General features: G+C 29.7%; 57 protein-coding genes, 1 pseudogene, 1 riboswitch and 2 other annotated features (2 of these 61 only partly in view). Of the genes and pseudogenes, 19 read left to right on the top strand and 39 right to left on the bottom strand.

Translation table 11 applies throughout. The features are described 5' to 3' along the window. The 4 genes from ACWW38_RS16080 to ACWW38_RS16065 all read right to left on the bottom strand — a co-directional run. Nucleotides 1–117, bottom strand: the 5' portion of a protein-coding gene (locus ACWW38_RS16080) for a hypothetical protein (RefSeq protein ID WP_456258538.1). It extends 114 nt beyond the left edge of the window; the window shows 117 of its 231 coding nt (coding positions 1–117); it begins with the start codon at nucleotides 115–117; the stop codon falls past the left edge of the window. Nucleotides 118–239: 122 nt separating this feature from the next. Then, the gene (locus ACWW38_RS16075; protein ID WP_456258537.1) at nucleotides 240–539 is read right to left on the bottom strand and encodes a hypothetical protein; all 300 of its coding nucleotides are present in this window, start codon (nucleotides 537–539) and stop codon (nucleotides 240–242) included. A 108-nt stretch (nucleotides 540–647) separates the two neighbouring features. After that, nucleotides 648–1,517, bottom strand: coding sequence for a radical SAM protein (locus tag ACWW38_RS16070; protein ID WP_456258536.1), 870 nt, complete (start codon nucleotides 1,515–1,517; stop codon nucleotides 648–650). Nucleotides 1,518–1,627: 110 nt separating this feature from the next. Continuing rightward, nucleotides 1,628–2,821 carry a transglutaminase domain-containing protein gene (locus ACWW38_RS16065; RefSeq protein WP_456258535.1) on the bottom strand — a complete coding sequence of 398 codons (1,194 nt, stop codon included), beginning with the start codon at nucleotides 2,819–2,821 and terminating at the stop codon, nucleotides 1,628–1,630. Between the two features lie 272 nt (nucleotides 2,822–3,093). On the opposite strand from ACWW38_RS16065, the gene larA reads away from it, so the two are divergent. The 9 genes from larA to ACWW38_RS16020 all read left to right on the top strand — a co-directional run bounded on the left by larA (nucleotide 3,094) and on the right by ACWW38_RS16020 (nucleotide 13,478). Continuing rightward, on the top strand, nucleotides 3,094–4,368 hold the full coding sequence (larA, locus tag ACWW38_RS16060) for a nickel-dependent lactate racemase (RefSeq protein ID WP_456258534.1): 1,275 nt from the start codon (nucleotides 3,094–3,096) through the stop codon (nucleotides 4,366–4,368). 91 nt (nucleotides 4,369–4,459) lie between these two features. Next, complete coding sequence (locus tag ACWW38_RS16055; RefSeq protein WP_456258533.1) at nucleotides 4,460–5,335, top strand: MBL fold metallo-hydrolase; 876 nt, start codon at nucleotides 4,460–4,462, stop codon at nucleotides 5,333–5,335. A 202-nt stretch (nucleotides 5,336–5,537) separates the two neighbouring features. After that, a complete protein-coding gene (locus tag ACWW38_RS16050; protein WP_456258532.1) occupies nucleotides 5,538–5,807 on the top strand; it encodes an ACT domain-containing protein in 270 nt (89 codons plus the stop codon). A 17-nt stretch (nucleotides 5,808–5,824) separates the two neighbouring features. Further along, a complete protein-coding gene (locus ACWW38_RS16045) occupies nucleotides 5,825–7,180 on the top strand; it encodes a DUF711 family protein (RefSeq protein ID WP_456260475.1) in 1,356 nt (451 codons plus the stop codon). A gap of 369 nt (nucleotides 7,181–7,549) precedes the next feature. Then, nucleotides 7,550–9,583, top strand: a complete 2,034-nt coding sequence (locus tag ACWW38_RS16040) for a sensor domain-containing protein (RefSeq protein WP_456258531.1) — start codon at nucleotides 7,550–7,552, stop codon at nucleotides 9,581–9,583. Between the two features lie 114 nt (nucleotides 9,584–9,697). After that, nucleotides 9,698–10,591, top strand: a complete 894-nt coding sequence (phaZ, locus tag ACWW38_RS16035) for an intracellular short-chain-length polyhydroxyalkanoate depolymerase (RefSeq protein WP_456258530.1) — start codon at nucleotides 9,698–9,700, stop codon at nucleotides 10,589–10,591. 135 nt (nucleotides 10,592–10,726) lie between these two features. Beyond that, complete coding sequence (gene phaZ, locus ACWW38_RS16030; RefSeq protein WP_456258529.1) at nucleotides 10,727–11,623, top strand: intracellular short-chain-length polyhydroxyalkanoate depolymerase; 897 nt, start codon at nucleotides 10,727–10,729, stop codon at nucleotides 11,621–11,623. Between the two features lie 197 nt (nucleotides 11,624–11,820). Then, nucleotides 11,821–12,636, top strand: a complete 816-nt coding sequence (locus ACWW38_RS16025; RefSeq protein WP_456258528.1) for an alpha/beta fold hydrolase — start codon at nucleotides 11,821–11,823, stop codon at nucleotides 12,634–12,636. Between the two features lie 197 nt (nucleotides 12,637–12,833). Next, nucleotides 12,834–13,478, top strand: coding sequence for an undecaprenyl diphosphate synthase family protein (locus ACWW38_RS16020; RefSeq protein WP_456258527.1), 645 nt, complete (start codon nucleotides 12,834–12,836; stop codon nucleotides 13,476–13,478). 833 nt (nucleotides 13,479–14,311) lie between these two features. On the opposite strand, the gene lspA is transcribed toward ACWW38_RS16020, so the two are convergent. The 3 genes from lspA to ACWW38_RS16005 all read right to left on the bottom strand — a co-directional run bounded on the left by lspA (nucleotide 14,312) and on the right by ACWW38_RS16005 (nucleotide 15,972). Continuing rightward, nucleotides 14,312–14,758, bottom strand: coding sequence for a signal peptidase II (lspA, locus tag ACWW38_RS16015; protein WP_456258526.1), 447 nt, complete (start codon nucleotides 14,756–14,758; stop codon nucleotides 14,312–14,314). Nucleotides 14,759–14,932: 174 nt separating this feature from the next. Then, a complete protein-coding gene (locus ACWW38_RS16010; protein ID WP_456260474.1) occupies nucleotides 14,933–15,490 on the bottom strand; it encodes a protein kinase in 558 nt (185 codons plus the stop codon). 230 nt (nucleotides 15,491–15,720) lie between these two features. Then, nucleotides 15,721–15,972: a hypothetical protein gene (locus ACWW38_RS16005; protein ID WP_456258525.1), complete on the bottom strand. Its 252-nt coding sequence runs from the start codon at nucleotides 15,970–15,972 to the stop codon at nucleotides 15,721–15,723. A 259-nt stretch (nucleotides 15,973–16,231) separates the two neighbouring features. Here ACWW38_RS16005 and ACWW38_RS16000 point away from each other — a divergent pair, with 259 nt between their 5' ends. Beyond that, nucleotides 16,232–17,449, top strand: a complete 1,218-nt coding sequence (locus ACWW38_RS16000) for an IS701 family transposase (protein WP_456257760.1) — start codon at nucleotides 16,232–16,234, stop codon at nucleotides 17,447–17,449. A gap of 150 nt (nucleotides 17,450–17,599) precedes the next feature. Here ACWW38_RS16000 and ACWW38_RS15995 read toward each other — a convergent pair whose 3' ends face one another. From ACWW38_RS15995 to ACWW38_RS15970, 6 genes are all read right to left on the bottom strand, one after another. After that, nucleotides 17,600–18,151, bottom strand: coding sequence for a serine/threonine protein kinase (locus tag ACWW38_RS15995; protein WP_456258524.1), 552 nt, complete (start codon nucleotides 18,149–18,151; stop codon nucleotides 17,600–17,602). Between the two features lie 274 nt (nucleotides 18,152–18,425). Next, a complete protein-coding gene (locus ACWW38_RS15990) occupies nucleotides 18,426–19,220 on the bottom strand; it encodes an ABC transporter ATP-binding protein (RefSeq protein ID WP_456258523.1) in 795 nt (264 codons plus the stop codon). Next, nucleotides 19,183–20,097 (bottom strand): ABC transporter permease, encoded by a 915-nt coding sequence (locus ACWW38_RS15985; protein ID WP_456258522.1) that lies wholly within the window; start codon nucleotides 20,095–20,097, stop codon nucleotides 19,183–19,185. The genes ACWW38_RS15990 and ACWW38_RS15985 overlap by 38 nt, the downstream gene beginning before the upstream one ends. Then, nucleotides 20,094–21,125, bottom strand: coding sequence for an ABC transporter substrate binding protein (locus tag ACWW38_RS15980; protein ID WP_456258521.1), 1,032 nt, complete (start codon nucleotides 21,123–21,125; stop codon nucleotides 20,094–20,096). Before ACWW38_RS15980 ends, ACWW38_RS15985 begins: the two co-directional genes overlap by 4 nt. A gap of 320 nt (nucleotides 21,126–21,445) precedes the next feature. After that, nucleotides 21,446–21,868, bottom strand: a complete 423-nt coding sequence (locus ACWW38_RS15975; RefSeq protein ID WP_456258520.1) for a HutP family protein — start codon at nucleotides 21,866–21,868, stop codon at nucleotides 21,446–21,448. Nucleotides 21,869–21,957: 89 nt separating this feature from the next. Further along, complete coding sequence (locus ACWW38_RS15970) at nucleotides 21,958–22,794, bottom strand: CvfB family protein (RefSeq protein WP_456258519.1); 837 nt, start codon at nucleotides 22,792–22,794, stop codon at nucleotides 21,958–21,960. A gap of 378 nt (nucleotides 22,795–23,172) precedes the next feature. Here ACWW38_RS15970 and ACWW38_RS15965 point away from each other — a divergent pair, with 378 nt between their 5' ends. Continuing rightward, nucleotides 23,173–23,901, top strand: a complete 729-nt coding sequence (locus tag ACWW38_RS15965) for an HAD-IB family hydrolase (RefSeq protein WP_456258518.1) — start codon at nucleotides 23,173–23,175, stop codon at nucleotides 23,899–23,901. A gap of 104 nt (nucleotides 23,902–24,005) precedes the next feature. On the opposite strand, the gene ACWW38_RS15960 is transcribed toward ACWW38_RS15965, so the two are convergent. Then, complete coding sequence (locus ACWW38_RS15960; protein ID WP_456258517.1) at nucleotides 24,006–24,911, bottom strand: LysR family transcriptional regulator; 906 nt, start codon at nucleotides 24,909–24,911, stop codon at nucleotides 24,006–24,008. A gap of 137 nt (nucleotides 24,912–25,048) precedes the next feature. Here ACWW38_RS15960 and ACWW38_RS15955 point away from each other — a divergent pair, with 137 nt between their 5' ends. Continuing rightward, nucleotides 25,049–25,291: a GIY-YIG nuclease family protein gene (locus ACWW38_RS15955; RefSeq protein ID WP_456258516.1), complete on the top strand. Its 243-nt coding sequence runs from the start codon at nucleotides 25,049–25,051 to the stop codon at nucleotides 25,289–25,291. Between the two features lie 5 nt (nucleotides 25,292–25,296). Here ACWW38_RS15955 and ACWW38_RS15950 read toward each other — a convergent pair whose 3' ends face one another. Genes ACWW38_RS15950 through modA form a run of 3 tightly spaced genes read right to left on the bottom strand, consistent with a single transcriptional unit; the run spans nucleotide 25,297 to nucleotide 27,414 of the window. Next, the gene (locus ACWW38_RS15950) at nucleotides 25,297–25,938 is read right to left on the bottom strand and encodes a sulfate/molybdate ABC transporter ATP-binding protein (RefSeq protein ID WP_456258515.1); all 642 of its coding nucleotides are present in this window, start codon (nucleotides 25,936–25,938) and stop codon (nucleotides 25,297–25,299) included. A gap of 15 nt (nucleotides 25,939–25,953) precedes the next feature. Then, nucleotides 25,954–26,616 (bottom strand): molybdate ABC transporter permease subunit, encoded by a 663-nt coding sequence (modB, locus tag ACWW38_RS15945; RefSeq protein ID WP_456258514.1) that lies wholly within the window; start codon nucleotides 26,614–26,616, stop codon nucleotides 25,954–25,956. 9 nt (nucleotides 26,617–26,625) lie between these two features. Next, a complete protein-coding gene (gene modA, locus ACWW38_RS15940) occupies nucleotides 26,626–27,414 on the bottom strand; it encodes a molybdate ABC transporter substrate-binding protein (protein WP_456258513.1) in 789 nt (262 codons plus the stop codon). Between the two features lie 188 nt (nucleotides 27,415–27,602). On the opposite strand from modA, the gene ACWW38_RS15935 reads away from it, so the two are divergent. Next, complete coding sequence (locus ACWW38_RS15935; RefSeq protein WP_456258512.1) at nucleotides 27,603–28,133, top strand: hypothetical protein; 531 nt, start codon at nucleotides 27,603–27,605, stop codon at nucleotides 28,131–28,133. 20 nt (nucleotides 28,134–28,153) lie between these two features. Next, on the top strand, nucleotides 28,154–28,579 hold the full coding sequence (locus ACWW38_RS15930; RefSeq protein ID WP_456258511.1) for a GerW family sporulation protein: 426 nt from the start codon (nucleotides 28,154–28,156) through the stop codon (nucleotides 28,577–28,579). Nucleotides 28,580–28,698: 119 nt separating this feature from the next. Here ACWW38_RS15930 and ACWW38_RS15925 read toward each other — a convergent pair whose 3' ends face one another. From ACWW38_RS15925 to ACWW38_RS15905, 5 genes are all read right to left on the bottom strand, one after another. Further along, a complete protein-coding gene (locus ACWW38_RS15925; protein WP_456258510.1) occupies nucleotides 28,699–29,442 on the bottom strand; it encodes a class I SAM-dependent methyltransferase in 744 nt (247 codons plus the stop codon). Between the two features lie 49 nt (nucleotides 29,443–29,491). Then, nucleotides 29,492–30,292 carry a class I SAM-dependent methyltransferase gene (locus ACWW38_RS15920; protein WP_456258509.1) on the bottom strand — a complete coding sequence of 267 codons (801 nt, stop codon included), beginning with the start codon at nucleotides 30,290–30,292 and terminating at the stop codon, nucleotides 29,492–29,494. 351 nt (nucleotides 30,293–30,643) lie between these two features. Next, nucleotides 30,644–31,009 carry a hypothetical protein gene (locus ACWW38_RS15915; protein ID WP_456258508.1) on the bottom strand — a complete coding sequence of 122 codons (366 nt, stop codon included), beginning with the start codon at nucleotides 31,007–31,009 and terminating at the stop codon, nucleotides 30,644–30,646. Nucleotides 31,010–31,152: 143 nt separating this feature from the next. After that, entirely contained in the window at nucleotides 31,153–32,184 is a 1,032-nt protein-coding gene (locus ACWW38_RS15910) for a hypothetical protein (protein ID WP_456258507.1), read from the bottom strand. Between the two features lie 261 nt (nucleotides 32,185–32,445). Next, nucleotides 32,446–33,042 carry a hypothetical protein gene (locus ACWW38_RS15905; protein WP_456258506.1) on the bottom strand — a complete coding sequence of 199 codons (597 nt, stop codon included), beginning with the start codon at nucleotides 33,040–33,042 and terminating at the stop codon, nucleotides 32,446–32,448. A 290-nt stretch (nucleotides 33,043–33,332) separates the two neighbouring features. On the opposite strand from ACWW38_RS15905, the gene ACWW38_RS15900 reads away from it, so the two are divergent. Further along, on the top strand, nucleotides 33,333–33,833 hold the full coding sequence (locus tag ACWW38_RS15900; protein WP_456258505.1) for an N-acetylmuramoyl-L-alanine amidase family protein: 501 nt from the start codon (nucleotides 33,333–33,335) through the stop codon (nucleotides 33,831–33,833). Between the two features lie 234 nt (nucleotides 33,834–34,067). Here ACWW38_RS15900 and ACWW38_RS15895 read toward each other — a convergent pair whose 3' ends face one another. The 4 genes from ACWW38_RS15895 to ACWW38_RS15880 form a co-directional block, all read right to left on the bottom strand. Continuing rightward, nucleotides 34,068–34,295: a BhlA/UviB family holin-like peptide gene (locus ACWW38_RS15895; RefSeq protein WP_456258504.1), complete on the bottom strand. Its 228-nt coding sequence runs from the start codon at nucleotides 34,293–34,295 to the stop codon at nucleotides 34,068–34,070. Nucleotides 34,296–34,314: 19 nt separating this feature from the next. Beyond that, nucleotides 34,315–34,860 (bottom strand): sigma-70 family RNA polymerase sigma factor, encoded by a 546-nt coding sequence (locus ACWW38_RS15890; protein ID WP_456258503.1) that lies wholly within the window; start codon nucleotides 34,858–34,860, stop codon nucleotides 34,315–34,317. A 458-nt stretch (nucleotides 34,861–35,318) separates the two neighbouring features. Continuing rightward, nucleotides 35,319–35,960, bottom strand: coding sequence for a peroxiredoxin (locus tag ACWW38_RS15885; RefSeq protein WP_456258502.1), 642 nt, complete (start codon nucleotides 35,958–35,960; stop codon nucleotides 35,319–35,321). 176 nt (nucleotides 35,961–36,136) lie between these two features. Beyond that, complete coding sequence (locus ACWW38_RS15880) at nucleotides 36,137–37,051, bottom strand: branched-chain amino acid transaminase (protein ID WP_456258501.1); 915 nt, start codon at nucleotides 37,049–37,051, stop codon at nucleotides 36,137–36,139. A gap of 318 nt (nucleotides 37,052–37,369) precedes the next feature. Here ACWW38_RS15880 and ACWW38_RS15875 point away from each other — a divergent pair, with 318 nt between their 5' ends. Then, entirely contained in the window at nucleotides 37,370–38,245 is an 876-nt protein-coding gene (locus ACWW38_RS15875) for a DMT family transporter (protein ID WP_456258500.1), read from the top strand. A 121-nt stretch (nucleotides 38,246–38,366) separates the two neighbouring features. Here the strand turns inward: ACWW38_RS15875 and ACWW38_RS15870 are convergent. After that, nucleotides 38,367–39,912, bottom strand: a pseudogene (locus ACWW38_RS15870) (putative ABC exporter domain-containing protein). A 23-nt stretch (nucleotides 39,913–39,935) separates the two neighbouring features. After that, complete coding sequence (locus ACWW38_RS15865) at nucleotides 39,936–40,631, bottom strand: ABC transporter ATP-binding protein (protein ID WP_456258499.1); 696 nt, start codon at nucleotides 40,629–40,631, stop codon at nucleotides 39,936–39,938. A 191-nt stretch (nucleotides 40,632–40,822) separates the two neighbouring features. On the opposite strand from ACWW38_RS15865, the gene corA reads away from it, so the two are divergent. Then, nucleotides 40,823–41,887 carry a magnesium/cobalt transporter CorA gene (gene corA / locus ACWW38_RS15860; RefSeq protein WP_456258498.1) on the top strand — a complete coding sequence of 355 codons (1,065 nt, stop codon included), beginning with the start codon at nucleotides 40,823–40,825 and terminating at the stop codon, nucleotides 41,885–41,887. A gap of 68 nt (nucleotides 41,888–41,955) precedes the next feature. On the opposite strand, the gene ACWW38_RS15855 is transcribed toward corA, so the two are convergent. The 5 genes from ACWW38_RS15855 to ACWW38_RS15835 form a co-directional block, all read right to left on the bottom strand. Beyond that, nucleotides 41,956–42,777, bottom strand: coding sequence for a MetQ/NlpA family ABC transporter substrate-binding protein (locus ACWW38_RS15855; protein ID WP_456258497.1), 822 nt, complete (start codon nucleotides 42,775–42,777; stop codon nucleotides 41,956–41,958). A 77-nt stretch (nucleotides 42,778–42,854) separates the two neighbouring features. Continuing rightward, complete coding sequence (locus ACWW38_RS15850; RefSeq protein WP_456258496.1) at nucleotides 42,855–43,496, bottom strand: methionine ABC transporter permease; 642 nt, start codon at nucleotides 43,494–43,496, stop codon at nucleotides 42,855–42,857. A gap of 3 nt (nucleotides 43,497–43,499) precedes the next feature. Continuing rightward, entirely contained in the window at nucleotides 43,500–44,456 is a 957-nt protein-coding gene (locus ACWW38_RS15845; RefSeq protein WP_456258495.1) for a methionine ABC transporter ATP-binding protein, read from the bottom strand. Nucleotides 44,457–44,556: 100 nt separating this feature from the next. Beyond that, a riboswitch (SAM riboswitch) is annotated at nucleotides 44,557–44,669 on the bottom strand. A gap of 67 nt (nucleotides 44,670–44,736) precedes the next feature. Then, entirely contained in the window at nucleotides 44,737–45,198 is a 462-nt protein-coding gene (locus ACWW38_RS15840) for a ferritin family protein (RefSeq protein ID WP_456258494.1), read from the bottom strand. A gap of 66 nt (nucleotides 45,199–45,264) precedes the next feature. Beyond that, a complete protein-coding gene (locus ACWW38_RS15835; protein WP_456258493.1) occupies nucleotides 45,265–47,097 on the bottom strand; it encodes a DUF2207 family protein in 1,833 nt (610 codons plus the stop codon). A gap of 196 nt (nucleotides 47,098–47,293) precedes the next feature. Between ACWW38_RS15835 and ACWW38_RS15830 the strand changes: the two genes are divergently transcribed. After that, nucleotides 47,294–49,378: a M1 family metallopeptidase gene (locus ACWW38_RS15830; protein ID WP_456258492.1), complete on the top strand. Its 2,085-nt coding sequence runs from the start codon at nucleotides 47,294–47,296 to the stop codon at nucleotides 49,376–49,378. Nucleotides 49,379–49,437: 59 nt separating this feature from the next. Here the strand turns inward: ACWW38_RS15830 and ilvB are convergent, their stop codons facing one another. From ilvB to ACWW38_RS15805, 5 genes are all read right to left on the bottom strand, one after another. Further along, a complete protein-coding gene (gene ilvB, locus ACWW38_RS15825; RefSeq protein WP_456258491.1) occupies nucleotides 49,438–51,114 on the bottom strand; it encodes a biosynthetic-type acetolactate synthase large subunit in 1,677 nt (558 codons plus the stop codon). Nucleotides 51,115–51,184: 70 nt separating this feature from the next. Beyond that, nucleotides 51,185–52,180, bottom strand: coding sequence for a ketol-acid reductoisomerase (gene ilvC / locus ACWW38_RS15820; protein WP_456258490.1), 996 nt, complete (start codon nucleotides 52,178–52,180; stop codon nucleotides 51,185–51,187). 70 nt (nucleotides 52,181–52,250) lie between these two features. Then, nucleotides 52,251–52,450 (bottom strand) — a binding site (T-box leader). 34 nt (nucleotides 52,451–52,484) lie between these two features. After that, nucleotides 52,485–52,684 (bottom strand) — a binding site (T-box leader). A gap of 224 nt (nucleotides 52,685–52,908) precedes the next feature. Next, a complete protein-coding gene (ilvD, locus tag ACWW38_RS15815; protein WP_456258489.1) occupies nucleotides 52,909–54,579 on the bottom strand; it encodes a dihydroxy-acid dehydratase in 1,671 nt (556 codons plus the stop codon). Between the two features lie 20 nt (nucleotides 54,580–54,599). Beyond that, the gene (locus ACWW38_RS15810) at nucleotides 54,600–55,916 is read right to left on the bottom strand and encodes an aspartate kinase (RefSeq protein ID WP_456258488.1); all 1,317 of its coding nucleotides are present in this window, start codon (nucleotides 55,914–55,916) and stop codon (nucleotides 54,600–54,602) included. 120 nt (nucleotides 55,917–56,036) lie between these two features. Beyond that, nucleotides 56,037–56,789 carry a hypothetical protein gene (locus ACWW38_RS15805; protein ID WP_456258487.1) on the bottom strand — a complete coding sequence of 251 codons (753 nt, stop codon included), beginning with the start codon at nucleotides 56,787–56,789 and terminating at the stop codon, nucleotides 56,037–56,039. 412 nt (nucleotides 56,790–57,201) lie between these two features. Between ACWW38_RS15805 and ACWW38_RS15800 the strand changes: the two genes are divergently transcribed. Then, nucleotides 57,202–57,429, top strand: coding sequence for a hypothetical protein (locus tag ACWW38_RS15800; RefSeq protein ID WP_456258486.1), 228 nt, complete (start codon nucleotides 57,202–57,204; stop codon nucleotides 57,427–57,429). Between the two features lie 21 nt (nucleotides 57,430–57,450). Here the strand turns inward: ACWW38_RS15800 and map are convergent, their stop codons facing one another. Next, on the bottom strand, nucleotides 57,451–57,671 hold the 3' portion of the coding sequence (gene map / locus ACWW38_RS15795; RefSeq protein ID WP_456258485.1) for a type I methionyl aminopeptidase. It continues 646 nt past the right edge of the window; only the last 221 of its 867 coding nucleotides appear in the window; its start codon lies off the right edge, out of view; its stop codon occupies nucleotides 57,451–57,453.

The following is a 57,671-nucleotide window of genomic DNA, read 5'->3' as shown; positions in this document are numbered from 1 at the left end:
TATTCCAAAAGGAATGTGTGTTTCAATAAGTCCAATACTAATTCCTACAGCATATAATATTATAAAAGTACCTACTATTATTGTTATTATAATTGCAGGAATTACACCCTTTTTCAACTTTTCCTCCCCCTTAATATTACTAATAATATAATATCATACATTTATTATAGACTTAAATATATATTTTAATTAAGTATAAATAATAAGAATGACAATACAAGTATTGTCATTCTTATTATTTACTTATTTACTTCTTCATATTCTACATCAATTATCTCAGAATTGTATACATCACTATCATTTTTCACATTGTATTCATAAACCTGGAAGTTTTCAATTTTACTATTTACCTTCTTAAATTTCGCAAATTTACTCTTTATAAAGTTTACCCCTTTAAAAATTCCCCAAATACCTATACTCACAGGAATTAATATAGCAATTCCTTGTAGTATAAATATAATAAACAAAAATACAGCTACTGAAATTAAGGCAGCTTTTATATTTCTTTTAAATCCAAAATTGTGATTTAAATATTCCATAACATATCCCTCTCTTTAACATTTAGGTTCATTGTTATTAAATTATATCACACTTTAAACAATACAATATTAAATGCTTCTTAAAAAAGTATTAATAATCTATTAAATTTAGAATCTTCTAAAATATTCTTCCTTGAATCCACTTCCATTTTCAATAATACCATCAATTTGTTTTAATAATCTTTCCTTATCTTCATTTAATGTTGCAGCTAATGGTGCATAATTTGAAGCATGATTACTCCTAAATACACAATTATCTACATCTAAATTTTTGATAAATTCTCTAGTTTCCATCATAACTTCTATAGGAGAAAGCAATGTCAATTCTTTACTTACAATTTTTTCGTAAATTTCGGTTTCTGATTCAACCATCAACGTAAGTAAGCCTACATAATCTGGATTTATACTGCTTACAACCTTTGCAGATTCCACGGCATGTTCCATCCATTTCTCTTTTCCTCCAAGGCCAGATATTATTGTAACTGAAAGTTTTATACCTGTTTTCTTAACCTTTTTTCCTGCTTCTATCATTTCACTTGCATTTACACCTTTTTTTACATCTTTCAGTATTACATCACTTCCACTCTCAATACCAAGATATATTATATCAAGACCTAGATCTCTAAGTTTTATTAACTCTTCCTCACTTTTTCTTAAAATGTCCTTAGGAGTTCCATATATTCCTATCCTATTGCATTCCGGGAAAAGCTCCTTTATTTTAATTAGAATTGCTTCTAAATCTTCTGTCTTTAATATTAAAGCATCTCCATCAGCTAGAAATACTCTCTTTACTGTCTTATAATATTCTCTTGCCATTTCTAAATCTTCAAATATATCATTTAACTTTCTTATTTTAAACTTTTTATCCTTATACATATTACAAAAAGTACACTTATTATGTGAGCATCCCAATGTAACTTGAATAATCAAGCTATAAGCTTCACTAGGAGGCCTATATACAGCACCTTCATATCTCATTAGTATCATCTCCTTATAAATATTATATCTTAAAACTTTCTTCCATGATTGGTGTAGTAATCTGTGTATATAATACCTAATTTCTAACACGAAGATTCATGAAATACTTATTATTTAGTAAACTTTGTATCATAACACTTTGGATATTTACTTCTATCCCATATATGATCTTCTGACAACTTTTCGTCAGTTACATTAAAGTAACTGTAACTTAACATATCTCCACCACCAATGACTACTGGATCATCCCAAGTTGTATCTAACTGATAATACTTATTTTCAATTTTTACGATGTTCCATGCGTGAGGTATAATGTCATTTCCATCATATGCGTCTCCAGTTACATAAATACACTGAATTCCTGCTGTATTTAAAAGCCTGTACATAGTTCTAGCATAGCTATCACATACTCCTGTACCCTTTACAAGTACACCGTAATCTAAATAGGATTCATTAGGCATATCTCCATCGTATAATCTTGTATCATATTTTGCATTATTTACTATATAATTATGGATTGCTAACTCTTTTTCATAATCTGTCATTCCTGGTTTTATTATATTTGAAATAATTTCTGCAGCTTTATTTTGTGATGCTTTTCTCATGTTCTCCATATACTCATTAGAGTATTCATATTTCAAACTAATAGTCATAGTAGCACTATTCATCTTTCCATATACTATACTTGCACTTGCTCCTGCATATCCATAATCTAAGAGAGGATTTTCATTTATTATTTCATTTATAAAGTCTAATCTGTAATCCTCTGAATTGTAATTATTTATTGTAAGTTTTATTTGGCTTTTAAAATTAGCTAGTCCATATCTTAGCGCATTACAAAAATCTTCTGAACTACTAATTATAGTTCCTGGATCATCAAATTTTTCTTTTAATAGACTATTATTAGTCGAAGATTGTGTTTTAAACTTTAACTTTATAGGTTTTACTATACTTAATCCCTTTTCTGTCTTTATTCCAGAATCAATTAATAGTATGTAACTACTATTATATTCATATTTTTTAAGAGGTTTTATACTTATAGATTTATTAATTGTATCATAGTTTAAATTTGTTTCAACTACTTCATTTGTATTTTCTGTTATTATTTTAATATTATCGTACATTGTAGTTTTGTCTAAGGAATTGTTGAATTTTATATTCCAAATTTTATCTACTGGAACATTATCCTTAGGAGCCCAAACCATATAGTTATTCTCTGCAGCTAATGTAATTCTTGTCATTGACGAAAATACTATTAGCAATGTTATCAATAATAATCTCCAACTTCTTTTGTTAATAGTCATTTATTTTCCCCCTCTAAAAGTTTATCTGAAGCCAAATATCCTCTTTATCCACGTTTTTACATTTTTAAAATATACTTTCTTATAAAAAATAAAAACTACCTAAAGCCAAAAACTATGTTTATAGAATACCATAATATATTATCTTTATATAGATAGAAAATTTAAGTTATGTATTTTAAATAATCATAATTTTCTATCATATGAACTGGTAATACCTCATACCATGTGTTAAAATATAACTGTAAAAAATATTAATGTTGGGGGTAATTCAAATGACAAAAATTAAAGTTCCATACTCAAAAGAAATGTGGGAAATCGATGTTCCAGATAAAAATTTAGTAGGTGTTTTAACATCTAAAGCACATAATTTTAAACCTGATAAATCTCAAGAAGAGATTGTAAATGATGCATTAGATAATTGCATAGAAAGCAAATCTCTTGAAGAATTAGCTGTAGACAAAAAAAATATAGTTATAATAACTAGTGATCATACTCGTCCTGTTCCAAGTAAAATAACCCTACCTATACTTCTAAACAGAATCAGAAAAACTAATCCGACTGCTAAAATTACAATACTTATAGCCACCGGCTTCCACAGACAATCCACTAAAGAAGAACTAATTAATAAAATGGGTAAAGAAATTGTAGAAAATGAAACTATAATTAATCATATTTCAACTGATGATGCTAGTATGGTTTCTCTTGGTACATTGCCATCTGGTGCTGAATTAAAAATAAATAAGTTAGCTATGGAAGCAGATTTACTTATAGCAGAAGGTTTTATTGAACCTCATTTCTTTGCTGGATTTTCCGGTGGTAGAAAAAGCATACTTCCTGGAATAGCCTCTGCAAAAACAATAATGGCTAATCATTGTTCTGAATTTATAGCTAGCCCTCATGCGAGAACTGGTTTACTAGAAAATAACCCAATACACAAAGATATGATCTACGCTGCCGAAAAATCTAACCTAGCCTTTATTCTTAACGTGGTTATTGATGCTGATAAAAAAGTTATAAAGGCATTTGCTGGCGATAGTAAACTTGCTCATGAAACTGGATGTAAATTTGTATCTGAATTAGCTGGAGTAGATAAAGTAGAAGCTGATATAGTTGTTTCAACTAATGGTGGTTATCCTTTAGATCAAAACGTTTACCAATCTGTAAAAGGTATGACTGCCGCCGAAGCTACCTGTAAAAAAGATGGAGTTATAATTATGATTTCTGCTTGTAACGATGGTCATGGTGGACAATCTTTTTACGATAATTTAGTTAATTCTAAATCTCCTCAAGAAGTTCTTGATAGAGTTTTAAAGATTCATAGGAATGATACTGAACCTGATCAATGGGAATTTCAAATTTTATCAAGAATATTAAATAATCATAAAGTAATATTAGTATCAAAACATGTAGATCCTGAAATGATAAGAAAAATGCATATGGATCATGCTTATACATTTGAAGAAGCCTTAGAAAAAGCTTTCAAAATTAAGGGATATGACGCCAAAGTTACTGTAATTCCTGATGGTGTTTCTCTAATTGTCCGTTAAAAATAAATTATTATATATTAACATTCTTCTCCTAAAGGTTTACTATTATAGTATATGTATTTCTACAGATACTTTTAAGGAGTTGATTTGTTTGAAAATTATAACTTTAATAGAAAATACATTAGGAGAAGATTTAAGCTTAGTAAGAGAGCACGGCTTATCTATTTTCATAGAGACTCCTTATGGAAACATATTGTTTGATACTGGACAAAGTAATAACTTTATAAAAAATGCGAAAAGTCTAAATATTGACTTAAACAGCATTAAGTATATTATCTTAAGCCATGCTCACTATGATCACTCTAATGGACTAAAACCATTGCTGGATACAATCACTTCTAAGCCCAGCTTATATGTTAGTAAATACTTCTTTAACCACCAGGATAAATATTATGAAACTCAATTAAAAAATTCTGTTGATGTTTCACAGAATAAACAGCTTAAATATATTGGAGTAGATTTTCATAAAGAATTTATTTTGGACAAGGATATAACTATTAATTATATTACAAATAATTCATTAAACTTAACTCCAAATATAACTATACACACTAATTTTCATAAAAGTTGCAGCTTTGAAACTATAAATAAAAATATGAAAGTTAAATTAAATAATACTATAGTACTTGATTTATTTAAGGATGAAGTTGCTCTTTCAATTGACACAAAAAAAGGTTTATTAATATTAGTTGGATGTTCTCATCCAGGAATTGTAAACATCATCGAAACTATAAGGCGTAGAAGTAATAAAAACATATATGGAGTTATAGGTGGAACTCATCTTATAGAAGCTGATGAGTACCGTATAAAAAGAACTATTGAATATTTTAATGATATGAACATAGAATTAATTGGAGTGTCCCATTGTACAGGAGATAAGGCCATAGATCAATTCAAAAGGCAATCTAAAAACTTTTTTATAAACAACACTGGAAAAATATTAGATATATCTGATATAACCACTTAACTGAATTTATAAAAGCAGCTTTTATGTTAAGCTGCTTTTATTTTTACAATAACGTTTACACAATATTTAGAATATATTGTGTTTTATGCCCATTTAATATATGATATATTTTATATAAATAATCTACCATTATATATATTCATGGAGATTGGGGCTGTATCATTCCAAAATAAAACTTAACAAAATGATTAGGGGGTATATTATGAAATCCATTATAACTGTAATAGGCAAAGATAAAACCGGTATTATTGCTGCTGTAAGCAGAGTTTTAGCAGATTCAAATGTAAACATCTTAGATATAAGTCAAACTATCCTTCAAGATTATTTTACAATGATAATGCTAGTTGATTTATCCAAATCATCAAAGTCCTTTAAAGAATTAAAAGAAGTGCTAGATTCACTTGGAAAAGAATTAGACTTATCCATAAGGATACAACATGAAGAAATATTTGATGCTATGCACAATATTTAAAGGTGGGTGTTAACGTGATAAACCAGAACAATATAATAGAAACTATAAAAATGATAGAAAAAGAAAAATTAGATATTCGTACCATTACCATGGGTATATCTTTAAGAGATTGTTGCGGATTTGATGGCAAGCAATCACGTCAAAAGATATATGATAAAATTACAAAATATGCAGAAAACTTAGTTAAAGTTGGAAATGAAATAGAAGTTGATTATGGAATCCCTATAATCAATAAAAGAATCTCTGTTACACCTATATCCTTAATAGCTGAATCCTGCGATGATACTAACTATGTGGAATTTGCTAAAACTCTAGACAAAGCAGCTAATGCTGTAGGAGTTAACTTTATAGGCGGTTTTTCTGCTCTTGTACATAAAGGGTATTCCAAGGGAGATAAGATATTAATTTCTTCTATCCCTGAAGCCCTTAGTATAACTGATAAAGTTTGTTCATCTGTTAATATAGCTACTAGTAAAACAGGAATAAATATGGATGCAGTAAGAGAAATGGGTGAAATCATAAAACAAACAGCAGAACTGTCAAAAGATAGAGATGGACTTGGTTGTGCTAAACTAGTTGTATTTGCAAATGCCGTAGAAGATAACCCCTTTATGGCTGGTGCTTTTCACGGAATTGGAGAAGCTGAATGTATTATCAATGTAGGTGTAAGTGGTCCCGGTACTGTGAAAGCTGCACTAGAAACAGTTAGAGGCGAAAACTTTAACGTAGTAGCTGAAACTATAAAGAAAACAGCTTTTAAAATAACAAGAATGGGACAATTAGTCGCATCTGAAGCTTCAAGGAGACTTAATGTGCCATTTGGTATAATTGATTTATCCTTAGCTCCTACTCCAGCTGTTGGAGATAGTGTTGCTCATATCCTAGAGGAAATGGGTATAGAAAGTTGTGGTGCTCACGGAACAACTGCAGCATTAGCCCTTCTAAATGATGCAGTAAAAAAAGGTGGAATTATGGCTGCTTCCCAAGTTGGCGGTCTTAGCGGCGCATTTATACCAGTAAGTGAAGATGCAGGAATGATTGATGCAGTTTTAAACAATTCTCTAAATATTGAGAAACTTGAAGCTATGACCTGTGTTTGCTCTGTTGGACTTGATATGATTGCAATTCCTGGAGATACTACTGCTGAAACTATATCTGCTATTATTGCTGATGAAGCTGCTATAGGCGTTATAAACAATAAAACTACCGCTGTTAGAATAATTCCTGTTCCAGGTAAAACTATAGGTGATATGGTTGAATTTGGTGGTCTATTAGGAAGGGCACCTATTATGAGCGTAAGCAAATTCAGCAGTGCTGATTTCATTAGAAGAGGAGGACAAATTCCTGCTCCTATCCATAGTTTTAAGAACTAAATAATAAAAAATGAAGCTTTAAATTATCAATGTCTAACAAAAAAATATTTAATAATAGAGGAAGTGGTATATTATACGTATGTACAATATACCACTTCTTTATTCATATAATCTTTTAATAAAATTACTTATAATTTTTAATTCATAATGTTATTTTTGTAAATTAAAGCTGTACTTCATTGCTTTGTTTTTCTTGAAACATATAAAATTCCTGCTGAATTTAAAACAGCATAGAAAACTTTCAAATCTATAATTACCATTATTTATAAAAATCTGAATTTTTTTATAAAATTGTAAAGGATTTTGTTATAATATTATCGAATATAAATATCATCATACAAATTAGGGTTTTTATCTGGGGGTAAGATTATGGGGATGAAAAATATCGTGTATATTTTAAATAATATAGAAAGCAACAGTCTTTTCAATATTATTATTCTACTTTTTCTTATTTTTTCTTTGCTAACATACATATTATATTTTAAAAAAAATCTATATAAGGCTAATTTTAAACTATATGATAATAAAAAAGAATTAGAATATATGGTTGATTTATTCAATGATAGGAATAACTTAGTAAATAGTATTCTTGATAATGCTAATTTAATTATTTTAGTATGGAAGGAAAAAGGAATACTTTTAAAATTTAATAATTATGCTCAAATACTAACTGGTTTCAAAGAATATGAAATGTTAGGTTTAGGTTGGGATGGAAATTTAGTTGATAATGAACTGAAAAACCTTATGATGGCTAGATTTGGTGATTTAAGTAAAGGTATAATTCCTGCTCCATATGAAACATATGTATTTGATAAATCTGGTGATAAAATTAGCATACTTTGGAATAATTCAATAATATACGACAAGCATAATAAGCCCTCTATATTTATTGCAATGGGAACAGACATATCCGCCCGTAAAAATGCAGAAGAAAAACTAGTTACTAGCTATAAATCATTAGAAATGCTTAACAATAAGCTCTCTTCTGCTCAAGAAGAATTAAAAAAACGTTTTATAGAGCTTCACTCTAGTCAAGAATCTCTTAAAGAAGTTGAAAAAGCTATGTATAGACTGGCTTACTATGACCCTCTTACTAATTTGCCAAATAGAACTTTGCTAAATTTAAAATTAGAAAACGAACTAAAAAAAGCTAAGAGTAATAATACTCAAGTAGGATTACTATACATGGATTTAGATAATTTTAAGTCTATTAATGATACTTTTGGACATTCTTTTGGAGATAAGCTTTTAGTAGAGGTAGCCAAATCTTTTCAAAGCTTTATTGATAAAAATATGACCATATCTCGTCTAGGCGGAGATGAGTTTCTAATAATAATTCCTAATATTAAAGATATAAATTGTGTTACTAATTTAGCAAATGAAGTTTTAAAATCATTATGCAAACCTTTTATAGTTAATGGATTATCTACTTTTGTTACTACTAGTATAGGAATTGTGATTTTTCCAATTGACGGTACTGACATTCAAAATCTTTTTAAAAATGCAGATACCACTATGTATCATGCAAAATCCTTAGGAAAAAATACTTATCAATTATTTTCTAAAGAGATAAATGACAATCTAGTTAAAAAAATGGAACTAGAAAAAATCTTAAGATTTTCACTATTAAACTGTAAAGAAAGTGAATTTAGTGTCTATTACCAACCTCAAATAGATGTAAAAACCTCAGAATTAGTAGGATTAGAAGCATTAGTAAGATGGCACCATCCTAAATACGGATTTATTTCCCCAAATGAATTCATTCCCCTAGCCGAGGAAAGAGGTCTTGTTAATGAAATTGATGAATTTGTTTTAAATACTACATGTAATCAGCTTAAAGAATGGCAAAATAAAGGTTATAAATTAGTCCCCGTATCTATTAATATATCTGCCAACCAATTTAAACAACAAAATCTCTTTGAAAAAATCCAAGAAATTCTAAATAAAACTAAACTATCATCCCGTTGGCTTCATATAGAAATAACTGAATCAGCAACTATTTGTGATATGAATATGGCAATAAAAATTTTAAATAAATTCAAAGCTATAGGTGTTAAAGTTTTATTAGATGACTTTGGTACTGGTTACTCCTCTTTAAATCATCTAAAATACTTACCCATTAATACATTGAAAATTGACAAATCTTTTGTAGATCAAATAGCCTACTGCGAAAATGAAAAAGCTATCGCCAATACTCTCATACAACTAGCACACAATTTAAATATGGATGTAATTGCAGAAGGTGTAGAAACTAAAGAACAACTTGAAGTACTCAAATCCCAAAAATGCGATACTATACAAGGTTATTTTTTTAGCAAACCATTGCCTTCAAATAAATTAGAATCTATATTAAAGTGTAGTTATTCAAAAAACAGTAAATTTAAAATTAAAACATTTGATTAATAAAATTGACCAATAGTTTTGAATATGGCATACGAGTTGCTTAATAATTTTTATATAAATACTGAAGTTTATATAAGTTGTACAAAAAATATATGCAAATTTAGGAGGCGCAAAATGACTAAAGAAATTAAATTAAAAACCATTAAAATTCCCAATGGTGAAACCATAGGATATAGAGAAAGTGGCTCAGGGGATAAAATACTTATTTTAATTCATGGTAATATGACATCATCAAAACACTGGGATGTTTTAATAGAAAACCTTCCTGATAATTACAAAATATATGCCCCTGACTTAAGAGGAATGGGAATTTCTTCTTATAATTCTCCTATCAATTCCATAAAAGATTTTACTGATGATGTAAAAGCTTTTGCAGCTGAACTAGAGTTAAATAAATTTGATATAGCCGGATGGTCTACTGGTGGCTGTATCGCTATGCAACTGGCTGCTAGCTATCCTGAATACGTAAATAGATTAATCTTAGTTGAATCTGGCGGAATAAAGGGATATCCAGTCTTTAAAAAAGATAAGAACGGTCAACCTATTTTAACTGAACTTACTAAGACGAAAGAAGAATTATCTAATGATTTTGTTCAAGTTCTTCCTATTATAAATGCATGTGCTAAAAAAGATACTGAATTCTTAAAGAGTGTATGGAGAGCTACCATATACACTCATAATGAGCCATCTCCAAAGAAATTTGATGAATATATGGAAGATATGATGACTCAAAGAAACCTTATAGATCTAGACTATTCCTTAATAACATTTAACATATCTCATGAACATAATGGAGTTGTTGAAGGTAACGGAGACATAGATAAAATAACAGCACCTACTCTAGTTATTCAAGGAGATAGAGATATAGTTGTACCCCCTTATACAGGTAAGGAAATACAAAGAAGTATTGGCTCAAATGCAAAACTTGTTATGCTACCATGCGGCCATTCCCCACTTATAGATTGTCTAGACTTACTAACTGAAGAAATAGTTAGCTTTATAAAATAGCAAGAGCAAGCTCCTTGCTCTTTTTATTGTACTAATTTGATACAAATGTATATTTTATATACATTTATATCAAACACTTCTATTTTTACATAGTTCACATAATTATTTAAAATTAAATTTAAGGAGGTTTTTTATTTGGGTAAGGAAATTTTATTGAAATCAATAAAAATATCTAATGGTGAAACTCTAGGATATAGAGAAAGTGGCTCTGGAAATAAAATTCTTGTTTTTGTTCATGGTAATATGACCTCTTCAAAACATTGGGATGTTTTAATTGAAGCACTGCCTGAAAATTACAAAATATATGCTTTAGATCTAAGAGGCTTTGGAATTTCAACTTATAATAATCCTATTGACTCTATTAATGATTTTTCAGAAGATCTTAAACTTTTTGTAGATAAATTACATTTAAAAAACTTTTATTTAGCAGGTTGGTCAACAGGCGGTGCTGTATCAATGCAATTTACAGCTAACTACCCTGACTATGTAAAAAAACTAATACTAATTGAATCAATAGGTGTAAAAGGATATGACATATACCAAATAGATGAAAACGGAAAAATATTGAAAGGGAAGCGTCATCAAAGTAAAGAGAGCCTTTCAAAAGACTATATACATGTAACACCTTCCCTAGAAGCTTTTATTAATAAAGATAGAGCTTATTTTAAAAACCTATGGAATGCACTAATTTACACCAGTATCAAACCTTGTGATGAAAAATATGAAGAATATCTTGATGACATATTAACTCAACGAAATCAATTAGACGTATACTGGGCGCTTTTAAAATTTAATATATCTAATGAACATAATGGAGTTACTGATGGAAGTAATGATGTAGATAAAATCACAGCTCCTACTCTTATATTTCAAGGTGAAAGAGACTTAGTTGTACCTCCTATTCAAGCTGTTGGAATAAAAGAAGGCATAGGTGAAAATGCATTATTAGTTAAACTACCATCTGGTCATTCTCCTCTTATAGATTGTCTTGATTTATTAGTAGAAAATATAATTAGTTTTATAGAAAAATAATTTATTTGAATAAAAATCTAAGTAAAATTAAAATTTTTTAATTATTTAATAGATAAACAGCATTTATTTTACATGAAAAACAATATTATTACTTAATTTGTTGAAAATATTGATTAATTTAGGTATACTAATAAGTATAGACTTAATTTGTTATACAAGACATCCTATGGTAAATATTATAGGAAGAGGTGTGTTTTATGTCTTATTTTTTAACTAGTGATAATGTAAAAATGTACTATGATGAATCAGGCAGCGGAAAGCCAGTTATCTTAATTCATGGATGGTCCTGCAGTCACCTTCACTTTAAAAGTCAGATTGAGGAATTATCTAAAAATTTTAGAGTAATTCACTATGACTTACGTGGACATGGACTCTCAGAAGTTCCAGACTATGGTTTCACATTACCTAGATTTGCAAAAGATTTAAAAGAATTAATAGAACATCTTAATCTAAAAGATGTAACTTTAGTTGGATGGTCTATGGGAACCTCTATAATCTTTGATTATGTAAGTCAATTTTCCTGTGATAACTTACATAAATTATGTTTAATAGACATGTCTCCAAAATTAATGACAGATGATTCTTGGAAATATGGTCTATATGGTAAATTCTCAAATGATGATAATTTAAATACTATGGTTGATTTAAATGCAGATTGGAATAAATTTGCTGAAGCCTTTATACCAGCTATCTTTGCAAAATCTGGCTGCAAAGACAAGGCTATGTTAGATTGGGCTTTTAAACAAGCATTAAAGAATTCTCCAAATGTAATGGTACGTATGTGGGTATCTATGTCTACTAAAGACTATTTACCTATACTCTCCAATATATCCGTACCTACACTAATAACTTATGGAGAGGAAAGCTTCTTATATCCTGCAGAAAATAGCGAATACATGGCAAGTAAAATACCTAATTCTAAGTTGCTTCCATTCCCTAAATGTGGTCATGCACTATTTATGGAAAACTCAGAGATGTTCAATGAGGGACTTAAGAGCTTTATAAATGCCTAATATTTTGTATAATTATTAAATTTAGATTAAATTTTAAAATTCATCTAAATTTATCTTTATAGTTAAGAGGTAGTTTCTAAGTATATGAGAAACTACCTCTTAATGTTTAAGTAAATATTAATCTAATAGGTTTGGAATATTATGTTATGAACCGGCAATAATATACCTATAATTAAGAGCAAGGGTGTGATATTAGCATGAGAATACCAAATCATATTGGAATTATTCCTGATGGAAATAGGCGATGGGCTGTAAATAAAGGGTTCACAAAAGAAAAAGGATACAATTTTGGTCTAAATCCTGGATTAGCACTATATAATCTATGCAAAGAATTTGGAGTAAAAGAAATAACCTATTATGGTTTTACTACAGATAATACTAAAAGACCTGCTGTCCAAAGACTAGCTTTTACGAAAGCTTGTACTGACGCTGTAAAAATGCTTGCTAACGAAGATGCAGAATTATTAGTTGTAGGAAATTATAATTCACCAATGTTTCCAAAAGAATTACTACCTTATACACAAAGAACTACATTTGGTAAAGGTGGAATAAAAATAAATTTTCTAGTCAATTACGGTTGGGAATGGGATTTAGGAGATTTAACATCTAATAATAGTAATAATAGAAATACTATAAATCAATGTTTAAAATCCAATGATATCTCAAGAGTAGATCTAATTATTAGATGGGGTGGCAGAAGACGTCTAAGTGGTTTTTTGCCTGTTCAATCTATATACTCTGACTTTTATGTAATTGATGATTACTGGCCCGATTTCAGCAAAGAACATTTTACTAAAGCACTAGAATGGTATAACTATCAAGACATTACTCTCGGTGGTTAATGTAAGTAAAGTGCGTCAAAATGACGGCATGTAAGATTACTAGGCTAACGCATATATGTATCATTGAGAAACCTTCAGTTCATAGAGTAGTACTAAAGGCTGCTTTATTTAAAAATCTTACCCCGCTCCATCCGACGTCCTGTCGGGGAGCGGGCTGTGCTCGTCCTTGAACACAATTACAGATTTTTAAAACAGCAGCCTTAAGTACTACTAGTTATTCCTTCAAAGTTTCTTCAATTGATACATATATGCTAGCCAGTAATCTTACATGCCTTAATTAATTGCAGTTAATAATTACAATAGCAGATACTAAAAGGACTTCAAAAAGCAAAATAATAATTTTGCATGCGTATCCACACTGTAAAGTTAATAAGTATATATTATTGAAGATAGTTAAAAAGCTACCTTTAATAAATGTGTTAGCATGTGAATCCTTTTCTAAACAATCTATAAAAAAGTATCTTATTGCTAGCAATTCAATTTAATCTGCTATCTTTAAACTAATATCTTGATTAATTTAACTATTTCCTTAATAGTTATACATACTGGATAATAATTTTATATACTTTAATTAATTACACTCAGAAAGCCTTAGTATAACTTCAACAGGTTTCGCCTAAAACCACGGCACCCTAATCAGGTTAAAGCGCTCTACGCTTTTTTAATAAGTTAATTAATATAATACTTACACTGGTTGTTAAATTAACTATAGTCAAATAGTCATTATTATTACAGTTGTTTAGGAGCTTCTTAACGTAGCGAAGATTATCTATTGAATTATACACCATCGATTTTTAGCACCTTATTTTGTAGTTGCCAAAGCCACCTTTTTATCACACTTTACTTATATTAAGCATTAAACTCAGTGCGCCAATAAAAATAAATATGTCAGCTACATTAAATACAGGTGTTTTATATCCCTTAATGTGTATAAAATCTATTACATATCCATATCCCAATCTATCAATAAGATTCCCTAATCCACCCCCTATTATGAATGAAAGTGCAAGTTTTACAACAATACTTCCTCCACTTTCTACTAATTGTATTAAATATATTAGCGCACATACAATTAACACTAAAGTTGCTTTAACAATTAGCTCTAACTTTCCAGTTAAAATGTTAAAAGCAGCACCTTCGTTTTTTACTAATATTAGTTGTAATCTTCCTTTTATTACTTTAACAGAATTTACATCTTCTAATTCTATCAAAGCTCTATTTTTGCTCCATCTATCAATCACCACTATTAAAGTTATTAACCCCAAAAATAAATAAATCATATGCTGCTTCCCCTTTCTTTATTTTTCAAACGAATTCCATTATAACATAGAAATATTTTACATTCAATGAAATTAAAGTAAATTTTAACCATATTAATTTATTCTACAAATAAAAAATATGTTAGTATATAAGCAAACTAACATATTTTAAAAATTTCAATAAGTAATTAACGTTTAAATCTTTCCTATGTTATTTTTGATAATCCACTTCTCATATAATATTGGTTTTTCTTCTTTTAATACTTTTAAAAATTTTTCTAAGTATCTAGCTTTTTTTAAGCCTTTCATTAAGTGGCTTGGGTAGTCTTTTTTCCTGCTATAGCATCCTTTAGGATCAATAACCATAACAGACTCATCTTTTTGAACAAATATGTCTTTGCATCTAATATCAATTTTAGTAAAATTCAACCTTTCAAATTCTTCTAGTAAATCAATCACATTTAATGCCAGTTTTTTGCTAAGGCCATTTTTTTTAATATACTCTTTCATGCATTGACCACCAACATAGTCTCTAACCATATATATATTATTATATTCATAGGCCTTTGGGAAATACTTTGTTCCATTTACTTTTTTTAGAATTGCATATTCATTTTTACAACTTTCAGCTGTAGTACAAATTTTAACTACCTTTCCATCTTCCCTTAAAAAAACCTTTCCATGATGTCCTTCACCTAAAAGCTTACATCCACTTAAATTTAATCCTGCATTATTTCTATAATTCTCTAGCATTTTTTCTTCGTCATAGTTTAAGTCTTTGCATTTATATCTCTTATCCATAAAACACCTTTCCATTTAATTAGTGCTTTATAATTATAGTATGTATTTGAAACTTTTTTGTTAATACTGCTTATAGAAAAACTCTTTATATTTATTTCACAGGAGAATAATTTTTTACATTCATTTAAAACAGAGCTAAATTAAAAAAACTCAGATTAAATCTGAGTTAAACTTAATAGCTTTTAAGAAACATCTTCTAATGTCTCAATATATTCATCCATATACTTTATACCACTTTCAGTTAATCTAATTAACTGTTCTTCACATTCTTCTATAACTTCAATATATCCTCTTCTGATTAATAATTTAATATTAAAATCTGATATTTTACTATCATCTATATTAATACTATTTGTATTAGATTCATATAAGCAAATTAAGAAATTTACTCTTTCAGCAATTTCATCTAAAAATAACTTTGTATATACTTTCACATTAGCACCCCATTTTTTTACATTTCCCATTTACCTATTATAGTATATTCTAATATTAAAAACAAGTTAATTATTTTACACAAACTTAACAAAACTTTTTTTAAAATTATTATTGACTTTGAAAAAGTCAATAATAACTTTAGTTCTGCAAAATAAAAATTCAATTTGGTAATGTTGCCAAAAAATAAATATGGCACACTGACGGTTTCCGTGATATATAAAAGTTACCACACAATCATAATCACGGGGGGTTATCAGTATGCCAAGCAATAATATTGTATCCATTAATAATGAACTTTACAACTACTTAAATGATGTAAATTATGGAATGAATAAACCACAATTTCATCATCTAACCACAATTATAAATGGATTAATAAATTTACCTGGCAATAAATCTTTATTAAATATTTCAGAACACATATTAAGTGCTAAAAGTAGCAGCTGTATATATAGGTTTTTAAGCCGTTCCAAATGGGACGATAGTCTCATTGATAGAAATCGCATTAGCTATTTAAAGCTGCACTTTGAAAAACTTATAGAACCAAAATCCGTAGGATTCTTAGTAATAGATGATACGGTAAATCCTAAAATACAAGCAAAGAAGATGGAATGCTTAAGCTATAATCACTCCCATACAGAGGGTAAAAATCTTTGGTCTCACTGTGTGGTTACTTCTAATTTTGTTGTAGGAGATATATCTATCCCCTTAAACTATAAAACCTATTTAAGTGAAGAAAATTGCTTAAAACATAACAAACCATTCATGGGAAAGTCTGATATTGCAGTTGACTTCATAAGCTCATTTGAAAAGCCATCTAATTGCGATAAAGTATATTGTCTTGTTGATAGTTGGTACACTAGCCAGAAGCTTGTAGATAGCAGTTTAATGCAAGGTTTTTACCTAATCGGTGCGTTGAAGTCCAATAGGAAAATATCTCCTTTAGGAATTTCAATGCAACTGAAAGAATTCGCCAAATATATTGATCCTTCTACCTTAGATGTAGTTACCGTCAAGGGTAAGAAATATCGAGTATATAAATACGAAGGCAAAGTTTCAAAAATTGAAAATGCGCTAGTTTTAATCTGCTATGAAGCTGATGGCGAAGGCTTTAAAGCCCCTGTATATTTAATGTCGACAGACATAGAGCTTGATGCTCAAACTATAATAAAATACTATCTAAATAGATGGAGTATTGAAACTAATTATAAATACCTTAAAAGCCATTTAGCCTTTGATAAATATAAGGTCCAAAGTATACTCTCTATCGAGAGATATTTCTTGCTTGTATTTTTAGCGATGAATTTCTTAGAAATATATAGAATATGTCATCTTACTTCAATGTACACCGTAGGTGATACCATCAGGCTTATTCAAAGCCTATCGGCTAAGGAACTTGTGTGCTTTGTTTATGAGCAAGCTAAGAATGATATACCTATAGAAATAGTGTTTAACAAGTTAAAATTGGTTTCTTAAAAAAGGCATAAAATTCTATAGGATAACTATACTCACGTATAATGGAAACTAATTCACAAAGGTGATTTTATATCTACAATTGGTAAAATAGCTTTTTAAATTAAAGAAGTTAAGTAATAATAGAAAGTAGACTTTTGGCAAGTCTACTTTCTATAACTTATTTATTTCTTTTATCCACTTTTTTGCAAGGTTGGGTCTTAATTCTACTAGTATTCCTATAAAATTTTCTAGAGAATTAGCTTTTTCCAAATCGGACATTAATATCCGAGGGAATGGTACTTTTTTAGTAAAGCTTTTTCTTGGATCTATTACCTTTATATTTTCATTATCTTGTACAAATATATGTCTTGCAGCAATGTCTAATCTAGTAAAACCTATACTTTGAAATTCTTCTATTAAATATATTAAATTTGCAGCCAATCTCCTTGATAATCTATTATCATCTAAATACTCCTTTAATGAAATTCCTCCTACAAATTCCCTTAGCATACAATTTCCTTTTACATCTACCACCTTTGGAAAATAACTACTTTGTTCTACCTTTTTTAATAAATTATATTCTGATTTACACTTTTTCTTATTTTTAAATATCTTTAAAGCTTTACCATCTGGTGTTAAATATACCTTGCCTTCACATCCTTCGCCTAAAAACTTGCATTCATTTATATTTACTCCAAAACACTTTATGCTAATGTTAATCACCTCTTATTAATTGCTTTCTATCTTGCAATTTAAACCCTAGATTAACTTAAATATTAATATTACTCTTCATAGGTTAAATATCTATAATACATACTATTAATTACTTATACTTTAAGTTACTATTAGGCTTTCATAACCCATTGAGTTGTTGAACCTTTGCATTTTATATTAGCAGAGTTTACACCCCTATTTCTATTTCGAAAATAAATATAAAAAGCTGTGAACAAAATTTATTTGTTCACAGCTTAGATTATGAAACTTCATATTATAGTTTTTAAGAAAATAATGCTCTATCACTTATTAAATCTTCTTTGCTATTGTTTTCAAATAGCTTTAACAATTTCTCTATTGTAAGTTCTTCTTTTTCTTTACCACTGATATCTAATATAACTTTTCCATGATGAAGCATTATCAATCTATTTCCAAGTTTAATAGCATGATTTAGGTTATGAGTAACCATTAATGTTGTAATAGATTTATCTTTCACTATATTTTCAGTTAATTCTATTATTTTTTCTGATGTTTTTGGATCTAATGCTGCTGTATGCTCATCCAGAAGCAATAAATCAGGATTTCCCATTACAGTCATTATAAGTGACAGTGCTTGCCTTTGTCCTCCAGATAGAAGTCCCACTTGAGTATATAGTTTATCTTCAAGTCCAAGTTCCAAATTAGAAAGAAGCTCTTTAAAATACGGTATATCCTTCTTATTTACAGCAAAATTAAGTCCAAATTTCTTCCCCTTATTATAAGCCATAGACATATTTTCTAAAATTGTCATTGATGGTGCCGTTCCCTTACTTGGATCTTGAAACACTCTACCAATAAACTTTGTACATTTATATTCTGGGAATTTAGATATATCTTTATCTCCAAGCATTATTAAACCATTATCAGCTTGTATTGTTCCAGAAATTATATTCAACAAAGTAGACTTTCCTGCCCCATTACTTCCTATTATAGTTATAAAATCCCCCTTGTTAACCCTAAAGTTCAATTTATTAAATACTATATTTTCATTTACTGTATTTTTATTGAATACCTTGTATAGATTCTTTATTTGAAGCAACTAGATCATCCCCTTTTTTATCTCTTCCTATAAGCTTAGAGTTAAATTTAATATTATTAGCCCCTAATACTACAATAACAATAAGCGCTGTTACAAGTTTTAAATCTTGAGATGGGAGTCCAAGCTTAAGTGCCCCTCCTATTGCAAGTTTATACAATACAGCTCCAACTAAAGCCATAGTTGTTGCTCTAATAAATTTAATTTTTCCTAATACAGATCTACCAAGTATAACTGCTGCAAGGCCTATTACTACTGTACCTGTCCCCATACCAACATCTGCATACCCTTGATGTTGAGCCATTATAGAGCCTCCTAATGCAACTATACCATTTGAAATACTTAATCCAATAACCTTTATTACATCTTTGTTTATTCCCAGGGATGTAACTAGTTGTTCATTATCCCCAACAGCATTTAAAGCAAATCCTAATTTTGTCTTTAAAAATACATCTAATAACAACTTAACCCCAATAGCAAATATACCTACTAATATAACTGGCGATATAAATTTGGTAATAGTAAAAATAGTGCTAAATCCAAAGAAAGGAATATTTGACTTTCCCATTATTCTTAGATTTATTGAATATAATCCTATCATTACAAGTATGCCTGAAAGTAAATTAGTTATTTTGAACTTAACATGTAAAAATCCTGTTACTGCCCCACCTATCATTCCAACAACTATAGACAGCATGCACGCTAAAAAAGGATTTATTCCCTTTGATAAACAAAGTGCTGTAGTTGCTGCCCCCAGTGGAAACGTACCATCTACGGACAAATCTGGAAAATCTAATATTTTATAAGTTATATATACCCCAAGAGAGACTATTGCAAATATAAAACCTTGCTCTAATACACTTATTAAAAAATTGGTCATTTTTCAACGCCCCCTGTTACCTTTTCAGCACTTGAATTCATATCATCTGGAACTTTAATATTAAGCTTTTTAACAGCGTCTTCATTGATAACTATCTTAGTTTCTTTAAGAAAAGTTACTGGTATTTCCTCTGGTTTTTTGCCTTGTATTATTTCTACAGCCTTAAGACCTGTTTCATATCCAAGTTTAAAATAATCGATTCCAGCTGTTGCAACTGCTCCTGCTTTTACTTGTCCTGCTTCAGAGCCTATAACAGCTACTTTTTTGCTATAGCAAGTTTTAGTAATAGTTGGTGCTGCTGCTGCAATCATATTGTCTGTAGGTATATAAAGTACATCTATTTTATCCAAAATAGAACTTAATGCCTGAGGTATTTCATTACTACTTGTTACTCCCGATGTTATAATTTGATACCCGAAGTTTGGAGCTGCCTTTTTAGCATCTTCTACTTGAAGAGCTGAATTAGTTTCACTTGTATTGTAAAGTATTCCTATATTTTTAGCTTGTGGTAATAATTTTTTTATAAGTTCAAATTGCCCCTCTATAGGAAGTGCATCTGATGTACCAGTTACATTTGTACCTGGCTTATCTAAAGATTTTACAAGTCCAGCTTTTACTGGATCTGTTACTGCTGTTATTAAAATTGGAATATTTGCATTTGATTTTTGAGTTGCATTATAAGCTGCTTGTGCCGATGGAGTTGCTATTGCTAGAATCAAATCCACCTTATCATTTACAAACTTATCTGCAATAGTTTGAGTTGTTGGCATATCCCCCTGTGCATTTTGAAAATCTATTTTTATATTGCTGCCATCTTTATAATTTTTGTCTTCAAGAGCTTTAATGAATCCCTTTCTAGCTGAATCTAATGCAGCATGTTCTACGATTTGAGTAACACCTAATTTTACTACCTTCTCCTTTGACTCTGCTCCTTTTGAAGAAGATGTAGCTTTTGAATTAGAACATCCTCCCAAAACTCCTACTAATAATAAAGCACTCATTAAAATTGAAATCTTCTTTGCTACCATACTACCTTCCCCCTTAAAAATAAAAAACTCCCCATAAGGAGAGTGATTTTTTGTATATCTAATAAAGGCAATTCATAATAAAAAATATTATAGAACGCCTATTATATCATATATATTCTACCAATCTACCTTACTACTATTTTAATTACAACTTTCTAGTTGTATAATTATTAATAACTAATCTACATGTGGCTTAGCCAAAAGCCTACTCCCATACTACAAAAATAATCTACCGTTACATATTTACCTATCTACTAATTCTACAAAAGTATTTTATTTAAAATTTCTTATATTTTACATTATAATAAAACCTTTGTCAACTATATATTATCACTTGGTATAGACCTATGTCCAAGTCCTATGGCAACTTCATTTAGATGAAGCAGTCCTATACTCATAAATATACATACTATAACATGCTCTCCTCCTCGAGCTATTCCAATCTTGCCGCCTACATTAAGGCCATTGGCTTTTGCTGCAACTTGCATTATAGCTTCTCTTGCTGCTCCCATTATAGCCCCATCATGCACTTGGCAATCTTTAATAATTCCCATACGCTTAGAAGCAACTAATGCTCTTTCCATAATTTTAGGTATAGAATTATTTATATTTCCGCCTATATCTACCGCAGCAGTTAATATGTCTTTACATCTAAATTCCTCTTCTAATCTTTTCTCTTCACTTCTATCAGAGGTAGCCATTTTTATCGCAGCCTTTGCAACATCCGTACTGTTAAGATTCATTTATTTCACCTCTATAAATATTATATTACTTTTTCAGCTTTAGTTTATTATACTATTTTATTCTTATTAAAAATATCTGCTCTAAATTTTTATTTTAGCTTTATTCCTTTTTCAGTTTGTTCTATTTTTTCTTCCTTCATCAATCTTCCTACAGCCCTTTTAAATGCAGCTTTACTTATTTTTAATCTATCCTTTATCTGCTCAGGACTACTCTTATCATTAAGTGGAAGAAAACCATCATATTTTTTAATCTTTTCTATAATCATCTCAGCATCATTGTCTATTTGTTTATAGGCAACTTCTCTTGAAGATAAGTCAAGTTTTCCATCTTCTCTTACTTTTATAACCCTACATTCAACTTCTTCTCCGACTTGTGCTTCTTTATATGATTCGCTCCTTGGTATTAATCCTCTATATTTATTATCTACTGCAACCAATAATCCAAGCTCTGGATTAACTGAATAAACTGTTCCTTTTACCCATTCATCCTTTTTATAAGGACTATCGGTTTGTAAAAATTTAGATATAAATGTAGTAGCAGTTAGTCTTCCTGTCTTATCTACATAAATTCCAACAAGATATTTTTTCCCTGGATATACTGCATACTTTTGTTCCTTAAAAGGAAGTAGTACATCTCTTTCAAGTCCAATATCTAAAAAAGCTCCTATTCTTGTAGTATCCTTTACTTCCAAAAGTGCTAATTCACCAGCTTGAACTAGAGGCGTTTTCCTTGTTGCTATAAGCCTATCTTCAGAATCTCTATATATAAATACTTCTACTTCATCCCCAGGCTGTATATTATCTGGAAGCTGATTATTAGGTAGTAATATGTTATCTCCTTGTTCTCCTGTACCTGCATCTAAATACGCTCCTGCTTTAGCAATATTTGAAACCTTTAAAGTTTGAATTTTTCCTAACTCTACCATATTTTATTTCCACCTTTACATTTAAAGTTTGTTCTTTAGCATATTATTATTTTAATTCTTTTTCAACATACTATGTACTAATAAATTGGATAATTATATTATTATAAACCAAATTTAATTGTAATCTAGATATCTATTGATAGTCAATGCTATGGTTTAATATATTTCATTTAACTTTTTAGCCAACATGGTCATATAATAGCATTAAACTTATATTTTGAAATAGTCTTTGTTTATTGGCTCTGTTTTATAGGTCATCAACAATCTCTTAAAACATAGCCTATTTCCTTAATCAAATTTTTGTTGTATAATGGATTTTAAAAACTATTATGCTATTACATACTATATTATCATAATTTTATAAAAGGAGGGACTCATATGGGAAAATCAGTAGCAGCTTTTTTCGACATTGATGGTACATTATATAGAGAAGGTATGATAACTGAAATATTTAAAAAATTCATAAAATCAGATATTATTGAGTCTGAACGTTGGTACAATGAGGTTAGAGATTATTATATAAAATGGGATAAAAGAATAGGTAATTACGATGATTATCTAATAAAAATGGCAGACATTTATATCGAAGCTGTAAAAGGCCTTCATAGGACCCAAGTAGAATTTATAGCTAAAAATGTAATCAAAGAAAAAGGAGATAGGGTTTATACCTACACTCGAGATATGATATCTTGGCATAAAGCTCAAGGCCATAAGGTTATAACCATATCTGGAAGCCCCATAGAGCTTGTTGGTGAAATGGCTTTAAAGCATGGTTTTGATGACTATATAGGAACAAAATATTTAATGGATGAAGAGCACCATTATACTGGCAAAATAATTCCTATGTGGGATAGAGAAAATAAAAAGAAAGCTATAGAACTCTTTATAGATAAATATGATATTGATTTATCTCAAAGCTATGCTTATGGTGATACTGCTGGAGATTTTACTATGTTAAAAGAAGTTGGAAATCCAACAGCTATAAATCCTACCCGTGAACTTATAAATGAACTGATGAATGATCCAGTTACACGTGATAAAGTGAAAATTGTTGTAGAGAGAAAAGACGTTGTCTATAAATTAGACTCTCACACTTTGAAAATTTGATTTTTGTAAAATTAGAGGTTATTTCAATTAAACACTGCTTGAAATAACCTTTAATTAATTTCAACTTAACTCTAAATCCCAATTTGCCCACTCTAAACTTCTCATTAGCTTATTACATTTAGGCAAAAGTCTACAAATTCTTCTAAATTATTATTCATTCCGTTTTCTAAAAACACAAAATTAAACTCTCTAAAGAATCTAACCTGGTTTAAATTTTTATCGACTACAGGTAAAACTTTAATTACTCCTAGCTCGCATTCTCTCCTTATGGCTTCTTTAGATATTATCGTATATCCAAGGTTAGCTTCTACAAGAGATTTTATAGCATCGATACTTCCTACTTCCATGTATATATCTAGCTCTTTCATACTATAGCCTTTATTGAGTAGTATATTTTCAAAATATTTTCTTGTACCAGATCCTTCTTCTCTTAAAATTAATTTTCCACCATATAAAACTTCATCTATTTTGACATAATCTTTTTTCATAAAATTACTACTTGAGGAAACAGCCAAGACCATCTCATCATCCTTTAACTTTTTATATTTAAATTTACTTCTATCAAAGGGCCCTTCTACTATTCCTAATTCTAATTCTTCTTTTAATAATTTTTTTAATATTTCTTCTGTATTATTTACTGTTAATATAATATCAATATTAGGGCACTTTTCTTTATATTTTCCAATAATTTGTGGTAATATATATCCTCCTATAGTAAGGGTTGCTCCTATGTTATATCTTTTATGGATAGATGATTTATTTCGAAGCTTTTTATATAAATTTCTATCCTTAAGTTCCATTTCCTTAATATGCTTAAAAAGTTCTTCTCCCTCTTCTGTAAGCTCTATATTTCGCCCTACTTTCTTAATTAAATTTACTCCATAGTGCTCCTCTAAAAATTTAATATGCTGAGATACAGCTGGTTGAGTTAAATTTAAAATTTGCGCAGCCTTAGTGTAGTTTTTGATTTTTGCCACTGTTAAAAATGTAATTAATCTTGTATCTAACATAATGTTCTCCCGACTTTAATTATCTATTAATTACTATGCTTTAAATAAATGTAAAAATCAACATTCATTTAAAACTGAACCTAATAAATAATAGCTAAAATATATTTTATGCGATATAATATTTATCGGTGATTAAAATGTGTTATGTATATATTCTTAAATGTTCTGATAATACTTTATATACTGGTTGGACTAACAACTTAGCTAAGAGAATAGAAACTCATTCAAAAGGCAATGGATCAAAATATACTAGGGCCAGACTTCCTGTGGAACTTGTTTACTTCGAAGAATATAATGATAAAATATCTGCTCAAAAAAGAGAATATGCAATTAAACAAATGACTAGGAAAGAAAAGCTAGAGCTAATTGCTAGTCTTTAAAAAATCTATACAAGCTGTTCTATAACTCCTTGTTTTATACTAATACTTCTATCCCCTAATAGCTGTGCTTCATTATTATTATGGGTTATTAATATAATATCCATTTTTATTTTCTCTTTAAACTCAAGAAATTCCTTATATATTACATTTCTTGTATCACTGTCTAATGCTGAAAAAGGTTCATCAAAAAGTAGCAGTTTAGGTTTTGTTACTAAAGCCCTTGCTAGTGCAACTCTTTGCTTCTCCCCTCCTGATATTTCACTTGGAAATCTATTTTTTAAATGTTCTATCTTTAAGATTTCTTCTATGTATCTAGCATAACTAAAGTCTTTTATCCCCCTACTTACTAAGCCAAAATGTATATTTTCTTTTACTGTCATATGGGGAAACAATGCATAGTTCTGAAAAACGTATCCTATATTTCTATCCTTTATAGGTAAATTTATATTATCACAAAATGAAAAAACTTTTCTATCTCCAATAACTATTTTACCTCTATCAGGAGTATTAATTCCAGCAATGCAGTTAAGTATTGTGGTTTTTCCAGATCCTGAAGGTCCTTGTATAACAAGAACTTCTCTATGGACATTAAAAGTAATATCCAAATTGAAATAATTTAACTTTTTAAATATATTAATATTAACCATATATATCACCTAATTTTACTTATAATGTCTTTTCTTCATCCAGCTGTTAAGACTATATATTAGTATAAAGCTGAATGCTACAACTATACACATTAAGGTATTTGCAGTTCTTGTGTCTCCACCTTCAACGGCAAAATATATTGCCAATGGTATAGTTTCTGTTTTCCCAGGTATATTACCTGCAACCATAAGGGTTGCACCAAACTCTCCCAAAGCCCTTGCAAATGAAAGAACAATACCGCTTACTATACCTGGCCATGCCAAAGGTATTGTTACTTTCCAAAACACTCTTCTCTCACTAGCCCCAAGAGTTCTTCCTGCATTTTCATAAATTGAATTCACATTTAAAAATGCGGATTTGCAACTTTGATACATTAGTGGTAATGAAACAACGGTTGCAGCAATGCAAGCTGCAACCCAAGTAAAAACAAGTTTTATACCAAATGTATTATAAAGTACTTTCCCTAAAAATCCTCTTTTTCCTATTAAAATTAATAGTCCATATCCTGTCACAGAGGGAGGCAATACCATAGGTAATATAACTAAAACCTCGAGAAAATCCTTTCCCTTAAAATTATATTTTGTAAATATCCTAGCTAAAAGTATTCCCAAAACAAGTGTAACTGCAGTTGTAATCAAAGCCACTTTTACTGATATAATTATGGGACTTAATATCATTCTATCTACCTACTTTACATTAACATTAAAACCGTATTTCTCAAGTGTTTGTCTTGAAGTATCGGTATTTAAATAATTCATAAATAATTCTGAAAAAGCTTTATGTTTACTTGTTGAAATAATTGCCTCTGGGTAAACTATAGGTTTGTGAGTTTTTTCTTCAAAAATCTCAACTATTGAACTATTTTTTAAAGTGGTTGCATCAGAATTATATACAATTCCTGCTGCTACCTCTCCTTTCTCTACGTATGCTACTACTTGTTTAACGTCCTTAGCATATACAATTTTATTACTTAGCTTGTCCCAAACTTTTAAATATGTGAGACTGTCCTTTGCATATTGGCCTGCGAGAACACTTTCCGGTTCTCCTACGCTTATTTTTATATCTTTATCTACTAAATCTGAAACAGTTTTAATTTTGTCTTTATATTCATTTGGCACTATTAACACAAGTTTATTGCTAAGTAAATTTTTTCTACTATCTTTTTCAATAAGATTTTTACTTTGGAGAGCATCCATTTGTTTTACTCCTGCTGAAATAAACACATCCGCTGGCGCTCCTTCCTCAATTTGCTTTTGTAGTGCTCCTGATGAACCAAAATTAAAATTAAGTTTAATGTTTTTATCTTTTTCAAACTTTGGCTGAATTTCATTAAGTGCTTCTCTTAAACTAGCAGCAGCACAAATTGTAATGCTTATCGACTCATTTATAGATGTTTCTTCTGCCTTATTAGAAGAACATCCTGTAAAATATAATGTACTGAGTAAAGCAGCCGTAATCAAAAAAAGCTTTTTCATAATAACATCCTCCATTGCATAATTTATCAAAAACCTTACTCTACAATAAGTATAATGTTTTTGGTAATTATTGTAAACACATTTTTCCATTTAACCATTTTATTTCATGCGATACTTTGAGCTTTATTTACCATACTATATATAGAAGGTTTCTACCTACTTTTTAGATATACTGGAGATGTTTTAATATGTATATATTTTCAATTTTATTATTTCTAATACTATTAATTTTTGAACTACTAGCTATAATCCCATTAAAGATTAAAGTTATAGTTAACTCTGAAGAATTACCCAATTTTTGCTTTAAAGCATCTTGGTTAGGTTCTTTCTTTAAAGGCATAGTAACTAGAGAAAATAATGCAATGTTTCTAACAGTATATTCATTTAACACTAAAGTTTTTAAGAAAGAATTAAAAAACAATTCAAATGGATATATTGATAAATTGAATTTTATAAAAACCTTAAGAGTTAACTTTATTGATGTGAAAGTTTCTTATGGCTTTCAAGATCCATCTATTACCGGTATGTTATGTGGAGCTGTAGATTTAGTTTCAAGTTATATAAATTTAGATACATTATATAACGATTTTGATTTTTATTCAGATCATGACTACTTTAATATTAACGTATTAGCTAACATTAACATGATAAATTTGCTTGTAACAATATTTAAATACAATAAAAAAACTAAAGTAAGCCCATTATATGGAGCTAAGTAAAAACAAAGGAGGAAATTAATATGAATGAAGATAAATTATTTTCAGATTTAAAAAACTTTTCAAAGACAGAATCTGTACTTGGAGACCCGCTTGCTATTGGAGATAAAACTTTAATTCCTGTAATGTCTGTAACAGTTGGTTATGGCAGCACTCCTAGCATAAGTAAAAATCAGCAGTCAAACAATTCAAATGGTGTTGGGCTAGGAGCTAGATTCGCCACAAATGCTGTTATAGTTGTAGAAAAAGATTCAGTATCTATGTTATCTGTAAATGAGAAAAACAACCTTAGCCAATTAATGAGCAATATTCCTCAAACATTAATGAATATGGGACAAAACGCAATGCAGCAAGGGCAACAACAAGGTGGTCAAAGCGGTCAGCAGGGACAACAAAATACTTCTACTAACACAATGCAAGGCATGCCTAAAAATCAACAAAGTCAATAAAGCACTAAGAAAATATTTAATCATAAAAAATACTGGTTAATAATTTTAGCCAGTATTTTTATTGATAATTATTTTGATCCAAGGTCAGCTATAGAACGGCAAATTCATATATTTTTTATCTATATTTTCTTCTTTAAAAGTACAGCCCATAGAAATGATTTTCCCATAGCTATACCTGTTTTATCTATATCTATCATTCTTCTAAATTCAACAATTTCAAAGTTTTTAGAGAATATTTTTCTTAGCTTTTCTTCAGTATAACCCATTCCGCCTCTAAGACTTTTTTCTCTATATACCTCCCAATCTGACATTTGAGATAATCCATTTTCATTTTTATCATCCGCTGCCGCATAGCAAACTAATCCAAAATACCCTTTTGGTTTCAACAATTTTTTAATCAAGCTAACATACTGAATTCTTCTATGTGGTAGGATATGGTGAAAGCATCCTGAATCATAGATAAAATCATATGCTGATTCACGTGCTGGAATATTAAATATTGAATCACATATAAAATTTACATTTAAATTTTTTTGGCTAGCCCTTTCTTTTGCCCAGGTTATTGCCTCTTCTGAAATATCAACTGCATCTACTTCACATCCATTTTTAACCATATAGATTGCATTACGTCCAGGACCACATCCTAATTCTAATACTTTACTGGATTTAATAATTTCTTTTTGAAAATATGAAATTAGGTTTTCATCTGGAACATCTATGAAAAAAGGTATATCTTTTTCTCTATCTTCATAAAATTTATTCCAAAATGGTGAAGGCTCTCTAAAGAAAGAATCCAACATTTTTAATATATCTTCATAATCATAAATATCCTCAGTTATACTTTTGTTTTGATTTTCCCCCATTTTTATCTACTCCTTAATATCTATATCTAAATTATTTTTATATTATATTTTAATTTTTCTTACAAATATATAATCCATGATTACTATATCCAAGCGTTGATTGCTCTCTACATGTCTTTAAATGATAATTCACCCATACTTTATATTGTTCATCATCCATGCTATTAACCATATCTCGTAATAAGATGCTTACCCCATCTGTCCCTATATTCTCAAGCTTACTTACATTATATTGAGACATCATTTTCTCTAATTCATCTGGTGAATAAAAATAGGCATCAGTCCAGAAACAATCATCATCCTTTGAAGTTATATATCCTTTTTCTATAATTTTTGATACATATTCTTCATTAAGATATTTCTTATCTTGCTGAGCTAAATAAGGAATTATAAAAAATTTATTTACATATGCAACTGCTAAAATTCCACCTTTTTTTAATACTCTAATACATTCTTTAATACACCTTGTCCTATCTTCAGACTCTGTTAAATGATATAAAGGTCCCAAGCATAATACTACATCAAAACTTTCATCACTAAATCTTGATAAATCTCGTGCATCTCCTCTTTCTATATTTAGCTCTAATTCCTCTTCATTTTTGTCTAATTTCTCTTTCATAAATTGAACATATTTAGGTACAATTTCTACAGCTGTAACTTGATGTTTTTTAGCTGCATAATAGAATGAGTATCTCCCTATTCCTGCTCCCACCTCAAGAATTGTTGAATTGCTAAGAATTATATTGTCCATAATACTTGTTGTAGTTATAAATTCTAAATTCTGAGCTCTCCCTCTAAACATACGATTTTCCTCGTCGTAATTTTCATAGTATTTAATCATTTCTTCCATTTTTTTGCCCTCAACTTTGTTTTATTTTATCATTCCATCCTACTTGATTGAATAAAACTGTTAATTTATTATAATCAACTCTTTTATCTGTATAATACTTGATCATAATTCTTCACTCCTTACACGTGACTTTCTTTAACAGGGTATATAACGTGTTGCAAATTTCTCTTGCCTTCTGAGTATATAGCTTTTCAGGTATTTTCTTAAATTTTACTTTGTGAGTCAGTTTTAATATTATACTGATGATTTTTAGTAACCAGCATTTTTCATTAATTCTAATAAATTTTGGGTTATATTTCTTTTTAAATCACCATATTTTTCATCTGAGTATTCATATCTGCTACTATGCCTTTATTCCTTTGGATAGAAATAAGTTGGTCTACACTTATTCTCGTCAGGTTCCCAATCATAACGTGCTTCAATATGAGCATGCAAATAGTGATCTAAATTCATCAATATAGAATAATTAATTCTTAATGGATTACACGCTTTTATAATAGCATCTCCTATTAACGTCATATCAGTCAAATATTGAGTTCTTTCAGCTAAAGATAACTCATTGAGTGAACTTGCTTTTGGATGTCCAAGCAGAACACAATCTCCAGGCAAAAATTGATTATCTCCTATAACAGCAAATCCACTTTTCATTTTTACCATTACTGTAGGATTTTCGCCTCTTTCTGCAGAGCCGATCCTATCATTTTTCCAATTATCCATAATATATCTCCTCCATGGGCTATTTATAAATAATATTTGTTTTAAAATTAATTACTGTTATGTAATAATTTAAGAAAAATATGTCTTAAATGAGCTTAAAGATTAATCTCATAATTTTATTTGCAGCATAGCAAACATTGACTTTAAACTTTTATTATTTCTTCTGGTATCTCTAAAAACCATGAGAACAATTCAACATCAATACTACCATTAAAATCTTTTTTCACTGGCTTAATCACAGATATCTGTCTTTTAAATCCATTAATTCCAATGTTCTTATCTGATGTTAAAAACTCTATGGCTAATACAGAAGTATTATGTACTGGCTTTTTATCAAAATATTCTTTGGAATAGAAATTAAGATGTATATCATCTTCAACTTCATATTCAAGGATTGCTAAATTCATTCCTTTTGGGCAAATTTCTTCTAAATGAGCTATATTTTCTTCTTTCATTTGCTTAATCTGTTCTTGTGACAATGATTTCACCCATTCACTCTCAAATATATGATTTACTTCTTCCCAAATATCATAATGACTAATTTTATCAATATAGAAAATTCGATTTTTCTTTCCAAAAGAGTCATAGAAATAAAATCTGTTTCCTTTTCCCATTTCGCCAAATTGAAGATGTATTGGTTGATTTATTAGCACCTGTTTAGATTCCCTATCTACTTTTAAAGTAATGTCTAATTCTGTTGATAAATCTATTGAAGGGAATTCTCCACTTTGTTTTTGTACATAAGCTACTATAACCATCTTAGCTAAATCAACATCATCCCAATTTATTGTAGACATCCCTCTTTCAATAAAATGTTGCAATTGCATATATACTTCACAACACATACTATACATATAACTTGCACTTGAAGATGAAAAGGTCATCTTTTGCTTTTGAATAGTCATTTCAGATATATGGACATAATGAGAATTCATTTCATTTCTAATATTATTCATCATTTCATCTCTATTTGAAGCATATTCGGGTATTTCTTCTGTATCTATTACTCCATTAAGACAATAAGGCAATTGATACATTGCCCATAATACATTCCTATTTTCTTCTAAAGTTATAGAAATTAAATGAACGTCTATTCCTTTAATCTTTACTATTTTATTTATAGGAATTTCTTCTTTAGGTAAAATCATATTTTTCTTTAAATCTCTTAGAAACATATTTTATCTCCCTTCTCAATGATAAATAGTAACTATAACTTACTATAAGAATTGATAGAACATTTTTATCACTTTCAATTCTGCTGTTTATGTTGTCTAAGATATTTTCATTTACACATTAAACATAAATTTTACATTAATTCAAATTTTATCATCATATCCATCTCCATACAATATAAAAATAGAGTGGATATATTTTTGCCACTCTATTTTTTTCACTCATAAAATTATTTTTCATTTATATAAATTTATTTTTGTATTTTATTTTTCTAATGCTATAGATTTTACTTTCCAATTGTTATCTACTTTTTTCAATTCCATGGTAATATAAGATACCGAATCTTCTCCATTAACCTTAAACTCATAGGATGCATTTATTTCATTTTCTGATTTAATATCTCCTAGATTCCATTTTAATATCATGTATTCTAAATTATTAAAAATATTTTCTGTTTTTAATGAAGCATCTTTAGGCTCTACAAAATATTTTGACATTTGCTTTAAATCACCGCTTAAATATGCTTTTGCAGATTTATATGCTATCTTTTGAAAATTTACTCCTTCAGGACTATTTAAAAAATCTGATTCAGTTTTGTAAGTTAAGCCTGTTTCAGGTTTTGAATTTGAAGTTTCTGCTGTTTTATTTTTTTGTCCCTTGTCGGTTTGAGTATTCTGTTCTGCTGTGCTGGACGTATTTGTTGACTCTATTTGCCTTGATGATGATATTGAATCTGATTTGTTACTGGAACAAGCCACTAAGCTTCCTGAAATTGCTACAGTCAATAATATGGCACCTGCTGTGATAATCTGTTTAATTTTTTTATTCTTACTTAAGATTATTTTGGATTTTTGTTTCATTTCTTTTACTTCCCTGATAATTAAAAAATATATACCCTCAATAGTAAAATATCTAACAAGGCCATATGCAAGAAAAACTATGATGCCCTTCTGGAAATATTATCCCCCAAAAATAATATTATTAAAATTATAGTTTACAATTTTGTGATTTATTACTTCTTATATAGTGAATCCAATGTACAATAACTTTTCCTCTTGGGCAAAGGGAAAGGGATGCCCACTATAAGTACAAGAGATTTGTAAAACTAATTACTATATTGGAAATTTATATTAAGAAAGGAAGGATATTTATGAAAATCTATGTATCACCATCAAGTCAAACTACCAATGTGGGAGTAGGCAATTATGGAACAGAAGCTGCTAGAATGAAACAATTATCTGATTTATTAATTCCAAAGTTAAAAGCTAAAGGATACACTGTTTACGGAGGAGATAATAGTTTAACCTTGACACAGAGAATTAGTGCATCTAATGCTAATAATGTGGATTACCATGTAGCTTTACACTCAAATGCAGGCGGCGGAACTGGACCAGAAACCTGGTATTATACTACTTCAACAGGAAGTAAGGCCTTAGGAGCTTCAATATTGACTAAGCTAAAACAAGTTCCAGGTGCTTCTACAGGAAGATACAACAATGGTTCTACCACTTATACTGAACTTAAAGATACTGTTGCAATTGCTGTTATCGTTGAGGTTGCTTTCCATGATAATATAAATGATGTTAATTGGATGTTATCACACTGGGATGCAATTGCACAAGCAATAGCTGACGGAATAGCTGCAGCTTAAATAGATATTTACAAAATTATTAATTCCATTATATATAACATAAAAGGAGCTGTCTCAAAATTTTGAGACAGCTCTGTTTTAAATGAATGTTGATTTTTACATTTATTTAAAACTTTCCATTAGTACGTTAAAGCTGTTTTAAAGATTGTTGAGTTCATTATAATAAAAAACTATAATTCTTATTTAGAATTATTTTTGATATTATACAAAATCAACAATCTCTTAAAACATACCCTATTTCTTAAAAATATGTTGTTTAATATCTTCCACATCCTTTTTTACATCTTCAATTATATTAAATTTATCTGTTAAATTTTTTATTATATCTTGATAGTTTCTTTCACGTTCTTCTTGTCTAATGTCTCTCTTTTCTTCGGCTTTTAAAATATAGAATATAAGTACAACAGATAAAACAGCCCATATTCCTTGATTTAAGGCAAGTTTTAATATTTCATTTTCCACTAATTTCACCTCCTATAATTTAAGTTAGTAACTGACTTTCTTGAAGATGTTTCTTTAAGTTATTTAATCCTTTATTTTTGGTTTTATTTACTGCTTGTCTTGATATATGTAATTTTTTAGCCACTTCTGATACTGTATAACCCTTTATATATATTTCATTCAAAACTGTTTTTTGAGATGATGGAAGCTTATTCCAAGATGTATTAAGCATAATATGTGTTTCCATATCTAAACTATTTTCACCACTAAGTAATTCTTCTTTTAGTTCTAATTCATTTACATATAAATTACTATATTTTTTAGATAATTTAATATACTTATACTTTAAAGAATTAGCAATGTAGCTTACTAGACATTCTTCTCTTTTTAAAGATACTTTTTCAGAAATCGGAATAGATTGTACCGTTTCTATAAGACTTATTATTAAATCTGTGTCCGATCCATCATAATTTAATTTTCTACTATATTTTTTTATTAATGGTTCAAACTTTTTTATAATTTCTAAAAGAGATGTTGCATCGCCGCGCTGAGACTCAGCTGTTAATATATACAAATTACTATACATATGTATAGTACCTCCTTTCTAATGATTTAACTGTTAGAAAGACGAGGGTATTGGCAAATGTAAACCACATTTTATAAAAAAATACTAATATTAAAATTAATGTAATTTTATGTAATAATCATCATACTATAAAATGTAAAAAAATATATATTTTTATAATTTTATAAGGAATCAGGGATTGACCATAGAAAACTTATTGATTTTAGGTTTGATATTGAAGGTTCTATTTTACAAGAATTTGATAAGATGATAGATAGTAAATTACTTTACGAAGTATTATGAAATAGAAAATTCAGAAGAGTTACAGTGATCATTACTATTGGAAAAGTTGTATAAAGAGGATGTGCTAGACTTTATGCCTTTAATAACAAAAGGGTTGTCCAAAGTATGAAAATACTTTGAACAACCCTTTTATTGTATATCAATTAATTTTTTAAAATTTAATCTATAAATATATATTAATCATTATTTTTGTACATAAACCAATCTGATAACTTACAGATGCCTTGCCTTTTAATATCTTCATCTGTTAAATCAGGATTTGCTGGGACTAAAACCTTGTCTCCTATTATTTCATTGTGTGGCCAGTTAGCTGGAGCAAATAAATGTTTACCGCTTGCTAATTGAAGTCCTTTAACTATTCTCAATATCTCGTCCATATTTCTTCCTAGTTCTTTTGGATATTCTAATATTGTTCTTACAGTTCCTTTAAAGTCAACAACTACTACAGATCTTGCAGTTGTTGAATCTTCATCAGCATCTTCTCTTATCATACCTAGTGATTTTGATATTTTTTTGTCTTTATCATCAATTATTGGGAACTCTATATTTACACGTAAATTTTCCCCTATCCAATTTACCCATGCTCTGTGTTCCTCTAAACTATCAACACTTAATCCAATTAACTCAGTGTTTAATTGTTTGAATTGATCCATTCTCTTTTGGAAAGCTACAAATTCAGTTGTACAAACTGGTGTGAAATCTGCTGGATGGCTAAAAAGTACAAACCATTTACCTTGATAATCCTTTGGTATATTTATTTCACCTTTTGTTGTTTTAACTATCATTTCTGGAAATTGATCTCTAACTAATAATTTCATTATGTAACATCTCCTTATCCTTATATTATCTGTATAATATTATTATAACACTTATTTGTAAATAATGCCTATTATATAGAATTATTATTCCATATAAAAAAATAAGCATGTAAAATTTCTACATGCTCATATATCTATCTTTATAATAATATATTAATTGCTAATATTCCTTAAGATTAATAAACTTTAGTGCAAAAATGAGAATATTTAGGATTTTTTGCTACGGTTATTTTATGGAATAATTCCTTAATCTTTGCACACACTTCACCAGATTGTCCGTTTCCAACTACTCTGTCATCAACTTCAACTATTGGAGTAACTTCCATTGCTGTACCACTAAAAAATAGTTCATCTGATGCGTATAATTCTGTTCTTGCTATACTTCTTTCAACAACCTCAATACCTAGCTCATTTTTTGCAAGAAGCATTACAGTATCTCTAGTTATTCCTTCTAATATATTATCTGAAGGAGGTGGAGTTATTAGCTTTCCCTTTCTAACCATAAAAATATTCTCTCCTGGACCTTCACAAACATGTCCGCTTTTGGTTAAAAATATTCCTTCATCATATCCTCTTCTTAATACTTCTAAAGATGCTAACCCTGAGTTTAAATAAGCTGCAGTTGCCTTTGTTCTTGGTGGCAACATATTATCCTCAATTCTATCCCATGAAGTTACTGCCACTCTTAATGTGTCTTTACCTGTATAGCTTCCCATTGGCTGACAGTAGATTACCATTCTATCATCGTCATCAAGCAAAGTTGGCCCTATCTTATCAGCACCCTTATAGGCTATAGGTCTTATATATGTTGTAGTCTTAAAGTTATTTTTTCTTAGAAGTTCAATTGTTGCTTCCATAAGTTCATCTACTGTGTAAGGTAAGTTTATATATAGTGTTTTGCAGGACTGTAATAATCTTTCATAATGCTCCCTTAATCTAAAAGCATATAATTGATTAGTTTCTTCATCCCAATAAGCCCTAATACCTTCAAAACATGCAAGTCCGTAATTAAAAGCCTTGCATCTTATGCTTATACTTACCTCACTTTCTTTTACTATTTCTCCTTGATAAAATACGTAAGATTCATTCATCTTATCTCCCCCTTATTATTCACTTAAATTTTAGTATTAAATTGCCCCCAATATACTAAAATCTAATATATAAAAAAGACCTTTGCCATAAGGCGAAAAGTCTTTAATTACTATAAACTTTCAAAAGATATTAATTGCCTACTCTTCCCTTTTATCATTGAAATATAAATATTTAAAATGAAGTATATCACTTTTAAATTTCCATGTCAATTATCCACTTTAAAATTAATTGAAAATTCTTTTTTTTGTAATATTGAATTTAAATCTAGCTATTGTTATTATATTATAATAAGTTAATTAATTATTGGGGGGCTAAACGTGAATTCAGCATTTAAAATTGTTATTGCTATGATCATTTGGGGAAGTTTGGGGATTTTTGTTAAAAACATTAATCTTCCCTCTATGGAAGTAGCTTTTCTAAGAGCAATCATCGCTACGGGGGCTTTTTTTATTTATAATTTATTTACTAAAAAAGCTAGTATTAAAAACTACTCAAAAAAGAATTTAATTCTCCTACTTGTCTCAGGAATGGCCATTGGATTTAATTGGGTATTACTATTTCAAGCCTATAAATTCACAACTATATCAAATGCAACGCTAAGTTATTATTTTGCACCTGTTTTTGTTGTACTTCTATCACCAATCATTTTAAAGGACAAGCTTACACCTAATAAGCTCTTTGCTGTAATAGGTGCTATGATAGGATTGTTTTTAATACTAAATAATCAAGGAAATAGTGTATCAAATATTTCTTATAATCATATAAAGGGAATCAGTTACGGTCTTGCTGCAGCTATTTTTTATGCTTGTGTAATGATTCTTAATAATTACATAAAAGGCTTGTCTGGATTTGAAAGAACTATAATACAACTTTCTTCCTCAGCTGTTGTACTTCTCCCTTTTGTATTATATAGAGGTCAACTTCATATAGACAGCTCAGTTAGTTTAATATTTATATTGATATTAGGAACAGTTTATACTGCTATCCCTTATTTACTGTACTTTTCCAGCTTAAAAGATATAAACGTTCAAAATGCTGCAATATTAAGCTATATAGATCCTATCTCAGCACTAATTTTCAGCTCATTATTCTTACATGAACTGATGGGCCCGTGGCAAATTGCAGGCGGAATACTAATTCTATTCTCCACCTTTATAGCCCAAAATAGCAAAACTGTAAAAAGTACAAAATAGCATATTAAATATGTTATTTTGTACTTTTTCGCATCTTAATCTTCATTAAAATATTAATCTATAAACAGAGTTCTAAGCTTCAGGTGGAGGAAAAAGCTCCACCTGAAGCCAAGAATCCTCTTTATTTCATTTCTAAATTTTCAAATATACTTGAATTTGTAAACAGAATTATAAATGAAACAAAAATATTATAAACAATTAATACTATATAGGATAAATATTTAGCCAATACTAAGTTCTTATAGGCTATACCTACTACTATTGAAATTATTATTTCTGGAGCTATTAACACTACTGTAAGTAATATTTTCAATAACATGCCCAAATTTTTACTATGATCACCAAATATTCTTCTTCCTAGTATATCACCATATATATACTGCACCGAAACTTCCATATGATAGAGCACATAAAACAATTATAATAATGGATTCTTTAAACATGGCACCCGCTGCAATAAACAACACTAATCCATCTATAATATTTTTTATATTATCTGCAAGAGTTGCATAAAATAATTTACCTCCAGAGCTTCCAGGAATTAAGAATATATAAGGCTTGCTAATTTCTTGTGACCATTTACCCTGCATTGTCATAAATAGAAGCATATAAACCGTAAAATATAGAACTGAATTTATTCCCCCATCTTTATCTCTAAAGAAAAATCCAAATACTATACCTGAGACAATCATCATAATAGTGCTTTTATCAATAAATAAAAGACCTGACTTTCTATATTCAAGAAGCTGCCTATAAAATATAGACTTTACTCCATACCCTTTATAACCACCTTTAACCTTTCTAACCTTTCCTATAGCCCCATCTGATAAAGACTTTCCTTCTTTTTTTAATCTGTAGAGCTGTTCTTTATATTCAGTGGCATTTAAAACATCTTCATAATAATCTACATCATATTTATAAATTACATATATCATAATCCCTATAGATATAGCTATAAGTAATAAATTGATGTAAAAACTACTATTGATACCTAATATAGCGGACATAAATATTTGTTTAAACCATCCTAAAAAAGGAATATAACTAAAATATTTGCTATTTAATATAGCTTCTGCTGATACTAAAACATCTTTAGTTATATAGAGCTTCCATAAGAATAGAATTAAGATTATTCCTATAACTAGGTTTATTCCCTTCTCAAAATAATTTCTTCTCTTTTTAGATTTAGAGCATATGGAATATACAAGAACTCCAATTATAGATAGTGAAAAAAAGAACAAAAATAGACCTGCTATTATAATAATTGGTCCATAGATTTTTAAAGGAAACATATTTTTTAAATTAGGTATTTGAAAAACCATAAACATTAAAGCAAAAAAAGTAGTATATAGCTGTTTAATAAATCCATAGATTAAAACTTTTGCTGGTGGAATAGGAGCTGTAAAAACTAAGTTTACATCAGAAAATCTAAAAAATGAACTTCCTCTGCTAACTCCTTGTTTTATATTAAAATATAAGAAGATTAAAAGGGTTGCACTTATTATAGTTCCATAGGTATTAATAGATAAGTTTTTTAAATTACTTGATGGAGCCATAAAACTATATACTATTATAAATATAATAAATAATGCTGCAATTATATAAGCAATTAATGCTGCTGGTTTCTTCTTTAATTCTTTTAAGTAATTTTTAAAACTTTTTTTCATTATATATAGTAATGGTTTCATTGTTATCCCTCCGTAACTTCAAAGAAGATTTCTTCTAATGACTCGTTTCTCTCTTGAAGTTCACTTCTAGTTCTGGCAAGTACAATAACTCCTTTGTTTACAATTAAAGCCCTATCCCATATTTCATCTATACTATCTATAATATGGGTACTTATTATTACACTACACCCTTCTTCTTTAAGTTCTAAAAACACTTTTTTTAACTCTTTTATAGCTTTAGGATCTAGCCCTATCATTGGTTCGTCAAATAAAACTACTTTAGGGCTAGTAATAAGTCCACAGCATATACTCACTTTTTGTTGCATACCTTTTGATAATTCTTTTCCTAGCTTATCTCTCTTATCCGCTAAATCAAATCTTTCTAAAAGTATTTCAGCTTTTTCTTTATAGTCATTTACACTGTAAGCATGTGCAATATATTCCAGGTGCTCGTATACTGTAAGCATATCATATAAAGCTGGTGTTTCTGGTATATAGCTGAATATTTTTTTTGCTTTAATACTCTTATTTCTATATCCACAAACTTCAATATCACCCTTATATCTTAATAACCCTGTTATACATTTTATAGTTGTGCTTTTTCCTGCTCCATTCGGTCCTAAAAGTACAGCAATTTCACCATCATTTACATCAAAACTCATATTATCTACTGCTAAAACATTATCATATTCCTTAGTTAAATTTCTAATACTTAACATCTTATCCCCTCCTGAAATTAATATAGCCACTTTTTAATTATATATATTTATGAGCATTTTAGCGTATACTTTATAAATACTTTATAAATATTTTTGCAAACCAGCGGCTTAAGCTACATTATTATATCATAGTGATACATATTGCTCCATAAATACAAATACCTGCTATAATAAATTAGAGGTGATAAGTTGTGCCAAAACGTATTAAAAGTCGAAAAAGTAAAACTGGTTCTGCTCCTGGTACTCTTGTGCACGTGGGGGAACGTCTTAGTAAAGATGTAAAAATTACTCTTATAAAATATAATAAAGATAGTTTTAATAAAATCATATATGATGATATAGAAAAATGCCTTGCCGCAATTAATGGAAATACTGTTAATTGGATAAATATTGATGGATTACACGATATAGATGTAATTGAGAAGATAGGAAAAAACTTTAATCTTCATCCACTGATTTTAGAAGATATTTTAAATACAACGCAGCATCCTAAAATAGATATTGATGATAATTATATATATGTAGTTATTAAAATGCTCTATTACGATAAAAATATAAAAGAGATTAAATCTGAACAAATAAGTCTTGTAATTTTGGAAAACTATATTTTGTCTTTTCAAGAATTCGAAGGAGATGTTTTTAATGATCTTAGAAGAAGACTTGAGCAAAACAAATCCAATATAAGATCTAAAGGAACAGATTATCTGGCCTATTCTTTGATAGATTGTACAGTTGATAGTTACTTTGATATCATAGAAAGTATTGGTAATTCAATAGATATAATTGAAGATGTTCTTATGACTAATCCTAGCAATGAGATACTTAATGATATTTATAAATTGAAAAGAGAGATGATATTTTTAAGGAATTCTGTTTGGCCTCTTAGAGAAGTACTAGGAAAATTAGTTAAATCTGAATATGAATTAATACAAGATAAAACTATAATGTATTTAAGAGATGTATATGATCATACTATTCAAATTATGGATATAATAGAAACCTATAGAGACATTTTGTCTGGTATGTTAGATACATATTTATCTAGTATAAGCAATAAAACAAACGAAGTAATGAAAATACTTACAGTATTTTCAACTATTTTTATTCCTCTCTCCTTTTTTACAGGTATATATGGAATGAATTTTGAACATATGCCTGAACTTGGATTTAAGTATGGCTATTTAATTTTTTGGGGAATTACTATCACCTGTATACTTCTTATGATTAATTATTTTAGAAGAAAAAAGTGGTTTTAATATAGAAAAGCGACCATTACAAAATAGAAGATTTTGTAATGGTCGCTTTTACAGAGTTACATGCAATTTTAAAATGAAGGAATTATTGCTCCTTTATATTGTTCTTCTATAAACTTCTTAATTTCTGGTGAAGTAATAGCTTCATTTAAAGCTTTAATATACTCTTTATCTTTATTTTCTTCTTTTACAGCAATAACATTAGAATATGGAGAGTCTTTATCCTCTATAGCAAGTGCATCTTTAAGAGGATTTAACCCTGCCGGTAATGCATAGTTGGTATTTATAACTGCTGCATCCACATCTTTTAAGGTTCTTGGAAGCTGTGCTGCTTCTAATTCTTGTATTTTAATATTTTTAGGATTTTCAGTAATATCTAATTTAGTTATTAACTGTCCTTCTTTAAACTTTAGAATTCCTTGCTTTTCTAATAGTCTTAGTGCTCTGGCTTCATTTGTAGGATCATTAGGAACTGCTATAGTTGCCCCATCCTTTAATTCTTTTAAATCTTTTACCTTTTGTGAGTATACTCCCATTGGTTCTAAATGAACTTTTGCTGTGTAAGCTAAATGAGTACCTTTTTCCTTATTAAATTTCTCTAAATAAGGAACATGTTGAAAGAAATTAGCATCTAAACTTCCATCTTCTACTGATGTATTTGGGATTACATAGTCATTAAATATTTTAATTTCTAAAGTATACCCCTTCTTTTCTAATATAGGCTTTACCTTTTCTAATATGGCAGCATGAGGTTCTGGAGATGCTCCAATTACAATATTTTTCTTTTCTTGTGGTTTTCCACTAGTATCCTTGCTCCCACATGCTGTTAACGTAATTGCCCCCACCACAATTAGCGTTCCTGTTAATAAAACTGATAATATTCTCTTATTCATATAAAAAGCCCCCTTAATATTAATTAATTTTTTATTTTATTATCAAAATAAACTACAAAATACATAATTGAAGTAGTCTATTTATTAACCTTTTTATATACAATAGTTCCTATACTTTGTAATCCCTGAACCATAATTATTAAAACTATTACTGTAGCTATCAAAATATCATTTCTAAACATTTGATATCCATAATTTATTGCTACGGCACCAAGACCTCCTGCTCCAATTGCACCAGCCATAGCTGAAAATCCAACTATACTAATAACAGTAAGAGTTATTCCAGAAATAATAGATGGAAGTGCTTCTGGAAGCATAACTTTAAATATTATCTGTGAAGTACTGGCTCCAAAGGACTTTGCTGCTTCAATTACTCCTTTATCTACTTCTTTAAGAGCAGCTTCAATAATTCTAGTAACAAACGGTGCTGATCCAATAGTTAATGGTACTATAGCAGCAGCTGTTCCAATAGATCTTCCTACTATAAATCTTGTAAATGGTATTAGTATTACCATCAAAACTATAAATGGGAAAGATCTTAAAATATTTATAAAAGCATCTAAAATTTTATAAACCGCTTCATTTGGTCTTAATCCATCTTTGCCTGTTATTATCATAATGATAGCTGGTATAAATCCTACTATTATTGCTAAAATTGTGGAAACTATAACCATAACTAGAGTTTCCCCTAAAGCTGGAAGCAATATTTTTTCAATCATATCCTATAACACCTCCCAATGCACATTTTGACTTTCTAAGTAAAAACAAACTTTATCTTTTTTATCCTCTGATATGTTAATTACTAAGCTCCCCAGTACACCTTGGCTAAATTTTTCAAGTTTTCCCCAAACAATTGAAAAATCCATATTTAATTCTCTTGCCATAGATGTTATTACACAGTTTTGGCTTAATTCCTTTGGAAAGAAAATCTTTATATTTACTCCATCCTCTGGCAATACCTCGTCTTCCCCTAAAAGGTTTTGCATCTCCTTGGTTGGATTAAGAAAAATTTCTTCTGCCTTCCCAAACTGTATTACTCTTCCTTCTTCCATCAGTGCTACTTTAGTACATACTTCTTTTATAACTTCCATTTGATGAGTTACTATTACTATTGTTATGCCTAGTTTTCTGTTTATTTCTCTTAATAGTTCTAGAATTGATTTTGTAGTTTTAGGATCTAATGCAGAAGTTGCCTCATCACAAAGAAGTATTTCTGGCTGAAGAGTTAAAGCTCTAGCAATAGCAACTCTCTGTTTTTGTCCTCCACTAAGTTCTTTTGGCATGCTCCTAGCCTTATCCTCAAGTCCCACTAGATTCAATAGTTCCTTTACTCTTTTATCCATCTCTTCCCTACTGTACCCCCAGATTTCCATTGGAAGAGAAACATTTTGCCATACATTTTTTCTATTAAGCAGACTAAAGTTTTGGAATATCATACCTATATTCTTTCTAAATTTTCTTAATTCTTCTTCACTTAATATATTAACTTCCTTATTATTTACTAATACGTTCCCCTTATCATAGGTTTCAAGTCCATTTATACATCTTAAAAAAGTTGACTTTCCTGCACCACTATGCCCCACTATCCCAAATATTTCCCCCTTTTCTATGCTCAAACTTACATCTTTTAAGACATGGTCCTTACCAAAGAACTTTTCTACATTTTTGATTTGTATCATTGTCTTACCCCCTGATTATTTCTATACCCCTTAAAACTTGCTAACTTTGGAAAAAATAAAAGACCTAAGGATATCCTTAGGTCTTAATAGATCTACCCTACCCTCATCTCTCAGCTTTCGCTGCAGGATTTAGCACCATTGTATATAATTCATATAATATATACCGGTTGCTGGGTTTCATCGGGCCAGTCCCTCCACCACTCTTGATAAGCCATATTAAGTTTTATTGTTAACAATTATATTATTAAGATTAATGTTTGTCAATAACATTTTTAAATTTTTATTGTTCTCTATTTTTTTCTAATTTATTCATTAATTCTATAACTTCTTCTAAAAACCTTAAATGCTCTTTCTCTTCATTGATTATTTCTAATACTGCTTTTTTTTCCTGTTCGTTTTCAATTTCACTTAAAATTCTTTCATAGGATTCTATGGTATCTCTTTCGTCTTTTGCTGCTGCTAAATATATACTAGTTTGAAGCTCTGATAGACTTCCAATTATTTTTTCTTCTCTCTTGTCTTGAAAAATACTTTTTAAATCTTTATAATTATGATTTTCTAAACTTTTAAATTCTAGATTTCTATCCTTCATCTCTTTAAATATGTTAAAATGCTTCTTTTCTTCAAGGGATAAAAATTCAAAAATTCCCTTTAACCACTCATCTTTACATAAATCAGCTGCTCTTTTATAGTAAGCTGATCCCTCTAACTCTGATTTCATAGCAAATTCATAAATATTCAAACCTATCACCTCTACATTATAAATTAATTTGAATCTATCTAAAAAATACAATTAATCTTACTGCATTTAAAAGGCTCCTGCACCTCCTCCACCGGCTCCACCAGTTGATCCGCTGGTTCCTCCGCCAGCCCCAGTAGATGGTACAACTCCTCCAAATGCTGAATTGATACTGTCATTAAACGGATTGGTTGCTTTATTATTGCTATATAAGATAAAATACCAGAATATAAAATTATTATTATAATCATAACTAGTCTCTATATATGGCTTAAATTTTTTTATTATTTTATCATCAAGTCCAAGTGAAATTGCATATATAAGGTATTCATCTAATGGATATTGTGAAAATTCATTTTGTATATTTTCCTCTTGTACCTTTTTTAGATATTTTCTAAATTGAGTCCATTTTATATATTCTATATATCCATGGTCACTTTTTCTATATACAAGAGCAATTCCCCATATAATAAAAATCACTCCAAGGATTATGTTGACTATTCCCATAAAAGCAGAAAAAGCTGTAAATATACATCCTGCTGTAAGTTCGATTATTCCCAGCACTATACAAGCTAAAGCGTATTTTTTGCCTCTTTCATCAAAATAGCCTCTGCTTTTAGCTTCCTCTTTAACAAGTTTACTCCACTTATTATAGTTTTGAGTAAACTTGGATGTGTTCTTTTTAGAGTAGCTTTTTATATCTTCTAAAGTTACATAAGTGCCATTTCCCATCTTCTCTATTACCCATTCTATAAAAAACTTTTCATGGTTTAATAATAAATCGTCTATTTCCTTTATTTTTGTTATCTTATAATTTTCATATTTCTTTTTCTTAGTTTTATTGTGTTCATTTTCTAACATGTCTTCTTCAAAATTTTCCACCCTTAGATAACCTTTTCTACATAAATCTAAAATAGTTGAAATTATGTCTTTAGTTCCTAAATAGCTTGAATATATTATACTTGCAACTGCTGGAGTACAATCTTCTGGAAGCATTATATAGAAATCTTCTTTATTAAACCTTACTTTTCTTCTAAAGGCTAATATTAATGCTACTATTAAAACAGCACTTCCTCCTGTAAACGCTATAGATCCATAATTTGAAAATTCTTTTCTCTTTTTAGCTCTCTCAATTTTATTCTTAATATCATCAGAATACTTTTTTTCTTCGCTTAAAATTCTAGAATAGGCCTCTTCATTTACAATTTTTCTAGAGTTAGGTATATATTCTTTAGGAAAAATCAGCCTTGCAGCTAAAATTTTTTCATCTGGAACACTTTCTCCATGCAAAACTACTGATCCTTTACCTGTAAAGTTTATAAGTCCATTTGATGGAATACGTCCAAATATTTTAACTTTATCCTCATAAGCAGGATATGGCAAATCTATATTTGCCGTAAATGAATCTACTGGAGTAGTGTTTTCAGTACCTAAAAAGTTATAGAAAAGCTCACCTACATCATTATATTTAATAGCTACGTTATTAACTTTATAGCTTATGGTAAAGGTTTTTTGCTCATTTTTAGAAGGGGAATATACTTTAATTTTTACATAATCATTTTTTTTATTTTCTAGCTCATAAACTCCTACATCACCTTTTGACCCCTTATCAACCTTTTTATATATAGCCTTATCTCCATTTTTACTGTCCCATATTTTTATATCACTAATTCCATCAGTCTTTTTTAAAGACACCTCTCTAAATACTCCATTAAATTTTCCTGAAAATTCATACGTAATATTTTCTTTAATATCTAATGAACCATCATCTAAAAGTTTAGCTTCAACCTTCCAATTTTTAATTTGGAACTTGTCTTCTGCTTTTGCTTCTAAGTTCAAAAAACTAGCCGAAATAATAACAAATGCAAGAAAAAACAGAATGCTTTTCAAACAATTCTTCAACTCCACTGCACCACCTATGTTTTGTATTTTAGTTCTATCTATATTTTATCATACTTATATTAACTAGCTATGTAAAATATTAAATCAATACTATATTTTATAAAAACTATGTGTTAATATTTTATTGTAATGTAAAATGTTAACATAAAATTATTTTATTTAAGGGGGGAAATAGCTCAATACAAGAGCGAAATTTATGAAAAAACTTAATTTTAAAATTTTTACCTGTTTTATTATTACACTGCTGTGTAGTTTATGTTTTAAAGTACCTTATGCTTTTGCAGAGGATACCTTAAACAATTACAAAATTAATGCAGTCTTTGATGAAAATAAAAAAGTGCTTACAGCTAATGAAACAATATCTTTCAATAACTCATACGGTAAAGACTTGAAGGATATTGTACTACACTTATATCCTGATTCCTATAATAGTGCTGAAACTTTACCTGGTATAGGAGGCATGCCACCTACTCTTGAGAAAGATCAAATAGGTGATATAACTATAACTAAAGTTCTTATAAATAACAAAAGTGTGGATTTCACACAAAAAAATCAAATTCTTAAGGTAAATCTTAATGAAAATTTAAAGCCTAAGGAAAAAGTAGATATTTACATAGATTTTACTTTAAAGCTTCCTTCTGGAAATAACCGTATGGGATACTCTAACGATATTTATAATTTTACTAATTGGTATCCTATTCTGTCTATATATAATCCTAAAACCGGTTTATGGGATGAAAGTCCTTTTCATCCAGTTGGTGAATCTAATTACTCTGAATCATCTAACTATGATTTTACAATTGAAACTTCTAAAAACATGGTAATTGCCTCTACAGGAGTTGATAAAAAAACAACTTTTAATGACAATAAAAAAACACTAAATGTTGCAGCTGAAAATGTTAGAGATTTTGTATTTATAATGAGTCCAAAGTTCAACGTAGTTTCTAAAACTGTAGATGGAACTAAGATAAATAGTTTTTATTATAATGATGAAAATGCTATAAAATCAAAAAAACAAGCTAATAAACTTTTAGATGTAGCTTCTGATTCTATAAAATTTTTCAGTAATACTTTTGGAAAATACCCTTTTGAAGAGTTCGATATAGTAGAAGCCGATTTATCTGGTGGAGCTATGGAATACCCACAACTTATTCAGATGGGGCATTACAATTTTAATCCTGATATTGATTATTTTCAAACCTTTACACACATGCCATTTGAAGTAGCCAGTACTGTACATGAAATTGGTCATCAATGGTGGTATTCTGTAGTTGGAAATAATGAGTTTAAAGAATCTTTTCTTGATGAATCTTTGACAACTTACTCCACAGCTTACTATTTTGAAAAACAGTACGGTAAGTATTTTCAAGAAAGTGCTTTTACACAGTTTAGACTACATTTATATCCAGATAAGACTGCAGGTCTACCTATAAATTCAAGCGTTGATAAGTTTGCTTCTTGGTCAGAATATTCAATGATAATTTATCGAAAAGGTCCTGTGGTATTTGAAGATTTAAAACAAAGAGTTGGTGAAGAAAAATTTGTAGAAATACTTAAAACATATTTTGAAAGATATAAATTTAAAAATGCAACTATTGATGGATTTTTAAGTATAATCAATGAAATAGCAGGAAAAGATATTGAGGCTGCCATAAGATCTGCCATAAATTCTAAGACTTATTCTCCAGAAAATTTAATGCTATCTGAAGAAGAAAGACGTAATTCTTATAGAGAAATAGATAAAAATAGAATTCTAAGTATGGACAAGCAATATGGAACATCTTTAGAAAGTTTTGTTGCTAAAGGATTAATTGGAGAAAAGCTATATATTATTAAGCCTTCTAACTTGACTCAGACTGAAGCTCCAGAAATAGATAACTTTCTTTCTATGCTTCAAGGTAGCCTTAAAGAACAGTATGGTATTGAGATTATAATAAAGAAAGATACAGAATTATCCTCTGAAGAATTAAAGAATAATAATTTGATGTTCATTGGAAACCCTTGGAACAACTCAGCTCTAGCTTTAGTTAACAGTGAGCTTCCTGTTTCTATAACCAAGCATTCTCTTACCATGAAAGACTTAACTATCCACAGCAATGATATATCAGGTCAATTTGCAGCTGAAAATCCTAACAATAAAAATAAAATAATTTTAGTCTTTTTCTGGACTAAAGATATAAACCTTGATCAATCTAACTACTATAGAAACTATTCTGATGAAATACCATTACAGTTTAATATAAACGTTAATAGCAAAAAAAATATTTCTGGAAGATACTAATATTATTACAAGCAATGGTATAAAACTATTAAGTTTTATACCATTGCAATAAAAATTTATTAACCGCATATCATATTATTAATAGCTTCTCCAGGTGCTACCATAGGAAACACTTTCTCACTAGAATCTATCTTACAGTCAATTATAATAGGCTCATTAAGAGATAAGGCATATTCTAAAGCCTCATGAACCTCTTCATTAGCTGTAATTTTTATGGATTTTATTTTATAAGCTTCCCCAAGCTTTACAAAATCAACCTCATCTTCAAAAACAGTATAAGAAAAGCGTCCTTCATAAAATATTTCCTGCCACTGTTTAACCATCCCAAGGGAACTATTATTTAAAACCAACTGAACTATTGGAATTTTGTATTTAGCTATTGTAGCAAGTTCTGTTGAATTCATTTTAAAACTTCCATCACCTGCTACATTAATAACTTTCTTACCTGTATTTCCAAAGTATGCCCCAATAGCTGCTCCAAGTCCAAATCCCATAGTTCCAAGTCCTCCCGAAGATATAAAAGATCTTGGTTCTAAATATTTATAATACTGTGCTGCCCATATCTGGTTTTGCCCTACCTCTGTAGTTATAATACATTCTCCCTTTGTAAGTTCATATAATTTCTCAATTATATATTGTCCGCTTAAAACCTCATTTTTATTATATGCTAGAGGATACTTTCTTTTCCATTCCTGTACTTGATGATTCCAACTTCCTTCTGCTTTTTCATTTATCCCTTCGTTTATAAGTTCTAAAACTTCCTTTACATCTCCTCTTATTGGAACATCTACTCTAACATTTTTACCTATTTCCATTTCATCAATATCTATATGAATAATTTTAGCCCCCGGTGCAAAACTTTCAACTTTACTTGTTACACGATCACTAAACCTTGCCCCAATTGCAATCAATAGATCGCATTTTGTTATTGCATAATTAGAACATCTTGTTCCATGCATTCCTATCATCCCTGTAAAATACTTATGATTTCCCGGGAAACCACCAAGTGCCATTAAACTACAGGTGACAGGAGATTTGATCTTTTCAGAAAACCTAATTATTTCTCTGCTAGCTCCTGAACTAATAATTCCGCCACCAGCATAAATAATTGGTCTTTCTGAAGAGTTTATTAAATTTACTGCCTTATTAATATCTTCTTTTAATCTATTATTTAAGAATGAACTTGCCCCCACTTCATCAATGCTTTTAAATCCTATTTCTCTGTATTCAGTTTCTGATACTTGAATGTCCTTTGGAATATCAATAACAACAGGTCCTTTTCTCCCCTCATTTGCTATTTTAAAAGCTTTTTCAAGTATTAATGGAAGATCATTTACATTCTCCACTATGAAATTTTTCTTAGTTATTGGAGTTGTAATTCCTAAAATATCTACCTCTTGAAAAGCTGACTTCCCTATTTGAGATAATGGAACTTGCCCTGTTATAATTACCATTGGAACGGAATCTCTATATGCAGTTGCAATTCCTGTAACTGTGTTCGTTGCCCCAGGCCCTGAAGTTACTAGAACTACACCTACTTTTCCAGTAGCCCTTGCATATCCATCTGCTGCATGAGTAGCCCCCTGCTCATGAGCAGTTAAAATATGCTTTATTTCTTTTTCATCATATATAGCATCATAAATCGGAAGTACTGCCCCTCCAGGATATCCAAAAATGATCTCCACCCCAAGTCTTTTTAGACACCTTAATAAAATCTTAGCCCCATTTAATTTCATTTATAAATCCCCCAATATAAAAGCTTTATCCCCATATAATATTAGCTCTGTTTTAAAACTTAGCCTAAATTTACTTTGCGTTAATCCACGCCATCATTTTTCTTAGTTCGCTGCCCACTTTCTCAATTTCATGCTCTCTTGCTGCTTTTCTCATTGCATTAAATTTAGGTCTATTAACCTTGTTCTCAAGCAACCATTCTTTTGCAAAACTTCCATTTTGAATTTCTGAAAGCACCTTTTTCATTTCTTTTTTTGTCTCTTCTGTCACTATTCTATCCCCAACTACATAGTCTCCATATTCTGCAGTGTCACTTATTGAATATCTCATGTAATTGAAGCCACCTTCATATATGAGATCTACAATAAGTTTCATTTCATGTACACACTCAAAATAAGCGTTTTCCGGTGCATATCCCGCTTCAACTAATGTCTCAAAGCCAGCTTTCATAAGTGCAGTTACCCCTCCACAAAGAACTGCCTGTTCACCAAATAAATCTGTCTCAGTTTCATCTTTAAAAGTTGTTTCTAGAACTCCCCCCCGGGTTCCACCTATTCCCTTAGCATAAGCAAGAGCGTACTCCTTGGCTTTTTTTGTATAATCTTGAGCCACAGCTATAAGGCAAGGTACTCCACCGCCTTCACTATATTGTCTTCTTACAATATGCCCTGGACCCTTTGGCGCAATCATGAATACATCCACATATTCTGGTGGAACTATTTGTCCAAAATGAATGTTAAATCCGTGTGCAAATACTAGAGCGTCTCCTTCATTAAGATTTGGCTGAACTTTTTCTTTGTATACTTCTGCTTGTTTTTCATCTGGTATAAGCATTACAACTATATCAGCCTTCTTTACAGCTTCAGCTGTTTCTAATACTTCAAGTCCTGCACTTTCTGCTGCTTCTTTTGACTTACTTCCATCATAAAGCCCTACAACTACATCAACCCCGCTCTCCTTAAGGTTTAACGCATGTGCATGCCCTTGGCTTCCAAAACCAATTACAGCTACTTTTTTCCCCTTTAGTAATTCTAAATTTGCATCCTGTTGATAATAAACCTTTGCCATTATTAATAGCCCCCTTTTAACTAAGCATTACTGATGTAGGTATTTTAGATAATAAAAAAAGACTCCTTTGCCATGAGGCGAAGGAATCTATATCCGCGGTACCACTCAATTTTATTACTTAAATTTTTAACGGCATTGCCGGCTCAGCTTACTCTATTTCAGCTTGCAGCTCCAGGGTGATTTTCAATAAAACATCATCTATGGGCTTTCACCTAATCCCACTCTCTGTAAGACTACCTTTTTATTTACTCTCCCTTTCAAAGCTTTTCAATATAAAATTTTAAAAATAAAAAAGACTCCTTTGCCATGAGGCGAAGAAGTCTATATCCGCGGTACCACCCAATTTTATTACTTAAATTTTAACGGCATTGCCGGCTCAGCTTACTCTATTTCAGCTTGCAACTCTGGGGTGATTTTCAATAAAACATCATCTATGGGCTTTCACCTAATCCCACTCTCTGTAAGACTACCTTTTTACTTACTTTTCCCCTTCTTCGTTTTTTATTAATAATTTTATGTTTGAAAAAAGTATACTATCATAAATTTTTCCTGTCAAGAGGCAATGTTAATTCTTTTACTATTTTGTAATATAAGTAATAGTTGAAGTAAGAACTAAGAAGTAATAGTTGTGGTGAAAATTCAGCCTTGCTGAATTTTTTCATAAACTTTTACCTCTTACTTCTTACTTTTTTTCAGTTGCTTCGCAACTTTCTTATATTGTCACCAAACTAAACTTTAGGAACTTCTAAGATAGCACCCCTATTTCCAGACGTAACTAATGCAGCATATCTTGCAAGATAACCCGTTGTAATGTTTGGCTGCCTAGGTTTCCAATTAGCTCTTCTTCTTTCTAACTCCTCATCACTTACAACAAAATTAATTGTATTAGCCATGATATCAATTTGAATAATATCTCCTTCTTCAACTAGTGCAATATTTCCTCCTACTGCAGCCTCTGGAGAAACATGTCCAATCGATGCACCTCTGCTGGCTCCACTAAAACGTCCATCTGTTATTAGTGCAACTGTACTGCCAAGACCTCTTCCCATAATAGCAGAGGTTGGATTAAGCATTTCTCTCATTCCAGGGCCTCCCTTAGGTCCTTCATATCTAATAACAACAACATCTCCATCAACTATTTTCCCAGTGTTGATAGCCTCTAAAGCATCCTCTTCACAATCAAAAACCCTTGCTGGACCTTCGTGCTTTAACATTTCAGGTACAACTGCTGAACGTTTAACAACACATGAATCTGGAGCAAGATTTCCTTTAAGAACTGCTATGCCACCAGTCTTGCTATAAGGATTTTCAACTGGTCTAATAACCTGTGGATTTTTGTTGTAACAATTTTTAATGTTTTCACCAACAGTTTTTCCTGTACATGTAATTAGATCTGTATTTAACAGACCCAGTTTATTTACTTCGTTCATAACTGCATAAATACCGCCAGCCTCATTTAAATCTTCAATGTAAGTATGCCCTGCTGGAGCAAGGTGACAAAGATTTGGGGTCTTACTGCTTATTTCATTTGCTATATCTATATCTAATTCAATTCCTACTTCATGAGCAATGGCTGGTAAATGCAACATGCTATTTGTGCTGCAACCAAGAGCCATATCCATAGTTAAAGCATTCTTGAAAGCATCCTCAGTCATAATATCTCTTGGTTTTATGTCTCTTTCAATTAGCTCCATAATTTTCATACCTGCATGCTTTGCAAGCTTTATTCTTTCTGAGTAAACTGCTGGAATTGTTCCGTTTCCTTGCAATGCCATTCCAAGAACTTCGGTTAAGCAGTTCATGCTGTTAGCTGTATACATCCCTGAGCAAGATCCACAAGTTGGACAAGCTTTATTTTCAAATTCTTCTAGTTTCTCTTCTGAAATTTTTCCTGCATTAAAAGCCCCAACTGCCTCAAACATACTTGAAAGACTTGTTTTACATCCATCTACTTTTCCTGCAAGCATAGGACCACCACTTACAAAAATAGTTGGAATATTAACTCTTGCTGCTGCCATTAAAAGACCTGGTACATTTTTATCACAATTTGGTACCATCACAAGGCCATCAAATGCATGAGCCATTGCCATTGCTTCTGTTGAATCAGCAATTAAGTCCCTTGTAACCAGTGAATACTTCATTCCTTGATGCCCCATAGCTATACCGTCACATACTGCAATTGCAGGAAAAACAATTGGTGTCCCTCCAGCCATTGCCACTCCCATTTTAACTGCATCTACTACTTTGTCAAGATTCATATGCCCTGGTACAATATCATTCTGTGAGCTTACAATACCTATAAGAGGTCTTTCCATTTCTTCTTTAGTAAAACCTAAGGCATTGAATAAGGAACGGTGTGGTGCACTTTTTGTTCCTTTTTTTACTGCATCACTTATCATAGTTATTCCCCCTTTTTAAGTTATACGAAAGCTTTATAAATTGAATCTATTGCTCTTTCAAAATCTTTTGTTTCCACCCCAATTATAATATTTATTTCACTTGAACCTTGATCTATCATCCTTATATTCACATTATTTTTTGCTAATGAATTAAATAATTTTTCAGAAACTCCAACTGCCTTTGCCATCCTTCTTCCTACTGTAGCTATTAACGCCATGTTAGGAATAACTTGAATAGAGTCAGGATTACATTGTCTTTTAATTTCATCTAAAATCTTATCTATTTTATTATTAAGTTGGGCATCTTCAATTACAACACATATAGTATCTATGCCTGAAGGCATATGCTCAAAAGATACTCCATAAATCTCTAGTATAGATAAAAGTCTTCTTCCAAAACCTATTTCAGCATTCATATAAGCTTTTTCTATTGAAATTACTGTAAAGTCCTTTCTACCTGCTATTCCTGTTATTGTACCTATTCCATCATCAATATCTATGTCATTTATAATTATAGTTCCTTTATCATCTGGTGAATTTGTATTCTTTATATTTATTGGTATGCCGCCTTCTCTTGCTGGAAAAATAGCTTCCTCATGTAAAACTGTAGCTCCCATATATGCAAGCTCTCTTAATTCTTTATAAGTAATCTTTTCAATAGGCTTTGGATTTTTAACTATCCTAGGATCAGCCATTAAAAATCCTGAAACATCTGTCCAGTTTTCATATAATTCTGCTTCCACATCTCTAGCAACTATAGCTCCAGTAATATCTGAACCTCCACGAGTGAAAGTCTTAATATTTCCATCTGCCATAGCACCATAAAATCCAGGGATAACAGCTCTTTTAACACTAGATAATTTCTTTCTAATAGCTGCTCTAGTACTTTCTGAATCAAAACATCCATATTGATCAAATAAAATCACTTCAGCAGCATCTACAAATTCATATCCTAAATAATTTGCAAGTATCAATCCATTCAAGTATTCTCCCCTACTTGCAGCATAATCTGCTGTAGTTCCTTCTACGATTTTTTCTTTAACTTCCTGTAAATAAGAAGCTATATCTATATTTACCTCTAGTTCAGCTACAATTTCCTTATATCTATCTTCTATAATGCTAAAGACATCATTAAAAGATATTCCATGTTCTACATGGGCATGACATAAATAAAATAAATCTGTGATTTTATAATCTTTATTATGCCTTTTGCCCGGTGCTGAAGGTACTATATACCTTCTTTTACTATCTTGTAAGACGATATTTTTTACCTTCCTAAACTGTTCTGCATTAGCTAATGAACTGCCCCCAAATTTAGCTACTACTACATTATTCATTTTTAAAACACCCCATTTATTATTAATCTTGTATTAAAATACACGCTAATTTTATTCAAAAACATGTATAATCATAAATCTTATCATATCTACAAAATATTTCAATGTTTTTTATAGATTTTATAACTTACTTAGCATGTCTAAGGGTACATAGAACTTACTATATCTTTTTCCTAATTTATCTACATAGTTACCTTTAGAATCTAAAATCATAACTACAGCCCTTTTATTTATTCTATATATAAATCCATTTTTATTTTGCTTGTTGTATATAAAAGTAACTTTATCCCCTACCATAAGCCCAGAATTATTGCTAATTATTTCGCTATTAGTTGGAAGAGAATGGTACACTCCCTTATGTCCAAAAATATTGTTTGCTATAGTTTTAAATTGGCTATTTTTGCAGCTAGATTTTGAAAAGACATAAAATTCTATAAAATGAATTAATTCATGCTCAAATACAAGAATCAATGCATGAAGTGCATCAATTGTTTTAATACCTACAACAAACTTTTCTTTTATTAATTCATAATACTGAAATAAAAAATTCACTCCTATTCTTATTTCATATATTTGTTTCTCCTCTGGTAATTTTATATTATTTCGTGGAATTATAGTTTTGCCTGCACTTTTGCTCATCCTTTTAGATAGAGAAAACTTAACCTTACCAAAAAAATTATTTTTAAAATAGTTATTAAAAAAGTATTTGTCATATAAATTAAATAATAATTTTAAATCTTCTTCCCCTATGCTTGTAATTCTTCCACTTTTTATATTACTTGAAATGCTTATAAATTCTTTCCTTAGCAATTTTCTTTTATTTAATATAATATTCTCATCATATTTTATATTAATTAATTCTGTTTTCTCCATAATTTATCTCCTAATAGCCACTAATAAAAAAAGTTTATTTCTAGTCTAATCATATAATAAAAAACTGTACAATATATATTTAACTATAAAATTTACTAAAATTAAAATATTTTAAGGATTTATTACATATAAAATAGTATGGTAAAGGTTTACAGATAAACTATCATTTTTAACAGCGAACCATTATCTAATTTATCTGATGACTACCATCCGTAATACTCCCACTTTTAAAGTGGGAGATAACGGCTGCTACGTCCCTAGATAAGGGCTTCACCTAAAGGATAACGACTTCTAAGGAGTAAAACTCCTAAGAATTCTGTTAATAAGCTTCAGTTGGAGAAAAAACTCCACCTGAATCCAAGAATCCTCTTTATAATACAAAATATAAATAAATTAAATAAGGAGGTTACTTATGCCAATATGTCCTTGTTTAAAAACTTGTCCTTTCTATAATGACAGACTTAATACCCCACATACACCATCTAAAGAGCTTAAAATTAAATATTGTATGAATGATAATTTCAGTTGTGCAAGACTTCTAGTTGCCCGATTTCTTGGTGTGAATTCTGTGCCTTTAAACTTACTCCCTAATGAAATGTATAAAGCTGAAGAAATCATAAATAATCAAGAAAAATACTAACAGCCTAGAAGGCTACACCTTCTAGGCTGTTAGTATTTCAACTCCATCTTCTGTAACTAATATAGTATGTTCCCATTGGGCTGTGAGTTTTCCATCAGCAGTAACTGCTGTCCACCCATCTTCAAGAACTTTGCATCTATATGTTCCTTGATTAATCATAGGCTCAATAGTAAAGGTCATTCCAGGTACTAGTACCACACCTGTATTAGGACGTCCACAATGATCTATAAATGGATCTTCAT

It is taken from the genome of Clostridium sp. JNZ J1-5 (genome assembly GCF_053901425.1).
Note: the sequence above shows the minus strand (reverse complement) of the source record. Positions and strands in the feature narration are given on the sequence as shown.

Bases quoted from the DNA above. Each gene is read 5' to 3' on its own strand.
- ACWW38_RS16065 (WP_456258535.1), bottom strand. From the start codon at position 2,821: ATGACTATTAACAAAAGAAGTTGGAGATTATTATTGATAACATTGCTA.
- lspA (WP_456258526.1), bottom strand. From the start codon at position 14,758: ATGATTTATTTATTTTTGGGGTTAATAACTTTAATAGTGGTGATTGAT.
- ACWW38_RS15900 (WP_456258505.1), top strand. From the start codon at position 33,333: ATGAAAATCTATGTATCACCATCAAGTCAAACTACCAATGTGGGAGTA.
- ACWW38_RS15880 (WP_456258501.1), bottom strand. From the start codon at position 37,051: ATGAATGAATCTTACGTATTTTATCAAGGAGAAATAGTAAAAGAAAGT.
- ACWW38_RS15850 (WP_456258496.1), bottom strand. From the start codon at position 43,496: ATGATTGAAAAAATATTGCTTCCAGCTTTAGGGGAAACTCTAGTTATG.
- ACWW38_RS16020 (WP_456258527.1), top strand. From the start codon at position 12,834: ATGAGAATACCAAATCATATTGGAATTATTCCTGATGGAAATAGGCGA.
- ACWW38_RS15935 (WP_456258512.1), top strand. From the start codon at position 27,603: ATGTATATATTTTCAATTTTATTATTTCTAATACTATTAATTTTTGAA.
- ACWW38_RS15955 (WP_456258516.1), top strand. From the start codon at position 25,049: ATGTGTTATGTATATATTCTTAAATGTTCTGATAATACTTTATATACT.
- ACWW38_RS15980 (WP_456258521.1), bottom strand. From the start codon at position 21,125: ATGGTAGCAAAGAAGATTTCAATTTTAATGAGTGCTTTATTATTAGTA.
- ACWW38_RS15975 (WP_456258520.1), bottom strand. From the start codon at position 21,868: ATGAATCTTAACAGTACGGATGTTGCAAAGGCTGCGATAAAAATGGCT.
- ACWW38_RS15985 (WP_456258522.1), bottom strand. From the start codon at position 20,097: ATGACCAATTTTTTAATAAGTGTATTAGAGCAAGGTTTTATATTTGCA.
- ACWW38_RS15965 (WP_456258518.1), top strand. From the start codon at position 23,173: ATGGGAAAATCAGTAGCAGCTTTTTTCGACATTGATGGTACATTATAT.
- ACWW38_RS15960 (WP_456258517.1), bottom strand. From the start codon at position 24,911: ATGTTAGATACAAGATTAATTACATTTTTAACAGTGGCAAAAATCAAA.
- ACWW38_RS16025 (WP_456258528.1), top strand. From the start codon at position 11,821: ATGTCTTATTTTTTAACTAGTGATAATGTAAAAATGTACTATGATGAA.
- ACWW38_RS15855 (WP_456258497.1), bottom strand. From the start codon at position 42,777: ATGAATAAGAGAATATTATCAGTTTTATTAACAGGAACGCTAATTGTG.
- ACWW38_RS16075 (WP_456258537.1), bottom strand. From the start codon at position 539: ATGGAATATTTAAATCACAATTTTGGATTTAAAAGAAATATAAAAGCT.
- ACWW38_RS15930 (WP_456258511.1), top strand. From the start codon at position 28,154: ATGAATGAAGATAAATTATTTTCAGATTTAAAAAACTTTTCAAAGACA.
- ACWW38_RS15950 (WP_456258515.1), bottom strand. From the start codon at position 25,938: ATGGTTAATATTAATATATTTAAAAAGTTAAATTATTTCAATTTGGAT.
- ACWW38_RS15845 (WP_456258495.1), bottom strand. From the start codon at position 44,456: ATGATACAAATCAAAAATGTAGAAAAGTTCTTTGGTAAGGACCATGTC.
- ACWW38_RS15925 (WP_456258510.1), bottom strand. From the start codon at position 29,442: ATGGGGGAAAATCAAAACAAAAGTATAACTGAGGATATTTATGATTAT.
- ACWW38_RS15830 (WP_456258492.1), top strand. From the start codon at position 47,294: ATGAAAAAACTTAATTTTAAAATTTTTACCTGTTTTATTATTACACTG.
- phaZ (WP_456258530.1), top strand. From the start codon at position 9,698: ATGACTAAAGAAATTAAATTAAAAACCATTAAAATTCCCAATGGTGAA.
- ACWW38_RS15970 (WP_456258519.1), bottom strand. From the start codon at position 22,794: ATGGTAGAGTTAGGAAAAATTCAAACTTTAAAGGTTTCAAATATTGCT.
- ACWW38_RS15915 (WP_456258508.1), bottom strand. From the start codon at position 31,009: ATGGATAATTGGAAAAATGATAGGATCGGCTCTGCAGAAAGAGGCGAA.
- ACWW38_RS16040 (WP_456258531.1), top strand. From the start codon at position 7,550: ATGGGGATGAAAAATATCGTGTATATTTTAAATAATATAGAAAGCAAC.
- ACWW38_RS15805 (WP_456258487.1), bottom strand. From the start codon at position 56,789: ATGGAGAAAACAGAATTAATTAATATAAAATATGATGAGAATATTATA.
- ACWW38_RS15800 (WP_456258486.1), top strand. From the start codon at position 57,202: ATGCCAATATGTCCTTGTTTAAAAACTTGTCCTTTCTATAATGACAGA.
- ilvC (WP_456258490.1), bottom strand. From the start codon at position 52,180: ATGGCAAAGGTTTATTATCAACAGGATGCAAATTTAGAATTACTAAAG.
- ACWW38_RS15885 (WP_456258502.1), bottom strand. From the start codon at position 35,960: ATGAAATTATTAGTTAGAGATCAATTTCCAGAAATGATAGTTAAAACA.
- ACWW38_RS15905 (WP_456258506.1), bottom strand. From the start codon at position 33,042: ATGAAACAAAAATCCAAAATAATCTTAAGTAAGAATAAAAAAATTAAA.
- larA (WP_456258534.1), top strand. From the start codon at position 3,094: ATGACAAAAATTAAAGTTCCATACTCAAAAGAAATGTGGGAAATCGAT.
- ACWW38_RS15910 (WP_456258507.1), bottom strand. From the start codon at position 32,184: ATGTTTCTAAGAGATTTAAAGAAAAATATGATTTTACCTAAAGAAGAA.
- modA (WP_456258513.1), bottom strand. From the start codon at position 27,414: ATGAAAAAGCTTTTTTTGATTACGGCTGCTTTACTCAGTACATTATAT.
- ACWW38_RS16000 (WP_456257760.1), top strand. From the start codon at position 16,232: ATGCCAAGCAATAATATTGTATCCATTAATAATGAACTTTACAACTAC.
- ACWW38_RS15920 (WP_456258509.1), bottom strand. From the start codon at position 30,292: ATGGAAGAAATGATTAAATACTATGAAAATTACGACGAGGAAAATCGT.
- modB (WP_456258514.1), bottom strand. From the start codon at position 26,616: ATGATATTAAGTCCCATAATTATATCAGTAAAAGTGGCTTTGATTACA.
- ACWW38_RS16010 (WP_456260474.1), bottom strand. From the start codon at position 15,490: ATGCTAGAGAATTATAGAAATAATGCAGGATTAAATTTAAGTGGATGT.
- ACWW38_RS15865 (WP_456258499.1), bottom strand. From the start codon at position 40,631: ATGTTAAGTATTAGAAATTTAACTAAGGAATATGATAATGTTTTAGCA.
- ACWW38_RS15810 (WP_456258488.1), bottom strand. From the start codon at position 55,916: ATGAATAATGTAGTAGTAGCTAAATTTGGGGGCAGTTCATTAGCTAAT.
- ACWW38_RS15890 (WP_456258503.1), bottom strand. From the start codon at position 34,860: ATGTATAGTAATTTGTATATATTAACAGCTGAGTCTCAGCGCGGCGAT.
- ACWW38_RS16070 (WP_456258536.1), bottom strand. From the start codon at position 1,517: ATGAGATATGAAGGTGCTGTATATAGGCCTCCTAGTGAAGCTTATAGC.
- ilvD (WP_456258489.1), bottom strand. From the start codon at position 54,579: ATGATAAGTGATGCAGTAAAAAAAGGAACAAAAAGTGCACCACACCGT.
- ilvB (WP_456258491.1), bottom strand. From the start codon at position 51,114: ATGAAATTAAATGGGGCTAAGATTTTATTAAGGTGTCTAAAAAGACTT.
- ACWW38_RS16050 (WP_456258532.1), top strand. From the start codon at position 5,538: ATGAAATCCATTATAACTGTAATAGGCAAAGATAAAACCGGTATTATT.